Annotated in this window: 52 protein-coding genes (1 of these 52 only partly in view); 15 read left to right on the top strand and 37 right to left on the bottom strand. The window is 69.7% G+C overall.

Going from position 1 to position 56214, the window contains the following annotated elements:
• Positions 1-881, top strand: partial view of a D-alanyl-D-alanine carboxypeptidase gene (locus tag HNR00_RS21305; protein ID WP_183572814.1) — the 3' portion only. The gene continues 598 nt to the left of window position 1, outside the view; only the last 881 of its 1479 coding nucleotides appear in the window; the start codon falls outside the window, past its left edge; it ends in the stop codon at positions 879-881.
• 215 nt (positions 882-1096) lie between these two features.
• Here the strand turns inward: HNR00_RS21305 and HNR00_RS21300 are convergent, their stop codons facing one another.
• Together HNR00_RS21300 and HNR00_RS21295 are read right to left on the bottom strand one after the other, a co-directional pair.
• Positions 1097-1792 (bottom strand): J domain-containing protein, encoded by a 696-nt coding sequence (locus HNR00_RS21300; protein ID WP_183572812.1) that lies wholly within the window; start codon positions 1790-1792, stop codon positions 1097-1099.
• A gap of 253 nt (positions 1793-2045) precedes the next feature.
• A complete protein-coding gene (locus HNR00_RS21295; protein ID WP_183572810.1) occupies positions 2046-3212 on the bottom strand; it encodes a S1C family serine protease in 1167 nt (388 codons plus the stop codon).
• A 426-nt stretch (positions 3213-3638) separates the two neighbouring features.
• Here HNR00_RS21295 and HNR00_RS21290 point away from each other — a divergent pair, with 426 nt between their 5' ends.
• Positions 3639-3854 (top strand): hypothetical protein, encoded by a 216-nt coding sequence (locus HNR00_RS21290; protein ID WP_183572808.1) that lies wholly within the window; start codon positions 3639-3641, stop codon positions 3852-3854.
• Here the strand turns inward: HNR00_RS21290 and HNR00_RS21285 are convergent.
• Entirely contained in the window at positions 3847-4785 is a 939-nt protein-coding gene (locus HNR00_RS21285) for a DUF817 domain-containing protein (RefSeq protein ID WP_183572806.1), read from the bottom strand. The genes HNR00_RS21290 and HNR00_RS21285 overlap by 8 nt on opposite strands.
• 164 nt (positions 4786-4949) lie before the next feature.
• Here HNR00_RS21285 and HNR00_RS21280 point away from each other — a divergent pair, with 164 nt between their 5' ends.
• From HNR00_RS21280 to HNR00_RS21265, 4 genes are all read left to right on the top strand, one after another.
• Positions 4950-5387 (top strand): hypothetical protein, encoded by a 438-nt coding sequence (locus HNR00_RS21280; RefSeq protein WP_312886097.1) that lies wholly within the window; start codon positions 4950-4952, stop codon positions 5385-5387.
• Positions 5388-5543: 156 nt separating this feature from the next.
• Positions 5544-5936 (top strand): DUF3592 domain-containing protein, encoded by a 393-nt coding sequence (locus HNR00_RS21275; RefSeq protein ID WP_183572802.1) that lies wholly within the window; start codon positions 5544-5546, stop codon positions 5934-5936.
• A 242-nt stretch (positions 5937-6178) separates the two neighbouring features.
• Positions 6179-8344, top strand: a complete 2166-nt coding sequence (gene scpA / locus HNR00_RS21270; RefSeq protein WP_183572800.1) for a methylmalonyl-CoA mutase — start codon at positions 6179-6181, stop codon at positions 8342-8344.
• 282 nt (positions 8345-8626) lie between these two features.
• Positions 8627-10054: a mannose-1-phosphate guanylyltransferase/mannose-6-phosphate isomerase gene (locus HNR00_RS21265; protein WP_183572798.1), complete on the top strand. Its 1428-nt coding sequence runs from the start codon at positions 8627-8629 to the stop codon at positions 10052-10054.
• A gap of 27 nt (positions 10055-10081) precedes the next feature.
• On the opposite strand, the gene glpD is transcribed toward HNR00_RS21265, so the two are convergent.
• The 10 genes from glpD to HNR00_RS21215 all read right to left on the bottom strand — a co-directional run bounded on the left by glpD (position 10082) and on the right by HNR00_RS21215 (position 19497).
• Entirely contained in the window at positions 10082-11569 is a 1488-nt protein-coding gene (glpD, locus tag HNR00_RS21260; RefSeq protein WP_312886096.1) for a glycerol-3-phosphate dehydrogenase, read from the bottom strand.
• Between the two features lie 28 nt (positions 11570-11597).
• Positions 11598-11894, bottom strand: a complete 297-nt coding sequence (locus tag HNR00_RS21255; protein WP_183572796.1) for a hypothetical protein — start codon at positions 11892-11894, stop codon at positions 11598-11600.
• A gap of 8 nt (positions 11895-11902) precedes the next feature.
• Entirely contained in the window at positions 11903-12088 is a 186-nt protein-coding gene (locus HNR00_RS21250) for a hypothetical protein (RefSeq protein ID WP_183572794.1), read from the bottom strand.
• A 99-nt stretch (positions 12089-12187) separates the two neighbouring features.
• Positions 12188-12415 (bottom strand): hypothetical protein, encoded by a 228-nt coding sequence (locus HNR00_RS21245; RefSeq protein WP_183572792.1) that lies wholly within the window; start codon positions 12413-12415, stop codon positions 12188-12190.
• A gap of 105 nt (positions 12416-12520) precedes the next feature.
• Positions 12521-13708: a glycolate oxidase subunit GlcE gene (gene glcE, locus HNR00_RS21240; RefSeq protein WP_183572790.1), complete on the bottom strand. Its 1188-nt coding sequence runs from the start codon at positions 13706-13708 to the stop codon at positions 12521-12523.
• Positions 13709-13899: 191 nt separating this feature from the next.
• Positions 13900-14619 carry an ankyrin repeat domain-containing protein gene (locus tag HNR00_RS21235; RefSeq protein ID WP_183572788.1) on the bottom strand — a complete coding sequence of 240 codons (720 nt, stop codon included), beginning with the start codon at positions 14617-14619 and terminating at the stop codon, positions 13900-13902.
• A gap of 143 nt (positions 14620-14762) precedes the next feature.
• A complete protein-coding gene (locus HNR00_RS21230) occupies positions 14763-16199 on the bottom strand; it encodes a lipopolysaccharide biosynthesis protein (RefSeq protein WP_183572786.1) in 1437 nt (478 codons plus the stop codon).
• 62 nt (positions 16200-16261) lie between these two features.
• Positions 16262-17548, bottom strand: coding sequence for a glycosyltransferase family 4 protein (locus HNR00_RS21225; protein ID WP_183572784.1), 1287 nt, complete (start codon positions 17546-17548; stop codon positions 16262-16264).
• A gap of 8 nt (positions 17549-17556) precedes the next feature.
• Positions 17557-18354, bottom strand: coding sequence for a class I SAM-dependent methyltransferase (locus HNR00_RS21220; RefSeq protein ID WP_183572782.1), 798 nt, complete (start codon positions 18352-18354; stop codon positions 17557-17559).
• Positions 18355-18492: 138 nt separating this feature from the next.
• Positions 18493-19497, bottom strand: a complete 1005-nt coding sequence (locus HNR00_RS21215) for a magnesium transporter CorA family protein (protein WP_183572780.1) — start codon at positions 19495-19497, stop codon at positions 18493-18495.
• A gap of 214 nt (positions 19498-19711) precedes the next feature.
• On the opposite strand from HNR00_RS21215, the gene groES reads away from it, so the two are divergent.
• Positions 19712-20002: a co-chaperone GroES gene (groES, locus tag HNR00_RS21210; protein WP_183572778.1), complete on the top strand. Its 291-nt coding sequence runs from the start codon at positions 19712-19714 to the stop codon at positions 20000-20002.
• A 92-nt stretch (positions 20003-20094) separates the two neighbouring features.
• The gene (groL, locus tag HNR00_RS21205; protein WP_183572776.1) at positions 20095-21735 is read left to right on the top strand and encodes a chaperonin GroEL; all 1641 of its coding nucleotides are present in this window, start codon (positions 20095-20097) and stop codon (positions 21733-21735) included.
• 255 nt (positions 21736-21990) lie between these two features.
• Here groL and HNR00_RS21200 read toward each other — a convergent pair whose 3' ends face one another.
• The 3 genes from HNR00_RS21200 to HNR00_RS21190 all read right to left on the bottom strand — a co-directional run bounded on the left by HNR00_RS21200 (position 21991) and on the right by HNR00_RS21190 (position 24962).
• On the bottom strand, positions 21991-23031 hold the full coding sequence (locus tag HNR00_RS21200; RefSeq protein WP_246390894.1) for a CorA family divalent cation transporter: 1041 nt from the start codon (positions 23029-23031) through the stop codon (positions 21991-21993).
• 3 nt (positions 23032-23034) lie between these two features.
• The gene (locus HNR00_RS21195; RefSeq protein WP_183572775.1) at positions 23035-24666 is read right to left on the bottom strand and encodes an inorganic phosphate transporter; all 1632 of its coding nucleotides are present in this window, start codon (positions 24664-24666) and stop codon (positions 23035-23037) included.
• A gap of 89 nt (positions 24667-24755) precedes the next feature.
• Entirely contained in the window at positions 24756-24962 is a 207-nt protein-coding gene (locus tag HNR00_RS21190) for a DUF1674 domain-containing protein (protein WP_183572773.1), read from the bottom strand.
• 105 nt (positions 24963-25067) lie between these two features.
• Between HNR00_RS21190 and HNR00_RS21185 the strand changes: the two genes are divergently transcribed.
• On the top strand, positions 25068-26429 hold the full coding sequence (locus HNR00_RS21185) for an RsmB/NOP family class I SAM-dependent RNA methyltransferase (protein ID WP_183572771.1): 1362 nt from the start codon (positions 25068-25070) through the stop codon (positions 26427-26429).
• Positions 26430-26607: 178 nt separating this feature from the next.
• On the opposite strand, the gene HNR00_RS21180 is transcribed toward HNR00_RS21185, so the two are convergent.
• Positions 26608-26769: a hypothetical protein gene (locus tag HNR00_RS21180; protein ID WP_183572769.1), complete on the bottom strand. Its 162-nt coding sequence runs from the start codon at positions 26767-26769 to the stop codon at positions 26608-26610.
• Between the two features lie 354 nt (positions 26770-27123).
• On the opposite strand from HNR00_RS21180, the gene HNR00_RS21175 reads away from it, so the two are divergent.
• Positions 27124-28158 carry a hypothetical protein gene (locus HNR00_RS21175; protein ID WP_246390891.1) on the top strand — a complete coding sequence of 345 codons (1035 nt, stop codon included), beginning with the start codon at positions 27124-27126 and terminating at the stop codon, positions 28156-28158.
• A 53-nt stretch (positions 28159-28211) separates the two neighbouring features.
• Here HNR00_RS21175 and HNR00_RS21170 read toward each other — a convergent pair whose 3' ends face one another.
• Both HNR00_RS21170 and HNR00_RS21165 read right to left on the bottom strand, forming a co-directional pair.
• Positions 28212-29285: a cytochrome-c peroxidase gene (locus tag HNR00_RS21170; protein WP_183572765.1), complete on the bottom strand. Its 1074-nt coding sequence runs from the start codon at positions 29283-29285 to the stop codon at positions 28212-28214.
• Positions 29286-29452: 167 nt separating this feature from the next.
• The gene (locus tag HNR00_RS21165; RefSeq protein ID WP_183572867.1) at positions 29453-29761 is read right to left on the bottom strand and encodes a cupredoxin domain-containing protein; all 309 of its coding nucleotides are present in this window, start codon (positions 29759-29761) and stop codon (positions 29453-29455) included.
• A 249-nt stretch (positions 29762-30010) separates the two neighbouring features.
• On the opposite strand from HNR00_RS21165, the gene HNR00_RS21160 reads away from it, so the two are divergent.
• Positions 30011-32863, top strand: coding sequence for an EAL domain-containing protein (locus tag HNR00_RS21160; protein WP_183572763.1), 2853 nt, complete (start codon positions 30011-30013; stop codon positions 32861-32863).
• A gap of 492 nt (positions 32864-33355) precedes the next feature.
• Here HNR00_RS21160 and HNR00_RS21155 read toward each other — a convergent pair whose 3' ends face one another.
• The 11 genes from HNR00_RS21155 to HNR00_RS21105 form a co-directional block, all read right to left on the bottom strand.
• Positions 33356-33622: a flagellar biosynthetic protein FliQ gene (locus HNR00_RS21155; RefSeq protein ID WP_183572761.1), complete on the bottom strand. Its 267-nt coding sequence runs from the start codon at positions 33620-33622 to the stop codon at positions 33356-33358.
• Between the two features lie 66 nt (positions 33623-33688).
• Positions 33689-34099, bottom strand: coding sequence for a flagellar hook assembly protein FlgD (flgD, locus tag HNR00_RS21150; RefSeq protein WP_183572759.1), 411 nt, complete (start codon positions 34097-34099; stop codon positions 33689-33691).
• Positions 34096-34614, bottom strand: a complete 519-nt coding sequence (gene flbT / locus HNR00_RS21145) for a flagellar biosynthesis repressor FlbT (RefSeq protein ID WP_183572865.1) — start codon at positions 34612-34614, stop codon at positions 34096-34098. The genes flgD and flbT overlap by 4 nt, the downstream gene beginning before the upstream one ends.
• 58 nt (positions 34615-34672) lie before the next feature.
• Positions 34673-35023 (bottom strand): flagellar biosynthesis regulator FlaF, encoded by a 351-nt coding sequence (gene flaF, locus HNR00_RS21140; protein ID WP_183572757.1) that lies wholly within the window; start codon positions 35021-35023, stop codon positions 34673-34675.
• Positions 35024-35067: 44 nt separating this feature from the next.
• A complete protein-coding gene (locus HNR00_RS21135; RefSeq protein WP_183572755.1) occupies positions 35068-36102 on the bottom strand; it encodes a flagellar hook-associated family protein in 1035 nt (344 codons plus the stop codon).
• Positions 36103-36112: 10 nt separating this feature from the next.
• Entirely contained in the window at positions 36113-37582 is a 1470-nt protein-coding gene (gene flgK, locus HNR00_RS21130) for a flagellar hook-associated protein FlgK (RefSeq protein ID WP_183572753.1), read from the bottom strand.
• A 94-nt stretch (positions 37583-37676) separates the two neighbouring features.
• A complete protein-coding gene (locus tag HNR00_RS21125; RefSeq protein WP_183572751.1) occupies positions 37677-38900 on the bottom strand; it encodes a flagellar hook protein FlgE in 1224 nt (407 codons plus the stop codon).
• A 91-nt stretch (positions 38901-38991) separates the two neighbouring features.
• On the bottom strand, positions 38992-40317 hold the full coding sequence (fliI, locus tag HNR00_RS21120; protein ID WP_183572749.1) for a flagellar protein export ATPase FliI: 1326 nt from the start codon (positions 40315-40317) through the stop codon (positions 38992-38994).
• Between the two features lie 4 nt (positions 40318-40321).
• Entirely contained in the window at positions 40322-41047 is a 726-nt protein-coding gene (gene flgF / locus HNR00_RS21115) for a flagellar basal-body rod protein FlgF (protein ID WP_183572747.1), read from the bottom strand.
• 5 nt (positions 41048-41052) lie between these two features.
• Complete coding sequence (locus HNR00_RS21110) at positions 41053-42315, bottom strand: DUF1217 domain-containing protein (protein WP_183572745.1); 1263 nt, start codon at positions 42313-42315, stop codon at positions 41053-41055.
• Positions 42316-42415: 100 nt separating this feature from the next.
• Positions 42416-43003, bottom strand: a complete 588-nt coding sequence (locus HNR00_RS21105) for a hypothetical protein (RefSeq protein WP_183572743.1) — start codon at positions 43001-43003, stop codon at positions 42416-42418.
• A gap of 165 nt (positions 43004-43168) precedes the next feature.
• On the opposite strand from HNR00_RS21105, the gene HNR00_RS21100 reads away from it, so the two are divergent.
• Together HNR00_RS21100 and HNR00_RS21095 are read left to right on the top strand one after the other, a co-directional pair.
• Positions 43169-43450 (top strand): PilZ domain-containing protein, encoded by a 282-nt coding sequence (locus tag HNR00_RS21100; RefSeq protein ID WP_183572741.1) that lies wholly within the window; start codon positions 43169-43171, stop codon positions 43448-43450.
• Between the two features lie 439 nt (positions 43451-43889).
• The gene (locus tag HNR00_RS21095) at positions 43890-45281 is read left to right on the top strand and encodes a flagellin N-terminal helical domain-containing protein (protein ID WP_183572739.1); all 1392 of its coding nucleotides are present in this window, start codon (positions 43890-43892) and stop codon (positions 45279-45281) included.
• A 106-nt stretch (positions 45282-45387) separates the two neighbouring features.
• Here the strand turns inward: HNR00_RS21095 and HNR00_RS21090 are convergent, their stop codons facing one another.
• Positions 45388-46068: a response regulator transcription factor gene (locus tag HNR00_RS21090; protein WP_183572737.1), complete on the bottom strand. Its 681-nt coding sequence runs from the start codon at positions 46066-46068 to the stop codon at positions 45388-45390.
• Positions 46069-46441: 373 nt separating this feature from the next.
• Here HNR00_RS21090 and HNR00_RS21085 point away from each other — a divergent pair, with 373 nt between their 5' ends.
• A complete protein-coding gene (locus tag HNR00_RS21085; RefSeq protein ID WP_183572735.1) occupies positions 46442-47716 on the top strand; it encodes an aspartate aminotransferase type Ic in 1275 nt (424 codons plus the stop codon).
• Between the two features lie 242 nt (positions 47717-47958).
• Here the strand turns inward: HNR00_RS21085 and HNR00_RS21080 are convergent, their stop codons facing one another.
• The 6 genes from HNR00_RS21080 to HNR00_RS21055 are packed head-to-tail and all read right to left on the bottom strand — an operon-like array spanning position 47959 to position 54097.
• Positions 47959-49080, bottom strand: a complete 1122-nt coding sequence (locus HNR00_RS21080) for an ATP-dependent DNA helicase (protein ID WP_183572733.1) — start codon at positions 49078-49080, stop codon at positions 47959-47961.
• Positions 49081-49093: 13 nt separating this feature from the next.
• Positions 49094-50017: an oxygen-dependent coproporphyrinogen oxidase gene (gene hemF, locus HNR00_RS21075; protein ID WP_183572731.1), complete on the bottom strand. Its 924-nt coding sequence runs from the start codon at positions 50015-50017 to the stop codon at positions 49094-49096.
• A 32-nt stretch (positions 50018-50049) separates the two neighbouring features.
• Positions 50050-51756 (bottom strand): flotillin family protein, encoded by a 1707-nt coding sequence (locus tag HNR00_RS21070; RefSeq protein WP_183572729.1) that lies wholly within the window; start codon positions 51754-51756, stop codon positions 50050-50052.
• A 30-nt stretch (positions 51757-51786) separates the two neighbouring features.
• Entirely contained in the window at positions 51787-52437 is a 651-nt protein-coding gene (locus HNR00_RS21065) for an OB-fold-containig protein (RefSeq protein ID WP_281383341.1), read from the bottom strand.
• Entirely contained in the window at positions 52434-53606 is a 1173-nt protein-coding gene (locus HNR00_RS21060; RefSeq protein ID WP_312886095.1) for a PspA/IM30 family protein, read from the bottom strand. The genes HNR00_RS21065 and HNR00_RS21060 overlap by 4 nt, the downstream gene beginning before the upstream one ends.
• Before the next feature lie 41 nt (positions 53607-53647).
• Positions 53648-54097: a tRNA (cytidine(34)-2'-O)-methyltransferase gene (locus HNR00_RS21055; RefSeq protein WP_183572727.1), complete on the bottom strand. Its 450-nt coding sequence runs from the start codon at positions 54095-54097 to the stop codon at positions 53648-53650.
• Positions 54098-54210: 113 nt separating this feature from the next.
• On the opposite strand from HNR00_RS21055, the gene HNR00_RS21050 reads away from it, so the two are divergent.
• Positions 54211-56067, top strand: coding sequence for an ABC transporter ATP-binding protein (locus HNR00_RS21050; protein ID WP_183572725.1), 1857 nt, complete (start codon positions 54211-54213; stop codon positions 56065-56067).
• Positions 56068-56214 lie beyond the last annotated feature (147 nt).

The raw sequence follows: 56214 nt of genomic DNA, 5'->3' as shown, positions 1-56214 counted from the left end.
AGGACCGCTTCCCGCGCTACTACCGCTACTTCCAGACCCGCTCCTTCGCCTTCCGCGGCCGGGTCATCGGCAACCACAACCGGCTGCTCGGCGCGGTCGAGGGCGTGGACGGCATCAAGACCGGCTACACCCGCGATTCCGGCTTCAACCTGATGACGGCGGCCCGGCTCGGCGACCGGCAGATCGTCGCGATCGTGCTCGGCGGCAAGTCGGGCGCGAGCCGCGACCGGATCATGGCCGACCTCGTCCGCTCCAGCCTGCCCCGCGCCTATGCCGGCGCCCGCCAGACCGCCCCGGTCACGGAGGTCGCCGAGCGCGGCCGCCCGGCCGTCATCGCGGAAGCCGGCTCGCGCACCCGCACCGAGATCGCCTCGGCGGACGACGAGGTCGAGACCACGAGCTCGACCAGCATCGCCCCGCCGGCCTCCATCGGCACCACCACCCCCGGCATGCGCCGCCCTGCGCTCCAGGCACTCCCCGGCGCCGCCCAGGCCTATGCCGGACCGGCCGCCCAGGCGCCGTTCCCGACGGCGGGCGGCAAGACCACCGCGCGGCTTCCCGCCGTCGAGGGCGTCGCCTCCCGCACCGAGGCTCCGCCGAAGGACGCCCGCTCCGACGCCTTCCGCCCGGTCACGCCGACCCCGTGGGTGATCCAGCTCGGCGCCATGGACGACGAGGACAAGGCCAAGTCGATGCTCTCCGAGGCCCGCAGCCGCACCGGCGCGCTGGCCAAGGCCGCCCCCTACACCGTGCGGGTGACGCATGGCGGGACCACGCTCTACCGCGCCCGCTTCTCCGGCTTCACCGAGCAGGGCGCCGCCCAGGACGCCTGCGCCGCCCTGAAGAAGAACGGCTTTACCTGCTTCGCGACCCGGAGCTGATCTTCCCCTCTCGGACCCTCGTTGGGTTCTGAGTCTGGCGCTCTCCTCCCCCTTGCGGGGAGGAGGGAGGAGGTGGGGGTGGTTCAGGATCAGGCGCCGCGGTGCCATCTGCCCGACCCCCACCCCTGACCCCTCCCCGCAAGGGGGAGGGCAAGGCCCGTCCGTTCGACGGCGCCAAAAAAATCCTAAAAGAATCTGACAACGCGCGTGGAGTATCAGCGATGTCGGTCCAAAAGCCTGTCCCGCGCCGCGTTGACGCGCGCCGCCCGTTCGACGCTGCCGCCCTGATCGGGATGGGCGCTCTTCATCAGCGCCCGATGGGCCGCGCGGACCTGCTCCAGGGTCGCCCCGCGCTCAAGCCCCAGGACCTGATAGGCCTCCTGCTCCGACATCGTCCCTGGCTTCGCCGGGCGGCCCGGCCGCGGGTCCGCATCGCCATCAGCGTCTACACGCCAGCCGGGATGCCGGCGGTCGAGATACGCCTGTAAGAGTCCCGCGCCCTCCGGGTCGTTGCCGGCCAGCAGCAGCGACAGCTCGGCGAGGTCGGCGGACGGCACCTCCGACAGGCGGCGCCCCGCATACGGCCCCACGAAGACGTGGCCGTCGAGCGGCGTACCGTCGGGCGCGAGGTCGAGTTCGACGGAAGCCGTGCGCCGCCGCTCGGGCCCCGGCTTCCCGCGCAGGCCCGGGATCCGCTGGAGCACGCCGTCGCGCCCCTCGTGCAGCCACACGCCCGCGAGGCCGATCACCCCCGCGAGCACGAGGCTGCCGCGCAGCGACAGCAGGAAGGCCGCGGCAAACGCGGCGTAGCCGGCGAGCCGGCGCGGGGTGAGCCCGAACGGAAGGCGCCCGCCGCTTCGGCCGAGCCACCAGAACCCGACGAGCGCCAGAAGGCCGAGGGCGATGAGCATTCTGGGGTCTTCGACCGGTTTGGCCTGCGGGTAAAGCGGATGTGGAGCCGCTGGGCCGCAACGTTCGACGAAGTGCGTTCGCTCCGGACGCCTTCGCGATCCGTCCCCCACCCCCGTCATTCCGGGGCCGCGCAGCGGAACCCGGAAACCACCCGTGACGCGGGATGCTCGGCCTAAGCTGGACCGTCGTGCCCAGTCATGGATTCCGGCTTCGCTTCGCGCCCCGGAATGACGGCGGTGGGGATAGCTCGCCTCACAAGCGCGACTGCGCCACGTCGGCGGTCGTCACCCGCACGGTCCGCACCCGCCCGTCGCGCTCCACCAAGAGATTGACCGGCTTGTCGAGCCCGGCCTCCTCGACGACCGCGGTGAGGTCGGCCAGCCGATGCACCGGACGGCCGTTGGCGCCGACGATCACGTCGCCGATGTCGCCGGTGCGGCGATCGATGCCGGTAAGGCCGGCCTGTGCCGCGGGCGAGCCCGGCAGCACCTGCACCACCACCACGCCGTCGATGCCCAGCCGCGCCGAGGCCGCCTCCTGGCCGGCGATGATGCCGATGCCGGGGTTGCGCACCCGGCCGTTCTTGATGAGGTCGGGCACCGTGCGGTTGACCACATCGACCGGCACCGCGAAGCCGATGCCCGCGCTCGCGCCCGAGGGCGAGTAGATCGCGGTGTTGACGCCGATCAGCCGCCCGGCGGAATCGAGCAGCGGCCCGCCGGAATTGCCGGGGTTGATCGCCGCATCGGTCTGGATGACGCCGGACAGCTCGCGGCCCTCCTGCGTCGGCAGTCGGCGCTGGAGGGCGCTGATGACGCCGGTCGTGAGCGTGTGGTCGAGGCCGAACGGGTTGCCGATGGCGAAGGCCGATTGCCCGACCTTCAGGTCGCTGGAGGTGCCGAGTGCCAAGGGCGGGGGCATCTTGGCCACGCGGCCGAGCTGGAGCACGGCGAGGTCGTAGCTCTTGGCGGTGCCGACGACGCGCGCACTCACCACCTCGCCGGACGAGAGCCGCACCGAGATCGAGCCGCCCCCCTTGGTCGCGCCCTCGACCACGTGGTTGTTGGTCACGACGTGTCCTGCGGCATCCCAGACGAAGCCGGTGCCGGTCTGCGAGCCGCTGCCGCCCTGCTGCTGGCCGCCCTCCTCGCCCTGTCCGAACTGGCCGTACTCGTCGTCCGGCTCCATCAGGGCGCGCCCGCGGGCGGCGGCCTGGGCGAAGACGTGGACGACGGAAGGGGAGGCGCGGGCGAACAGCTCGACGGTGCTCTTCTCCGCCGCCGAGAGGTCGCCCCGCGCCGTCACCGCGCGGGGGCTGTCGGCGGAGTAGAGGAAGGCCAGGATGTAGGGCTGCGCCACGAAGGCGACGAGCAGGCCCAGCGTCACCCCGAGGGCGATGCGCACGAAACGATCAGGCACCGGACGGTTCTCTAAGGACGGGTCGGGCCGGCCTCGGCACCGAATCTGGGCTTAGCTGTGTCGGGTGTGGCCGGCTTTCAACGAATCCCCGTTTTCCCAATGCGGCCGGGAGGGTGCGGCAGCGCACGGTCACGCTCGGGCTTCCGGAGTAACCACTTGGTCACTGTTTCCCACGCAGTGTCGAAACACTGATGAAAAAGCATCGGTGGGCGGGCGCGGACCAATCCTTGGCCAAACCAAGGCAAGGTCGGCGCGAGGAACTGCGACGAAACGGTGGCCGCTCGGACGACGAGCACCCGAATTGATCGCAAAGCTGCCCCAGAGATGCTTGGATCACCCTGGAAGCTCTTCGCAGGTCGGCGCGATGACTCCGCTCGTCGCGCTCGCACTCTGCGGACGGACATAGTTCGGAAGGAAGAACAAGAGATGGAAACCGAAGCTCTCGAACGACCTGCAGACCTCACCATCTGGCGCACCCTGCCGGCCTCCTCGCCGCTGGCCCAGCCCGAGCGCTACGACACCCTGCGCGAGGCGCTGCAGGCCGCCCAGGGCGCGCTGCGCGACCCGGCCCAGCAGCCCTGGATCATCACCGAGGAGGGCGAAATCCTCTCCCCGAACTGGATCCGCACCTACCTCAACTGATCGGTTCCCCGACCGCGCGGGGATCGGACCCGGGCGCCGGTGCCGCCTCCGGCATCGGCTCCGGCCGGTTCACCAGCGTGACGAGGACATAGGACACGATCATCAACAGGAACCACGAGCCGAGCTTGGCCGCCGAGACCGGCGACCAGCCGGCCGCCTGACTTGGATAAATCCAGACGCGGGCGCCCGTGCCGATGTTCTCGGCGAGCCAGATGAACAGCGAGACCAGCCCGAAGCCGACGAGCAGCGGCATCGAGCGGTGCACGTGCCAGACCTTGAAGTGCACCACCGTGCGCCCGAACAGCAGGGCGGTGGCGGCAAACAGCACGAGGCGCAGGTCGGGCATGAAGTGGTGGCTGAAGAAGTTGAGATAGATCGCGCCCGCCAGCGGCAGCGTCGTCACCAGCGGCGGATGCCGGGTGAAGCGGAAGTCGAACAGCCGCCAGACGCGGGCGATGTACGAGCCGACGCTGGCATACATGAAGCCGGTGAAGAGCGGCACGCCCGCGATCCGCAAGACGCTCGCCTCCGGATAGATCCACGAGCCGGCCGCGGTCTTGAACAACTCCATCGCCGTCCCGACGAGGTGATAGAGCGCGATGACCTTCGCCTCCTCCCAGGTCTCCATGCCGAGCGCCAGCAGCGCGACCTGGATCGCGAGGGCCGCGAGCGTGAGGAAGTCGTAGCGGGTCAGCGCGGCGTCGGGCGGATAGAACAGGTACGTGCCGATCAGCAGCGCGCAGATCAGCCCTGCGAACAGGCAGGCCCAGCCCTGCTTCACCCCGAACCGCAGGAACTCGTAGGCGAAGGCGGTGAGCCGACCGCCGGCTTGCGCCCGCTCGCCGAGCCGGCGCTCCGCGGCGACAAAGCCCGCGAGGAACGGCCAGTTGCGCGCCGCGCTTGAGCGCCGCCTCGGTTCTGACTTCTCCATCGCTTCCTCCGGTGCGTGCCGTCACGCTTCAAACTTCACCGGAATGGACGAAAGCGGCGGTTTGGCGTTGCCTGTCCCCCGAGCCGCGCCAAGAATCGCGGACTCGTGATCTCAGGGGAGGGGGCGTGCGGGCCATCGCGGAGCGGGACAGGGTGGTACGGCGCGTGGAGCGCGAACTCGCCCGGCTCGATGGGCTGATCGCGCGGGCTCGCCTCAGGCGGCGCGTCTTCCGCACGCTGCGCGGCGGGCTTGGCGCCGGGACGACGTTGGTGGTTCTGCTCAAGGCGAAGGTCGCGGCCTCGCTCGGGTTGAAGCTGGTGATCGCCGCCCTCGTCGGGCTTGGGGTGGCGTGGCCCGTGGCCGTTCTGGTCTTCTTGTTCGTGGCCGGTGCCGTCGTGACGATCCTCGGCGCGCTCATGGGGGAGGGCGGCGTGAGCGGGAGCGACTTCGACTGCTCTTGGGATTGCGGGTGCAAGCGCGCGCGGATGAAGCGGCTCAAGCACTTGATTGCGCTACGCCGGGCGTGGCTCGCGGCGCCCACGGGACCGGCGCCGAGCATCCGCCGCGATCCGGGCTGGCATCGTTCCGTGCCAGCGAAGTGACAGCCAATCCTCCTATCGTTATGCCTATGTTGCTCGGAGCTCGAAACGGCGTACGCGATATCTATTTGTAGAATGACTGCGGTCTATTTATCTATTAATTACAATTAAAAACTCGCAAATTCATTCCGCATGAAGGGAAAAGTAGGTAATTTTGCGATGGATTACAAGCTTTTATGCTCTTTGTTGATTGGGCTCGCCATGGTTTCCTTCATGGCGTTAGCTTGCTTGAGGGCGATTTGGAGGTTTTGTGCCTGGGATGACGCACTAGCAAAAATAGAAGATTTGGACGGCATGGATCATGTTGATGAATGGGCGCGGCCTGTTGTTGTTTATGAATATAAGGGCGGTATTTACAAATTACGTCATCGATATACGCAATTTCGGGGTGGATACGAAGTGGGCGAGAGCGTTAACATATGCGTAAACCCGAAGAACCCAGCCAATTACGTGCTCACGGATTGGGCGGGCCCTGTGTTCGGGTTATTTTTCTCAGCGGTACTAGGGTATGTCTCGATAAAAGATTTGATTAAATTGCCTTTATGGCCATGACTTTGATCGATTTTTCTTATTCATGTTGAGCTTTGTTTTTGAGGTCTCGGCGCAGTCGTCACATCCTTCTGACCGCGTCGGCAAAGCATCGACGCGCATCGGGCGTTGGCACAGGCTTCGGCATTGCGCCGCGTCGGCGGACGAAAGGGCGAGAGCCACCCAATGGACAGTAGCCGCGTTTGGTGGCTTGCCTATAATGCCAAAAGAAATTTGCCGTCCTCCGACCCCGCCGAGACCGCCGCATGCCGTCACGCATCCCTGATTTCGCCTCGCTCAGCCTTTCGGCCGACGGCTTCAAGGCGCCCCCGCCGCCGGTGGGCGAGCCGTGGATGACGCCCGAGGGCATCCCGGTGAAGGGCTTTTATGGGCCCGAGGACCGTGAGGGGCTGGAGGGGATCGGCTCGTTCCCCGGCCTGCCGCCCTACCTGCGCGGGCCCTATCCGGCAATGTACGTCACCCAGCCCTGGACGATCCGGCAATATGCCGGCTTCTCCACGGCCGAGGATTCGAATGCGTTCTACCGGCGCAACCTCGCGGCGGGGCAGAAGGGCCTCTCGGTCGCCTTCGATCTCGCGACCCACCGCGGCTACGATTCGGACCATCCCCGCGTCTCGGGCGATGTCGGCATGGCCGGCGTCGCGATCGATTCGATCTACGACATGCGGACCCTGTTCTCCGGCATCCCGCTCGACGAGATGACCGTGTCGATGACGATGAACGGCGCGGTGCTGCCGGTTCTCGCCCTCTACATCGTCGCGGCCGAGGAGCAGGGCGTGCCGCCCGAAAAACTCGCCGGCACGATCCAGAACGACATTCTCAAGGAATTCATGGTCCGCAACACCTACATCTATCCCCCCAAGGGATCGATGCGGATCGTCTCCGACATCTTCGGCTATACGTCCAAGAATATGCCGAAGTTCAATTCGATCTCGATCTCCGGCTATCACATGCAGGAGGCGGGCGCCACGCAGGATCTGGAGCTCGCCTACACGCTCGCCGACGGCGTCGAGTACATCAAGGCGGGTCTGGCCGCCGGCCTGACCATCGACCAGTTCGCGCCGCGCCTGTCGTTCTTCTGGGCGATCGGGATGAACTTCTTCATGGAGATCGCCAAGATGCGGGCCGCGCGCCTGATCTGGGCCAAGCTCGTCAAGGAATTCGACCCGAAGAACGACAAATCGCTGCCGCTTCGCACCCACTCGCAGACGTCCGGATGGTCGCTTACCGCGCAGGACGTGTTCAACAACGTCACCCGCACCTGCATCGAGGCGATGGCGGCGACCCAAGGCGGGACGCAGTCGCTGCACACCAACGCGCTCGACGAGGCCCTGGCGCTGCCGACCGATTTCTCGGCCCGCATCGCGCGAAACACCCAGCTCTTCCTTCAGCAGGAGAGCGGCACGACCCGCATCATTGATCCGTGGGGCGGCTCCTACTATGTCGAGCGTCTGACCGCCGATATCGCCAAGCGCGCCTGGGAGCATATCCGCGAGGTGGACGAACTCGGCGGCATGGCGAAAGCCATCGAGGCCGGGATCCCGAAGCTCAGGATCGAGGAGGCGGCGGCCCGCGCCCAGGCGCGGATCGATTCCGGCCGCCAGACCATCGTCGGCATCAACAAGTACAAGCCCGACGACGAGATGAAGATCGAGCTGCTGCGGGTCGACAACCACAACGTCCGCACGATGCAGATCGACAAGCTCAAGCGCCTGCGCTCCGAGCGCGTTCAGGCCGATGTCGACGCGGCGCTCGCCGCGCTGACCAAGGCCGTGGATACCAGCGACAACCTGCTCGAACTCGCGGTCAACGCGGCGCGGGCCAAGGCCACGGTCGGCGAGATCTCGGAGGCGCTGGAGAAGGCCTGGGGCCGTCACCGCGCCGAGATCCGCTCGATCTCGGGCGTCTACAAGCGGGAGGTGGGCGGCATGTCGCCGGTGGTGGAGAAGGTGCGCGGCCTCGTCGAGGCCTTCGAGGAGAACGACGGGCGCCGTCCGCGCATTCTGGTGGCCAAGATGGGCCAGGACGGGCACGACCGCGGCCAGAAGGTGATCGCCTCGGCGTTTGCCGACCTCGGCTTCGACGTCGATATCGGGCCGCTCTTCGCCACGCCGGGCGAGGCCGCGCGGCAGGCGGTGGAGAACGACGTGCACATCGTCGGCGTCTCCTCGCTGGCGGCGGGCCACCTCACGCTCGTCCCCGAGTTGAAGGCGGCGCTGAAGGAGGAGGGTCGCGACGACGTGATGATCGTGATCGGCGGCGTGATCCCGCCGGGCGATTACGACGCGCTCTACGCGGCCGGCGCCTCGGCGATCTTCCCGCCCGGCACGGTCATCGCCGAGGCCGCGGTGAAGCTGCTCGGCGAACTCAACGAGCGTCTGGGCTACGGCGAGCGGCAGGCGGCGGAGTGACCCTCGGGCGGTGCCCCGGACGGCCTCGAGTCTGATCGTGCGTAAGGCCGTCATCGGCATGATGCCGGGCCGGACCCCCTTGGTGCGGCGCGGCACGTTGGGCTAAGACGTCCCTCACGGAACCCCTGCCGCCCGCAGACCCTGGGTCTGCGCGGGCGCGGACCGCCTTCGGCGACAACGGCTTGAGGCGTTACGCCTCCGGCCTGCTGCGCCGCGGCGGACGGGTGACCCGACATGCGCCGGCAGGCTCATGGAGCGGCAGGTTGTGAGAGGGATGGCGTGATGTCCGACGGGGGCCGGATTCTTCCAGTGATCCTGTGCGGGGGCTCGGGCACGCGGCTCTGGCCGGCCTCGCGGGAAAGCATGCCCAAGCAGTTCACCCCACTGGTCGATCCGAATTCCTCGACCTTCCAGGCCACGGCGCGGCGCGTGGCCGACGGGGCGGTGTTCGCCAAGCCCACCGTCATCGCCTCGTCCGAGGCGCGCTTCATCGTCGCCGAGCAACTCGCCCAGGCCGGCGTTTCCGCCGACATCGTGCTGGAGCCGGACCGGCGCGATTCCGCCGCCGCGGTGGCGGTCGCCGCGCTCCATGCCGCCCGGCAGGGGCCGGAGACGGTGGTCCTCATCCTGGCCGCCGACCACGTGATCGAGGACGCCGCCGCCTTCGCCGAGGCCGCCCGCCTCGCCGCCGCGGGCGCCCGGCTCGGCCAGATCATGACGCTCGGCATCACGCCCGTCCGCCCGGCCACCGATTACGGCTATATCCGCATGGGCGCCGCCGTGCCGGGCGCGCCGGGGGTCCACCGGGTCGAGCGCTTCGTCGAGAAGCCGGACGCGGCCGGTGCCGAGCGCCTGATCGACGAGGGCGCCCTGTGGAACTCGGGCTATTTCCTGTTCCGGGCCGACGTGATGATCGGCGAACTCGAAGCCTACGCCCCGCAGATCCTGGACGCCGCCCGCGGCGCCTTGGAGGCCGCCACGACCGATCTCGACTTCGTGCGCCTCGACGCCACCGCGTTCGCGCGTGCGCCGAAAACCTCGATCGACTACGCCGTGATGGAGCGGACCGACCGGGCCGGCGTGCTCAAGGTCGACTTCGCGTGGTCCGATGTCGGCACCTGGGATGCGGTGTGGCAGGTGCTCCACCGCGACGCGCAGGGCAACGCCGTGCGCGGCCGGGTCGAGCTGGTCGAGACCACCGGCAGCCTCGTTCACAGCGAGGGCGAGGGGCTCACCACCGTCGTCGGTCTCGACGACGTGATCGTGGTCGCGACGCCGGACGCCGTGCTGGTCTCGTCCAAGGCGCGCTCGGGCAAGGTGAAGGACCTCGTCGGGGTGCTGCGCGAGAAGGCGCATCCGGAGGCCGACGCGCATCGCCGGATGTATCGCCCCTGGGGCTGGTACCAGCGCATCGACATCGGCGAGCGCTTCCAAGTGAAGCGGATCATGGTGACGCCGGGCGGCCGCCTCTCGCTCCAGAAGCACTTCCACCGGGCCGAGCACTGGGTCGTGGTCAAGGGCACGGCGGAGGTGACGCTGAACGAGCAGATCATCCTCGTGCACGAGAACGAGGCGGTGTACCTGCCGATCGGCTCGATGCATCGCCTCTCGAACCCCGGAAAAATCCCGCTGGAGCTGATCGAGGTGCAGGTCGGCTCGTATACCGGCGAGGACGACATCATTCGAGTGGAGGACGTCTACGGGCGCTGACGCTCGGGCGTGGACGCCCGCGCTCCTTCACCCCGCGCCGATCGTCCGCCCGGCCAGATGCCGGGCGAGCCGCGCCACGCCCTCCCGGCCGGTCCGCAGGCCGAGCTTGGTACGGCGCCACAGGATGTCGTCGGGGGAGCGCGCCCATTCCGTGCGTGCGAGGTAATCGACCTCGCGGGCGGTGAGACCGCCGTCGAAGCTCTCGCCGAGATCGGCCATCGTGCGGGCATCCCCGAGCAGGTTCGCCGCGCGGGTGCCGTAGGCGCGGGCGAGGCGGCGGGCCAGCGGCTCGGGGAGGTAGGCGTTCGCCGCGCGGAAATCGGCGAAGAAGGCGTCGAAGTCGCTGCCCGCCATGTCGCCGCCGGGCAGCGGCGCGCTGCCGGTCCAGGCCGGCTTCAGGCCGGGCAGGGCCAGCTTCTCCAGGGCGTGCTCGGCGAGCCGCCGGTAGGTGGTGATCTTGCCGCCGAACACCGAGAGAACCGGCGGGCCGTCGGTGTCGAGTTCCAGCACGTAGTCGCGGGTGATGGTCGAGGCCGAGGCCGCCGCGTCGTCGTAGAGCGGGCGCACGCCCGAATAGCTCCAGACCACGTCGTCCGGCCCGATCGCGCGTGCGAACGAGCGGTTGATGCAATCGCAGAGATAGCGCGTCTCTTCGGGAGAGATTGTCACCCGACCGGGCCCGGCCTCGTGCGGCACGTCGGTGGTGCCGATCAGGGTGAAGTCGCGCTCGTAGGGAATCGCGAAGACGATGCGCCGGTCGGGCTGCTGCAGGATGTAGGCGTGGTCGCCCTCGTAGAGCTTGCGCGTGACGATGTGGCTGCCCTTGATCAGCCGCACCTTCGGCTGCGCCTCGACCGAGAGCGTGCGCAGGAGCGTCTGCCCGACCCAGGGACCGGCGGCGTTGACGACGATCCTGGCCCGCACGCGCTCGCGCCGCCCGGTCTCGGAATCGTGCAGGGTCGCGGTCCAGGCGCCGTCCTCGCGCAGGGCGGATTCGACATTGGTGCGGGTGCGGATCGCGGCGCCGCGCTCGGCCGCGTCGAGGGCGTTGAGGACGACGAGACGGCTGTCCTCGACCCAGCAATCCGAATAGGCGAAGCCCCGCGTCAGCCGCGATTGCAGCGGCGCGCCGACGCCCTCGGCGGTCAGGTCGAGGGATTGCGAGCCCGGCAGCGCCCGCAGCCGCGAGAGGTGGTCGTAGAGGAACAGCCCGATCCGCAGGAGCCAGGCCGGGCGCAGGCCGGAATCGTGCGGCAGCACGAAGCGGAGCGGCCAGATGATGTGGGGGGCGAGCCGCATCAGCCGCTCGCGCTCGGCCAGCGCCTCGCGCACCAGCCGGAACTCGTATTGCTCGAGGTAGCGCAGACCGCCGTGGATCAGCTTGGTCGAGGCCGAGGAGGTGTGCTCGGCGAGGTCCCCGCGCTCGCACAGGAGCACCGACAGGCCGCGTCCGGCGGCGTCGCGGGCGATGCCCGCCCCGTTGATGCCGCCGCCGATGACGAGGAGGTCGTACACGTCGTCTACGATCTTGCAGCCCAGGACCTCACAGCCGGCCCGCGAGACTGAACGCGAGGCCGACCAGGACGGCGCCCCCGAGGAAGCGCCGCCACGGATTGACGCCGCGCACGATCTCGTCGACCGCCCAGACGGCGAGCGCCAGCAGCGCGACGATCCGCAGCCCAGCGAAGAGCCAGACCGGCAGCCCGGGCGCCACGACCTGCAACAGCCATTCCGCCACGGATGCCGCGACGAACAGCCAGAGCGGCGCGTTCGGCCATTGGCCGATCACGATGGCGCCGGTGCGGCGGTCCCGGAACGCCCAGTCGATGAAGCCGCGCAAGCGACGGCTCAGATCGGCTCGGAGCCCTTCGCGGCACGGATCGGGTCGCAGATCTGCGGGCTGATCTTGTCGAGATGCGGGCAGGCGTTGGTTTCGTACCAGCCGCGAAGCTCCGGCTGCTTCGGGGCGACAAACATCGCGGTCAGCACGAAGCCGCCCGCGACGAGGACGAGGAGGATGAGAAGGCTGCGCAACGGACGGCTCCGGTCGGAGCGGCCAAGGTGGTAGCCGCTTTCATCGCGGCAGACGCGCCAGGGGCCGAGAGGTTCCCGCAGGCCACCTCGTCGCTCTCGCTACGGCGTCCGCACCGGCTCCTTCGGCCCGTCCATCACCGTCTGCGGCCGCCGGTCGCTGAGGGGGCCCTGCGTGCCGGGCAGAAGTCCCTGGTTCTGCAGCCAGATCAACGTGAACATGCCCGCCAGCAGGCTCGCGAGCGACATCAGGAAGGTTAGGTTGCGCCGACGCACCACGATCAGGCCCAGCACGACGATCAGGGCGAGCGCAATGAAAGTGGTCAGCATGACGCCTCGCTCGAGCGCGTTGGGGCGAAATCGGTCCGTTTCGTCGAAACGACGAACACGGAGGGTTTTCGGCCCGATGCCGTCCGGTCGGATACGGCACCGGCGTCAGACCCCCGCATACATCCGGCCCGGATTGAACAGGCCGGCGGGATCGTGCGCCGCCTTGATGCCGGTGGTGAGGCGCATCAGCGGATCGGGCAGGGGCTCGAACACCGGCACCGCGGCCCGCACGGTCTCGGGCGCGCGTACCAGGGTGGCGTGGCCGCCCGCCGCCCGCACGGCCTCGCGGACGATGGCCGTGCCGGCATCCTCCGCTGCGTCGGTGGCGAGCCAGATCAGGCCGCCGCCCCAATCGTAGAACCAGCGCGCGGAACGCTGGCGGGCGACCGCCGCCGTCACCTCCGGCCCGCGCCCCGGCACGGTGGAGATGCGCCAGACCGCCGCCTCGCGCGGCTCGGCGAGGAAGGTCGCGTCGCGCACGGCGCGCCACAGGGCAGCGCTGTCCTCCCCCTCGATCAGCGTCGCCTCGCCCCGGCGGCGGAGCAGGCGGCGCAGCTCGCCCAGGCGGTACTCCACCGACTTGGAAAACCCCTCGATCCGCATGAGCGTGCGGGCCTCCGGCCCGCCGATCCCCGCCGGCAGATGGGCGGCACCGGTCAGCTCGAACGGCGAGCCGAGCGCCGCGGACAGGGCCTCGATTGCGGCGGCGTCGTCGAGGCCGGTCAGCACCAGGGTCGCGGCCCGCTCCTGAACGGGCAGCACCTTGAAGGTGACCTCCGTCAGCAGGCCGAGCGTGCCCCAGGAGCCCGCCATCAGCTTCACGAGGTCGAGGCCGGTGACGTTCTTCATCACGCGGCCCCCCGACTTGATCGCCTCGCCCCGACCGTTGACGAAGCGCACGCCGATCAGGCTGTCGCGGGCCGCCCCCGCATTGATCCGCCGAGGCCCGGAATTGTTGACCGCCGCCACCGCGCCGAAGGTCGGCGTGCCCGTGGAGCCGAGCAGCGGGCGATGGTCGATCGGCTCGAACGGCAGCATCTGGCCGCGCTCGGCGAGCAGGGCTTGGACCTCGGCGAGCGGCGTGCCGGCGCGGGCCGCCACCACCATCTCGGCCGGCTCGTAGAGGGTGATGCCGGTGAGCCCCGTGCTCGCCAGGGTCGCCTCGTCCTGCGGCGGACGGCCGAAGGCGGCCTTGGTGTTCCCGCCCACGAGCCGAAGCCGCTCGGACCGGCCGGCAGCCTGCGCGACGATGGCCGTCGCCTCCTGCTCGCTCGCCGGCGCGTATGTCGTCATGATCCCGGTTTCCGTCCCGCCGGGCCTTTTTCAGCGGCCCTCTCGAGGGACAAAACCCGGATCGGGGGGCGGTGGCAAGGGAGCTGCTCGACGTGATCGCCTTCGCGCCCTTGCTGCTCCTACCGCAGGCGACCGCCGCAGCGCCGGGAAGTCAATCACGAGCTGACGGTCAAATTCGATTCTTCGATATTCTACTTGCCTTTTGCTTTATTAAGTTTGGAATTAAAATCGACGGCCCCAAGCTGAATCGCCGATTTTTGTACGTCAGACGTATCTGTCATGACTTTCTTCGTATTAGGGCTCTGCGTTGTGCACAGGTTCATCCAACTCTCGCGCGCTGCTTCCATGTCGTGATCGGCGCCGGCATCTTCGAGAAGTTGGCGAATGCGAGGATACGGATTTCGATCGAGGTAGTAAGGCTGTGTGACGACGATATCAACGAAGACAAATGGATTTCTGATTTGTGGATAGCAGGACGGCATGCTTTGGCGTATCGCCAGCATGGATTGTTGCCAGGCGGTGCCAGCTGGGCCTTTGATGTCAAGATTATTCCTCACATCAGGAGATGTCAGGAGTTCTTCGACAATGGGTGCAAGCCCCATCTGCGCGGCGCTCATCAAAGGCGTTTGCCCGTTCGAGTTGCGCTCATTCAGCGATGACGGCGAGCTTCGGGCAATCTCCCGCAAGGCAGAAACGGCCATTTGCTCGGCTTTACCCCATTCTTCGGGATTGCCACCGTTGACTTCGCCTAAAATATAAATCTTTTGCTGTATGTCTTTTATGACTCTATCCGCCGAATTTGTTTGGGGCTGCGCACTGCAGATCGCTGTCGACGTGATATTAATTAGAATTATGAAGGAGAAATAGAGTGCATGGCGGCTCGTATTGGGCCAATGATTGTGGTTTGTCATATGCCCCACATTAGATTTCCGGTGCAAGCAGCTCGATGGGCGGGATCGAGTGGCCAATTATCTATCTTTAGTTCGTTAGAAAAAGCAAGACTCGCGAAAAGGCAATGCTTTCGCTTTGTTCCAAGTGATGCCTCGTTGAAATGCTACTCCGCCGCAGCCGGCAATGCGGGCCGCCGTCGCTCCATGACGGCGCTGCGCAGGCCAGCGATGTCGAAGAGCCAGACGAAGCCGCCGTAGACGAGAACGCCCGTGCCGATGCAGGCCGGCAGCGCGAGCCAAGGGGCGAGCGTGCGCAGGGGCCAGACGGCCGCGGCCATGAGCAGGGTCGCGGCGCTCGCCGCCGCGAGGTCGCGCCAGGGGAGGGCGATGCGGTCCGGGCCGGTGAGGGCGAGGCCCGCGAGGAGGCCGAAGGCGGCGAGGAAGCCCAAGGTCTGGGCGACGGCGATGCCATAGCCGCCGTAGGGGCCGGCGAGCGCCAGCAGGGCCAGCGCGTTGACCAGCGCGCCGAACAGGGCGGCGACGATCACCGGCATGGTGCGGCGACGGATCTGGAAAACCGGGTTGAGGGCGTAGTTCATCGCCGCGAAGGCGACGAGGCCCGGCAGCATCGGCAGCAGGTAGGCGGTGAAGTGGCCGCGGAAGGCATCGGGCACCACGATGGCTTCGAGCGCGGGAAGCACCGCCCAGACGCCGGCCATGCTCGGCAGGATCAGGGCGGCGACCACCGCGAGGTTGCGGGCGACCTGGCGCTCGCCGGCTTGGCGTCCGCCGATCTCCTCGGCCCGCACCGCGATCTGGAACAGCAGCACGTCGAGGGCCGCGCCGAGGGTGCCAAAGATGCGGGTGCCGATGTCGGAGGCAAGCGAGAAGTATCCGGATTCCGAAAACCCGCCGACGGCCGCGATGGCGCTGCGGTTGGCGAACGGCAGGAGCTGGTAGACGACGTTGGCGGCGATCAGCGGCAGGCCGTAGGTGACGAAGACGCGCAGCATCGTGCGCCCGCGCTCGACATCCGGGCGGTGGCGCGGATCGGTGAGGCTGCGATGGATCAGGATCGCGGCGAGGAACTGGCTCACGCCCGCCGCCGCGATCACCGCGGTGGCGTCGCCCGTGACCCAGGCGGTGCCGACCATGAGGACCAGCGCGAGCCCGCTCTTGACCAGCACCAGCTTGAGATAGAGCCCGCCGATGAAGCGGGCGCGGGCCAGCGTCGTCTGGTAGTCGAAGAAGCCGATGCCGATGGCGGTCGCGACCGCCGCCGCGGCGAGCGTCGCGGGCGGGCCGGCGATGGGGCGTCCGGCGAGGCACAGCAGGGTCGCGGCGACGAGGCAGAGCGCGGTCGCGGCGTAGGCCCGGTCGAGGATCGCGCGAATCCACGGCTCCTCGCCGCGCACCCGCTCGGAATAGAACCGCGTCGCCGACAGCCGCAGCCACTCGAAGAACAGGGTCGTGAGCACCACCGAGCCGGCGATGCCGAGCGCGAAACGGCCGAAATCCGCCGGGCCCAGGATCTGCGCCAGCAGCAGGCCGAGGGCGAGGTTCAGGACCGCGTTGACGACGTAGGCTGCGATGACCGCCATGGTTCTTCGGGGTTTCGTGAACGCGCGAATTCGGGGGCGTGTGCAGGGTCGGTGAGACCGATTTACGTCAGCGGGGCGCTTTGCAAGGACGTGGCCGGTTGCCGGCTTGCGGTCTCGTGACGTGCGGGGCGCAGGGCCACCTCGCGGTAGATGCGCTCCAGCCGGTCGAGATGGCGGTCGAGCGTGAGGGGATCGGCCCAGAAGCCGTCATAGGCGGCCCGGCTCATGGCGCGGGCGGTGTCCTCGTCGGCGAGCCGCGTCATCGCTGCCGCGAGCGAGGCGGGATCGCCGGAGCGGAACCACAGGCCGCTGACGCCGTCCGCCACCGCCTCGCGGCCGGCGCAGATGTCGCTGACGATCACCGGGGTACCGAGCGCCAGCGATTCCAGCACGGTGAGCGGCTGGCCCTCGTACCAGACGGAGGGGAACACCAGAGCGCGGGCGGCACGCAGTTGTTTCTTCACGCCGGCCGGATCGTGCCAGCCGAGGAACGCGGCCTCCGGGTACGCGGCTTCCAGCTCCGCCCGCTGCGGGCCGTCGCCGACGAAGATCGCCCGCTGGCCCGACAGCCGCGCGGCTTCCGCGAACAGCCCGGCGCCCTTCTCGGCCGAGAGGCGGCCGACGAAGACGAAGCCGCCAAGGGGCGCATCATGTGCGGCGTCGTCCTTGTGCCCCAGCGGCTCGGCGTCGATCGGGTTGCCGACGTCGTACCACTTGGTGTCGGCGGGCATGTGCGGCGCCAGCACCTCGCGCTGAAGCCGGCTGATGGTGATGACGGCGGACAGATTGTCGATCATGCCGGTGTTGCGCATCAGCACATGGCGGCCGACCCGCATCAGCTTGCGGGCATAGCCGCGGGAATCGCAGTTGTGCGAGATGCAGGCCATCGAGACCGGGGCCCGGTGGCAAGCCGCCGAGACGGGGTAGTCGTAGAAGCCGCCGTTGGGGCAGGCGAGGTAGTACTCGTGCATCGTGAACACGACCGGTGCCCGGCTGCCGGCCAGCACCGGCCCGATCGAGGGCGAGAGCGCCTTGGCCCAGGCGTGGACGTGGACGACCGTCTCATCCGGGTCGTGGCGCGCCAGAAGCTCGCCGAGTGCGGCCGCCGCCTTCTGGTTCCACAGCCACTGCACGCCGAAGCGGGCGAGCGAGTTCGTCGTCGTCACGTCGACCTGATCGAGCAGGATCGTCTCGATGCCGGCCGCCCCCATCCGCGGGTCGGCCGGGCCGACGGCGGCGAAGAAGGTGACCGCATGGCCCCGCGCCGCGAGGCCCAGCGCGCTCTCGATGGCGACCTTGGCCTGCCCGCCATTGATGTGGGCGTGATCCGCCACGACGATGATCGGCATGGGACGGCCTACTTGCGGGCGATGACGTAGGCGAAGCTGGTGAAGGTGCGCCAGTCGCGCGCCCGCGCTACCTTGGTGAAGGCGGCATCGACCTGCTTCAGGCCCGGAATCTTCCAGAAGTAGCTGTAGCCGTAGAACGGCAGCACCACGACCTCGCGAAAGCCGATCTCCTTCAGGACGGGCGCGATCACCGCCTCGCTGCCGCGGCAGAGATTGTAGTGGGCCGGGAATTTCGGGTTGTCGCCGTCGTCGGCCCGGTCCGGAAACAGGGTGTGGAGCACGGCGCGCGACAGGCGCTCGGGCATGATCTGGTTGGCCGCGAAGGGCGGCGCGAACAGCGTCGGGAAGAAGCTCAGGGCCACGCCGCCGGGGGTGAGCAGGTCATGCACGTTGCGCCACATCTGCGTGACGTCGGGCACGTGCTCCATCACCATCCGGCAATAGGCGAAGTCGAACTGTTCGCGACCGGTCGTGTGAACGGTATCCTTCGCGGCGATGTCGCAGCAGAGCTTGGAGAAGGCGGGCGGCGCCAGATCGAGTTCGCGCTGCGACAGGTCGTTGATCGTCACCGCGATGTCGTGCGCGGTCAGCTCCGCCGGGCCGAACACCGGATCGCGCCCGCCGCCGATCTCGAGATGGTGGCGCAGGCCGTATTCCCGGCTCAGCGCCAGGATCATCGCCTTGTAGTTCTCCCAAGACCAGTTCCAGTCGGGCGAGTAGCCGAGATCGTCGGCGATGCTTTCAAGCCCGCGCGGGGCGAAGGCCTGGACCGGCTGCGCGATCTCGAATTTGTGGCGGACGTTCATCGGGCAGACCCCAATCGTGCGGCTGGCACCGACGATGGGGGCGTGCGATTTCGAAACGATTAAGTGGGGTTTACGGGGCCGCGGGTCTCGCTTCGGATGCTGTCCAAGACCTTAAGCGGGCCGGTCGGACGCGGCCGATCACAGCCACCCCTTCGACTTGAAATACAGCAGCGGCACGATCGCCGAGATCGCGATCAGGGCGAGGCCGTAGGGGTAGCCGTAGGCCCATTCGAGTTCCGGCATGTGCTTGAAGTTCATGCCGTACATCGAGGCCACCAGCGTCGGCGGCACGCCCACCACCGAGACGACGGTGAGGATGCGGAAGGCGTTGTTCTGCTCGACGTTGATCAGGCCGAGCGTCGCGTCGAGCAGGAATTGCAGCGTCTCGGAGAGCCGGGTCTCGAACTCGTCGAGGGAGGCGATGTCGCGCGCCGCCGTCTCGAAGCGGGGGGCGTCGCCCTCGTCGAGGTGGTGGCCGCATTCCCCCTTGGCGAAAGCGACGATGCGCTCCAGCCCCAGCAGGCTGGCGCGGACCTTGGACAGCGACTTGCCGTGGCGCCCGATCGAGCGCAGCAGGCGCCGGAGCGCGAGGTCGCGGCGCCTCGGGGCGGTGGCGTCGCCCTTGCGGGCGCCGGGGCGGGCACCGGCGTCGAAGTCGAAGATGCGGGTCGAGAGGTTGTCGAGGTCGGCCGACATCTCCTCCAAGAGGTCGGCGAGGTTGTCGATCAACTCCTCGACGACCAGCAGGAACATCCGGGCGCCGGTGCTGCCGTCGCCGCCCTCCTCGTCCACGCGTTTGCGTACGGCGGAAAAGGCCCGCATGTCGTGGTAGCGCACGGTGACCAAGTGGGTCTTGTTCAGGAGGAAGCCGAGCGGCTTCAGGCTGAAGTCGGAGCGGTCGAAGGTCACCATCGGCGTCGAGAGCGAGATGCCGTCGCGGTTGCGCCGCAGCCGGCTCGACAGCTCGACCTCGCTCAGCGCGGCGCGGGACGGCACGCGGATGCCGGTCTTCTCCTCGACGCAGGCCGCCTCCTCGGCGGTTGGATCGTTCAGGTCGATCCAGACGGCGTGATCGGGGAGTGCGGCGGCACCGGAGAGGCCGTTCGCATCGACCGCCCCTTGCGGCCCGTGGAGGCTCATCATCGAAAGGGATGTCCCCGGATTTCGTGGGATTAAGAGAATTTCTCCGCGCCGACGAGCGGGCGCGGGAGATGCGGCGTCTTGACTCGAAACGGCCCTGCGCCTATCTCGCGGCCGTCGTTAGCACTCACGCAACGAGAGTGCTAACAGCCAGGGTAGGCGCGGTCGCTCGGGCCGCATCAAGACCAACCGCTATTCCGAAGCAAGAGGGTAGCTCATGAACTTCCGTCCGCTCCACGACCGCGTCGTCGTCCGCCGTATCGAGGGTGAAGAGAAGACGAAGGGCGGCATCATCATCCCGGATACCGCCAAGGAGAAGCCGCAGGAGGGCGAGATCGTCGCCGTCGGATCGGGCGCCCGCGACGAGCAGGGTCGCGTCAACCCCCTCGACGTCAAGGTCGGCGACCGGGTCCTGTTCGGCAAGTGGTCGGGCACCGAGGTCAAGATCGACGGCCAGGATCTCCTCATCATGAAGGAATCCGACATCATGGGCGTCGTCGCCGCCTGAGGCCGACGCCTTTTCAGCGCCCTTGGAGACCGCCGTTTCAGCAGCAGACGGCCGGTTTCGGGGCTCCCTTCCAGAATTCGAGGTAAACTCACATGGCAGCGAAAGACGTTCGTTTCTCCGCCGACGCTCGCGACAAGATGCTGCGCGGCGTCGACATCCTCGCCGACGCGGTAAAGGTGACGCTGGGCCCGAAGGGCCGCAACGTCGTGATCGAGAAGAGCTTCGGCGCTCCCCGCATCACCAAGGACGGCGTCACCGTCGCCAAGGAGATCGAGCTCTCCGACCGCTTCGAGAACATGGGCGCCCAGATGGTGCGCGAAGTGGCCTCGAAGACCAACGACATCGCCGGTGACGGCACCACCACGGCGACCGTGCTGGCCCAGGCCATCGTCCGCGAGGGCGCCAAGTACGTCGCCGCCGGCATCAACCCGATGGACCTGAAGCGCGGCATCGACCTCGCCACGGCGGCCGCCGTGAAGGATATCACGAACCGTGCCAAGAAGGTTGCCTCGTCCGACGAGGTCGCCCAGGTCGGCACGATCTCCGCCAACGGCGACAAGGAGATCGGCGAGATGATCGCCCACGCCATGCAGAAGGTGGGCAACGAGGGCGTCATCACCGTCGAGGAGGCCAAGACCGCCGAGACCGAGCTCGACGTCGTCGAGGGCATGCAGTTCGACCGCGGCTATCTCTCGCCGTACTTCGTGACCAACGCCGAGAAGATGGTCGCCGAGCTCGAGGACCCCTACATCCTCATCCACGAGAAGAAGCTGTCGTCGCTGCAGGCGATGCTGCCGGTGCTCGAGGCCGTGGTGCAGACCGGTAAGCCGCTCGTCATCATCGCCGAGGACATCGAGGGCGAGGCGCTGGCCACCCTCGTGGTGAACAAGCTGCGCGGCGGCCTCAAGGTCGCGGCCGTGAAGGCTCCGGGCTTCGGTGATCGCCGCAAGGCGATGCTCGAGGACATCGCGATCCTGACCAAGGGCCAGATGATCGCCGAGGATCTCGGCATCAAGCTCGAGAACGTGACGCTCCCCATGCTCGGCCGCGCCAAGCGCGTGCGCATCGAGAAGGAGAACACCACGATCATCGACGGTCTCGGCGAGAAGGCCGACATCGAGGCCCGCGTCGGCCAGATCAAGGCGCAGATCGAGGAGACCACCTCGGACTACGACCGTGAGAAGCTGCAGGAGCGTCTGGCCAAGCTCGCGGGCGGCGTCGCGGTGATCCGCGTCGGCGGCGCGACCGAGGTCGAGGTCAAGGAAAAGAAGGACCGCGTGGACGACGCGCTCAACGCCACCCGCGCCGCGGTGGAAGAGGGCATTGTCCCCGGCGGCGGCGTCGCGCTGCTGCTGGCCAAGAAGGCGGTCGCCGAGCTGAAGTCCGACATTCCGGACGTGCAGGCCGGCATCAAGATCGTCCTCAAGGCGCTCGAGGCGCCGATCCGCCAGATCGCCCAGAACGCGGGCGTCGAGGGCTCGATCGTCGTCGGCAAGATCACCGACAACGGCGGCGAGACCTTCGGCTTCAACGCCCAGACCGAAGAGTACGTCGACATGATCCAGGCCGGCATCGTCGACCCGGCCAAGGTCGTCCGCACCGCCCTTCAGGACGCCGCCTCGGTGGCCGGCCTGCTGGTGACCACGGAAGCCATGGTCGCCGACGCGCCGAAGAAGGACAGCGGCGCCCCGGCGATGCCGGGCGGCGGCGGCATGGGCGGCATGGACTTCTAAGTCCACGCCATCCGCAGACGTCGGGAAGGGGGTCGCCGAGAGGCGGCCCCTTTTCTTTTTGTCTGGAGAGTCGTTTGAGCGGCAGCCCCCGAACAGAAGTGGGCGCTCTCCTCCCCCTTGTGGGGAGGAGGTAGGAGGTGGGGGTGGTTCAGGATCGAGCGGAGCGGTGCCTTCTGCACCACCCCCACCCCGAACCCCTCCCCACAAGGGGGAGGGGACAGGCGCCAAGTACGGCGCCCGCTGAGTGACGGGCTCCTAACGCTCCCGCGATGGCCCAATCCCCATCCGCCGGATCAGCAGGAACACCGCCGCCGCCGAGGCCACGGCCAGAAGCATCGCCAGGGTCGAGCCGTCCTCGAACTCCGAGAACGGCAACCCCTTGGTGTTCATCCCAAAAAGCCCGGTCACCAGCGTCGGCGGCAGGAACAGGGCGGTGAGGATCGACAGGGTGTGGAGCTGGCGGTTCGAGGCGCGGGCGAGCTGGGCCGCCAGCTCGTCCTGAAGCAAGCGGCTGCGCTCGGCCAGGACCAGCATGTCGCGGTCGAGGTCATCGAGGCGCTGCGCCATGCGGGCGGCCGTGGACAGGACCGGTTCGGGCAGTCCCTCGTCCTCCTCCTGTTCGAGGCGGTGGAACACCGAACGCAGGCCGAGCAGATGGCGGCGCAGGCGCACCGCCTCGCGGCGGATCGGCCCGAGCCGGCGGCTCTCGTCGCGGACCCCATCGTCGAGGACGTGATCCTCGATTTCGTCGAGTTCGTCGCCGCGATGCGCGACCGTCCGCGCCGTCTCGGCCACGACCCCGCCGACGAGGTGTTCGAGGAGCGCGGCCGGCCCCGGAAAGCGCCGCCCGGCGGTCGCCGCGTCGTGGGCGGCGTCGGGGCCCTGAATCGGATGGCGGCGGCCGGTGACGAGCAGGGTCTCGGCCATCACGAAGTGCACGCGGCCCGCGGCGTCGGGGCCGGGGCGCTGCCGATCCTCCATCCCCGCGCGGACAAGATCGGCGACGACCCCGCCGACATGGGCGTCCTCGATCGCCACGCGCTGGTGCGGGTCGGCCGCGAACGCCGCCGCCGCGAGGTCGGGCGGGCCGAACCGACCCTCGGCGATCAGGGTGCTGAGCCGCGCATCGACGAGGTTGAGATGGAGCCAGAGGAAGCCGTCGACCGGCCGCTCCGGCACCGGCTCGCCCGGTGCCAGGACGCGCGCGCGGCCGGTCCGGTCGAACTGCATCGCCCAGAGCAGCCCCGGCAGGGACGGCTCGCACAGGAGCGGTGCGGCGAGGATCGCCTGATCCATTCTCTAAAACAGCTTCGAGAACAGGACGTAGAGGCTGCCGGAGAGCAGCATGGCGACCGGCAGCGTCAGCAGCCACGCCAGCGCCAGCGCCCGCAAGGTGCCGAGTTGCAGACCGGAGCGGTTGGCCGCCATGGTGCCGGCCACGCCCGAGGACAGGACGTGCGTGGTCGAGACCGGCAGGCCGTACATGTCGGCCGCCGCGATGGTCGAGGCGGCGACGAGTTCGGCGGACGCGCCCTGCGCGTAGGTGAGGTGCGTCTTGCCGATCCGCTCGCCGACGGTGACGACGATCCGCTTCCAGCCCACCATCGTGCCGAGGCCGAGCGCCACAGCAACCGCGACCTTCACCCAGGTCGGGATGAAGCGCGTCGCCTCGTCGAGGCTGCCCTTGTAGGCCTTGAGCGTGCCGATTTCCGCCGGAGACAGCTCGCTCTCCTTGTCCTTCATCAGGAAGCGGATCGCCTCGGAGGCGAGATACATGTCGTTGCGGGTGTTGCCGACGGCTTCCGCCGGCACCTTCACGAGGCTGCCGTAGCGCTCGACCGACTCGCCGATCTGGCGGATCAACACCGAGAGCGACGGATAGGTGCCGCCGTCGACCTTCTGGGCCGCAACGTAGGCCGTCACGGCGGGGCGCGGATCACCGATGATGTCGTAGCCCGCGGCCTTGGCGGCGACCACCTTGGACGCGGCCTCCGAGGTCTGGCGGAACTGGGCGACGGCGGAGTCCGGCAGGGCCCGGTTGAGGGCGTAGGCGGTGGGCACCGTGCCGATCAGGATCAGCATGATCAGGCCCATACCCTTCTGCCCGTCGTTGGAGCCGTGGGCGAAGGAGACGCCTGTGCAGGTCGCGATCAGCAGGCCGCGGATCCAGAGCGGCGGCGGCGCCTTGGCGTCGGGCTCGGCGTAGAGGGCCGGGTTGCGCACGATCCGCTTCAGCGTCAGCAGCAGCGCGCCCGCGGCGACGAAGCCGACGAGCGGCGAGAGCAGCAGCGACCAGCCGATCTCGGTCGCCTTCGACCAATCGACGCCGGACGTGCCGGAGCGGCCGTGCATCAGCGCGTTGGCGACGCCGACCCCGATGATCGAGCCGATGAGCGTGTGCGAAGACGAGGCCGGCAGGCCGAGCGCCCAGGTGCCGAGGTTCCACAGGATCGCGGCGATCAACAGGGCGAACACCATGGCGAAGCCCGCTCCGGAGCCCACCTGGAGGATCAATTCGACCGGCAGCAGGCTGACGATGCCGAAGGCCACCGCCCCGGAGGAGAGCAGCACGCCGAGGAAATTGAAGAAGCCGGACCAGACCACCGCGACGCCCGGCGGCATCGCGTGGGTATAGATCACGGTTGCCACCGCGTTGGCGGTGTCGTGGAAGCCGTTCACGAACTCGAAGCTGAGGGCGATGGTGAGCGCCACGAACAGCAGGATGTAGGGCAGATAAGTGGTGATGCGGGTGCCGGTGGCCGCGACATCCTCGTGGATGCTGAAGGCGACGTAGGCAAGCGCAGCGAGCAAGGCCGCCACGATGGCGATCAGCAGGGGGAGGGGATGGCCCCTGTCGAGATCGGGCCGTCCGCGCCGTTCCGCCGAGGGCGCGGCGGCGCCGCTCAAGCCCTGTACCGACGATCCCGCCATGCCGCATCTCCCCGTGCGGATGAAACGCGGTCCCCGCACGTGGGGAGCCTCAGCAGCGCTCTACGACAGTCTGATGACGGCGGCAGGCGTCAGAAGTCCGAGGCGAGGCCCTTCACCTCCCAATCGTCGTAGCGCACCGGCTCCAGGCCGCCGCGGCCCTTCCGCTCCGGCTGCTTGGCGATCTCGGCGGCGCGGGCGTCGATGGCGGCGCGCCGCTCGGCGGCTTCAGTCAGCGCCCGCTGCGCCGCCGGGCTGAGTGCGCGGGCCTCGCTTCCGTTCGTCGCCTCGTCGCTCATGCCGTTCTCCTCGCATCCTTCCTTGCATCCCGAGCTCTCAGATGGGAGTGCGTCGGGTCCGGGGCGAGCCCCCAATGTTTTCCGCATCCGAGAACGGCCGAGAGCGTGGCACCGAGACCGATCCATCGCAACCCACCGCCCCCCATCGATCGGAGCGTGCCCGGCCTCGCGGCGCGGCATGTCGCGCAGAACGCGGTCGCGACCCTGCTCGGGCCCGCCCGCGGGCTGGCGCTGGAGGATGCGCTGGGGCAATCCGGGCGCGGGCTGAATCTCGAGCCGGGCGATGCGGCGCTCGCCCGCGCCATCGCGACGGCGAGCTTCCGGCGGCTCGGCTTCCTCAAGGCGGCGCTCGCCGAGCGCCTGCGCGACGGGCTGCCGCAAAAGCCGGACCTCCTGGCCCTGCTGGTCACCGGCTCGGCCCAGATCCTCGACCTCGCGGTGGCCGACCACGCCGCCGTCGATCTCTCGGTGCGCCTCGCCAAGGCCGACCCGCAGCTCACGCATCTCGCCCCGCTGGTGAACGCGGTTCTGCGCCGGGTCGCCCGCGAGCGCGACGACATCCGCGCCGCCGAGGACGATCCGCTCAAGCGGAACACGCCGGACTGGCTGGCGCAGCGCTGGATCGCCGCCTACGGCGAGGCAGCGGCCAAGGGCATCGCAGCGGCCCATCTCGAAGGCGCGGCCCTCGACGTGACCGTGCGGGAGGATGCGGACGCCTGGGCGGAAAAGCTCGGCGGGCGCAGGCTCGATCTCGGCTCGCTGCGCCTCGAGGGCCGCGAGGCGGTGGCCGGGTTGCCGGGCTACGACGAGGGCGCGTGGTGGGTGCAGGACGCCGCTGCGGCCCTGCCCGTGCGGTTGCTGGCCCCGCGACCGGGCGAGCGCGTCGCCGACCTCTGCGCCGCGCCGGGCGGAAAGACCGCTCAGGTTGCCGCCGCGGGGGCACGCGTCACCGCCGTCGACCGTTCGGCGGCCCGGCTGGAGCGCCTGCAACGCAACCTGGAGCGGCTGAAGCTCTCGGCCGAGTTGGTTACGGCGGATGCTCTCGAACTCCCGGAAGACAAACCCTTCGACGCGGTGCTCCTCGATGCGCCGTGCTCGGCCACCGGCACGATTCGCCGCCACCCGGACATCGCCTGGACCAAGAGCGAGGCCGACATCGTGCGGCTGGCCGGCCTCCAGCGCCGGCTCCTCGACAAGGCGGCCCGGCTGACGGCGCCGGGCGGGCGGCTGGTCTACTGCACCTGCTCGCTGGAGCCGGAGGAGGGATCGGCCCGGATCGCCGATTTCCTCGCCCGCAACGGCGACTTCGAGCGCGTGGCGATCACGGCTGATCAGGTCGGCGGTCACGCCGAGATGATCGACCACAACGGCGATCTGCGCACCCTGCCGAGCCATCTCGGCGGCGGGTCGGGCCGGGGAGGTGGCGTGGACGGATTCTTCGGGAGTTTGCTGCGGCGGCGGGGCTGATGGTCACGACCGTCATTCCGGGGCGCCGAAGGCGAACCCGAAATCCACGACTGGCCTCGACGTATTGCGCAGCGTCGCAACACGGGCGGGTTGCACGCCTCCGGCCCGCCCGTCCGGGTCCAGGTTCCGCTCCGCGGCCCCGGGATGACGGCGATGATGTTCGGCGGTGGGCCGAAGCTTACACGGAAACTTTCAATCCGGCCCCGATCACCGCGAGCCCCGCCACCAGGGCGAGACCGCCCGCGGTCTCCATCCGGGCGGTCCAGGCCGGGTAGCGTCCCGCCTGGACCGCGAGGACGGCCCCTGCGGACAGGCAGGCGAGGCTGACGAGCACGGCCATACGGTCTCCCGGCACAATCTGCGAATCGCCGTCCGCGGGGCGCGACCGGGGCTGGTCCCAGGCTTGCCCACACGGACTTCACGAATCGTCAACGCGCGGGATGCGCCCTCGGGCCTCCCCGGCTTCCCCGTTGTCCACAGGCCGGGCGAGGCGGGGCGATGGGAAAAGCGGGCTTTCGCAGAGCGGAACCGTGCAGCCTGCACGTGCAAGGGCGTTAACCTTCAGGAAAGGTCCGTCAACAAAACCTTAGCGGTACGCGCCGCATTTCGTTAAGTTTTTCTCGAACAACGGCCCCTTCTCCAACTCGGCGGCACCATGTCCAACGTGTCCAGCATTTGGGTGCGCTCTCCCGTCATGCTTGCAGCCGCGGCCGGCTTCCTGCTTCTCGGCACGCAGGCCGCGAGCGCCCACGTCAAATGGTTCTGCGCCTTCGACGTGGCGGGCCAGCCCCGCGGCCTCGCGGAGGTGCTCTGCGCCGACTTCGAGCTGATGACCGGCTTGGCGATCCTCTGCCTGATGGTGGGGTGTCTGGCCGAGGGCACGAGCTTCGGCACGGCGCTGCTCAACGCCCTCGACCGGGTGACGGTGCGGCTGCGGGAGGACACCGGCCTGATCGTGCGGGCGGTGGTCGGCTTCTTCCTCGTCTCGGTGTGGAACCTCGGCGGCATCATCCTGACGCCCGAACTCAAGACCGACGCGCAGTGGATCTCGTGGCTGCAGCTCGCCATGGCCGGCTGCCTGATCTGGAAGCGCACGCTGCCGCTCACCGCGCTCGGGATCGTTTTCCTGTTCGGCTTCGCCGTCTGGCATTACGGCGCCTTCCACCTCGCCGACTACCCGGTCTTCCTCGGCGTGGCCGCCTACCTCGCGCTCACCGGCCTCGACCGCACCTTCTTCGGCCATCGCCCGATCGACGTGGTGCGCGCCACCGCCGCCGTCACGCTGATGTGGGCCTCGGTCGAGAAGTGGGCCTACCCGCACTGGACCGATCCGCTGCTCGCCGCCAAGCCCGCCATGACCATGGGCGCCTCGCCCGAGACCTTCATGCGGGCCGCGGGCGTCATCGAGTTCACCCTGGCCTTCGCCCTGATCTGGACGCCGCTGGTGCGCCGCGCCTCGGCCATCATCCTGGCCGCGGTGTTCGTCTCGGCGATCGTCGAGTTCGGTAAGGTGGACGCGATCGGCCATTCGGGCATCATCGCGGTGCTGATCGCCATCGCGGCCGACGACGCGAGAGTGGCGGCCACCCGCCGCGACGCGGTGCTCGCCCCGGTCTATTATGTCGGCGCGCTGACGGCCTTCCTCGGCGTCTACTACGTGGCCCACAACCTGCTCTACGGCGACCTCTACGGCGCCGCCTCGGCACTCGCCACGGTGCCGGTGATCTGAGCCCTACGGCGAGCGGCAACGAGGGACGCTGCGGCCCGGCGCGCCGGCCTGCCTTACGGGCGGGGCGGCTCCGCCGGGATCGGCTTATGGGCCGGGCCGTCGGCACCGGCATCGCTCAGGCTCTCCATGAAGGCGATGAGGTCGGCCTTCTCCTGCGCCGTCAGGCCCAGGGGGCGGATATCGCGGGAGCGGCTCGGGCGGTCGATGCCGCCACGGTCGTAGATCTCGACCACCTCGGCCAGCGTCCTGGCCGCGCCGTCGTGCATGTAGGGCGGACGCCGGGCGACGTTGCGCAACGTCGGCGTCTTGAAGGCGTAGCGGAGCGCCGTCGAGGTCGGGAAGAACCGGCCCCGGCCGATGTCGTCGCCCGACGCCGTGCCGATGTCGTGGAACGAGCCGTCGGTGAAGCTGTGGCCGGAATGGCAGGAATCGCACCCGGCCTTTCCGGTGAACAGGTCGAAGCCGCGCTTGGCCGCCGGGCTCACCGCGCCCGTCTCGCCCGCGACCCAGGCGTCGAACGGAGCCGGGCCGGCGACGATCAGGCGCTGGAAGGTGGCGAGCGCCTGCTCGATCCGCGGGCGGGTGACCGGCCGCGCCTCGTCGGCGGCCTCGGGGAAGGCCCGGCGGAACGCCTCGACGTAGCGCGGCACCGCGCTGAGGCGCTCGTTGAGCAGCGCCTCGGGCATGTCCATGTTGGCCGGCGCCGTGATCGGCACGTAGGCGACCGATTCGAGATCGCGGAAGCGTCCGTCCCAGCCGAGGCTGCGCTCGATCCAGGCGATGTCGACGAGTGTGGGCGTGCGCACCGCCATCGGTGCATCGTCGTTGCGCATCGCCCGCGGCTGGTCGTCGGTCCAGTCCAGCGACGGCACGTGGCAGGTGGCGCAGGCCCGGCCTTCGTCGCGCGACAGGATCGGATCGAAGAACAGCGCGCGGCCGAGTTCGGCCTTGGCTTGGCTGTAGGGATTGGCCTCGGGAAAGGGGATCGCGTCCGGCCGGCGGAACTCGGCCAGCCGCGCGGCGCGGTCGGGCTCGCTCGCCGAACCGACAGCCCAGGCGCCACCGATGACGATCGTTCCCAAGATGAACGTCAGGGCCGCCGCCGCACCTGCAAGTCGTGTCACCATCCGTACCTCTGGGCCGGACGCTAACACCTGATGCTTTTTGAATGATGAATCGCTGCCGCCGCCGTCCGAGGCGGCGGCAGCGGCGCCGGTTGCCCGTGCCGTTCCCTTCCGGAGGTGGGATGTGCGCCGTCGACCCGGCCCTCGGGTCGGCGATCAGGGCGGCCCGATCACTTCACCGTCACCGCGAGCTTCATCTTCGGGTGGATGCCGCACAGCACGGTGAAGCTGCCCTTCTTCGGAAACGCCACGACGGTTCGGCTGCCCGGTGCCTGCTCGCCGGTATCGAAGGCGAAGTCGGGATGATCGAGATAGGCGTGGTGGATGAGTTCGCCGTCGTCGTTGACGATTTCGACGCTCTCGCCGGCCTTCAGCGCGACCGCTCCGGGGGCGAAGGCACGGCCCTTCTGGGCGATGCGTTGCGGTGTCAGGTCGCTCGCGGCCATGGCCACGGCTCCCGCCAGCAGGAGCGCGGCCATGAGGCCGCCCAGGGCAAGATGCCGTCTCACAGCGCGGCTCGCGTCAGGCATGCATGTCCCCGTCTGGAAGGGGGCGCCCCCGCGCTCACCCGCCCTGCAACCTAGCATTCTGTTTGTTGCCTCTGCCTTAACATCGACGGCGGCGTCGGGACGATCCGGCAGGAGATCGCGAGGACGCGTCCCAAGGGCGATGGAGAGTACCTTAACGAATATGCGCGAAGCTCCGTCGGCGGAGAACCCGACCACGCGATGACAGCACTCCGGCCCCCGATCGGCAACTTGAGATGGAACGGCACCATCCGGGCGCTTCTTCGCGCCGGTGCGACCATCCGCGGGCGCATCCTCCTCGCCTTCCTGATGCTGAGCGCGATCACGGGACTGCTCGGGAGCTACGCCGTGCTCGGCATCGCGACCACCGGCCGGCTCGTCGACAGGACCTACGATCACTCGCTGATGGCGATCAACTACGCGCGCGCCGCCTCCGGCGATCTCGCGGCGATCCAGGCGGCGGTGGCGCGCGCGCGGCTGGCGACCGACGAGGCGGAGCGGCAGGCCCAGGAGGCCCGCATCGCCTCGCTCGTGCAATCCTTCGAGGAGGATCTCGGGATCGCCGCCGAGCGCGCCCAGTCGGCCCGCGCCGCCGCCGAGGCCGGAGCAGCCAAGGAGGCCATGACCCATTGGCTCGCCGCCCGCCGCGAATTCGGCACGGGTCCGCAGACGGCCGATGTCTGGCGGGCGCTCGATGCGCACGCGGCGGCGGCCGAGCAGCATATCGACCTGCTCATCAACTTCACCGCGGGCGACGGCTTCTCCCACCGTCAGGCGGCGCGCGCCCTCGTCGCCCGCGACATCCGGCTCAGCGTCGCCGCGACGCTGTTCGCCATCCTGCTCTCGGGCGTCGTGGCGCTGCTGCTGTCGCGCCAGATCGTGCGGCCGGTGGCCGAGGCCTCGGCGGTCGCGACCCGCATCGCCGCGGGCGACCTCGCCGTGCCGGTGCCGGAGGGGGGCGCCGACGAGTTCGGCGCCCTGCTGCGCGCCATGGAGGTGATGCGCGGCAACATCCGGGCGATGATGCAGGAGGAGGTGGCGCAACGCCACTCGGCCCAGGGGCTCCTCGCCGACGCGGTCCAGGGCTCGAACGAGGGCATCGCCGTGGCCGATGCCCAGAACCGCATCGTCATGGCCAATGCCCGCTTCGCGGCCCTGCTCGGCCTCGATCCCGCGGCGGCAGCCGGATCCGAAATCGCTGCCGCCCGCGGCTCGGTCACCGCCGACACGCTGCTCTCCATGCAGGCCAACGGCACGGCCGCGGTGGAGCGGCAGGGGGCGGACGGGCGCTGGCTGCGCATCAGCCGCAGTCCGACCCGCGACGGCGGCTTCGTCGCGGTCTGCTCCGACATCTCCCGCCTCAAGGCACAGGAGGACCAGCTCAAGCGCAGCAACCTCCAGTTCGACGCGGCGCTGGGCAACATGCTCCAGGGCCTGTGCCTTTTCGATGCGGACGGCGGGCTCCTCGTGCACAATCGCCGCTTCTGCGACATGTTCGGCATCGAGCCGGGCATCCTGCGACCCGGCATGAACCTGCGGACCATGGCCACCGTGGTCGCGTCGGGCTCCGCCTTCGACGACACCCGCGCCCTCGACCTCCTGCTGGAGCAGGAGGATCTGCTTCGCGGCGGCAACGGCGGAGCCCTGTGCCGCTCGATCCGGGCGGACCTCATCGTCTCGGTGCGCCAGCAGCCCACTGCCGAGGGCGGCTGGATCGCGACCTACGAGGACGTGACCCAGCGCTTCGAGGCGGAGGCGCGGATCATCACCATGGCCCGGCGCGACGCGCTGACGGGGCTGGCCAACCGCATGGTGTTCGGCGAGCGGCTGGAGGAGGCCTCCGCGCGGCTCGCCGACGGGGCCGGCTTCGCGGTGCTGTGTCTCGATCTCGACCGCTTCAAGGAGGTCAACGACACCTACGGCCATCCGGTCGGCGACGCGCTGCTGAAGGGCGTGGCGGAGCGGCTGCAGGCCTGCCTGCGCGAGAGCGACCTCCTGGCCCGGCTCGGCGGCGACGAATTCGCCATCGTGCAGTCCGGCTCGCGCCTGCGCGAGGACGCGATCGCGTTGGCCACGCGCCTGATCGGCGTGTTCGAGCAGCCGTTCTTCCTCGACGATCACGTCGTCGCGGTGGGCGTCAGCATCGGCATCTCGCTTGCGCCCGAGCACGGCTCGAACCCGGAGACGCTGCTCAAATGCGCCGACCTCGCGCTCTACCGCGCCAAGGGCGGCGGCCGCGGCGGCTGGTCCTTCTTCGACGAGGAGATGGACCTCGAGCTGCGCAAGCGCCGCGCCCTGGAGCACGACCTGCGGCAGGCGGTCGCCGAGGGTGCCTTCGAGCTGTTCTTCCAGCCGATCGTCAGCCTCACCCACCAACGCGTCGCCTGCTGCGAGGCGCTGCTGCGCTGGAAGCATCCCGAGCGCGGCTACGTCTCCCCGGCGGAGTTCATACCGCTGGCCGAGGAGACCGGCACCATCGGCGAGATCGGCGCATGGGTGCTGCGGCGCGCCTGCCGCGAGGCGATGAACTGGCCGGGGGACATCGGCGTCGCGGTCAACGTCTCGGCGGCGCAGTTCCGCAACGCCGCGGTCGTGCGCGCCGTCATGGAGGCGCTGACCGAGAGCGGGTTGCCGGCCTATCGCCTCGAACTGGAGATCACCGAATCGGTGCTGCTCACCGACAACGTGGCGACGCTGGCCACCCTCCACACCCTCAAGCGCCTCGGCGTGCGGGTCGCGATGGACGATTTCGGCACGGGCTATTCCTCGCTCAGCTACCTGCAGAGCTTCCCCTTCGACAAGATCAAGATCGACCAGTCGTTCGTGCGCAACCTCGACGTCACCGGCAGTTCGCGGCTGATCGTCCGCTCGGTGGTCGGCCTCGGCCGAAGCCTCGGCATGACGGTCACGGCCGAAGGTATCGAGACCGAGGCGCAGATGGAGCAGCTTCGCCTCGAAGGCTGCGACGAGGCCCAGGGCTACCTGTTCAGCCGCCCGGTGCCCGCTGCCGGGATCGACGCGCTGTTCGACCGACTGAAGCTCAAGGCCGCCTGATCCCGCTGCCTTCGGTGGCGGGCAAGCCGGAACTGCTGGTTCCGCAGGATCGTGACGGACGATTCTCGACCGACCCGTTCGAGCGCCACCCTTGCTCGGTGCGGGCCTTCTAGAGAATCGTTCTGGACCTCGGATCCAGGACGATTCTCTAAGCTTTTGTGCCGCATCGGCTTTTCCCGAAAGACGGCATCCACCTTTCGGGCCGATGCTCTATCGGGCAGTGCCTTCCTTCGAAGCCGCAGCGCGGCACCTCAGACGAGCGGGATTGACAGGAGGGACGGCCCGGGAACCGTCGGGCCAGCTCGGCCATTGAAAGCAGTGAACAGGCCGCGGACGCATTGCGGCAATTCGGTGATCGCTCTCACGGCGGTGCCGAAAACGTGATACGGACCAAAGTCGAAGCTTTTGTCCTTCCCAAGGTCATGGCTTTGAAGGGGCCGGGCGGCTCGAGTCTCGACAGCTTTTCCGCCCGGTCCCGCCCCTGTTCTCCCCTCAGAACCCGGTCGCGATCTTGCCGTAGGTCAGCTCGGCGAAGGCGTGGATCTGGCCGCCGACGAAGGTGCCGGTCACGAGCAGCACCAGCAGGATCGCGACGATCTTCGGCACGAAGGTGAGCGTCACCTCCTGGATCTGGGTGAGCGCCTGCACCAGGGCCACGACGATGCCGATCACCATCGCGGCGCCCACGGAGGGGCCGGCACCGATCAGCACGGTCCAGATCGCCGAGCGGACCAGTTCGAGAGCGTCGACCTCGTTCATCAAGCATCGGCCCGAAAGGTGGCCCCGGCTTTCGGAAGAAGCCGATGCGGCACGGAATGGGGAGAACTAGCTGATCGAGATGCCGGAGGCGAGGAGCATCTCGCGGCCGTCCTTGAGCTTGGCCACCGCGCCGTCGCTCGTCACCCGCACCGATTCGACCACGCCCGAGACCGCGCCGTCGGCCGAGGTGATGGTGCGGCCGATGATGGCGTCGGCCTGATCGAGGAAGCTGGCCGACAGCAGCGAATCGAGCTTCTGGTTGGTCTTGGTCGCCTGCTCGACCTGCGAGAAGGTCGCGAGCTGGCCGACATACTCGGTCGAGTCCATCGGCTTGGTCGGGTCCTGGTTCTGCAACTGGGCCATCAGCAGCGTCAGGAAGGTGTCGGCGTTCATCTTCGAGGCGACGGAGGTCGCCGCCTTGGCCGCCGCCGCGGTGGTGACGCCGGTGCCGGCGGTGGTGCTGCTGACGACGCTCATGGGATCACCTTCGCCGCCATCGGGTCGGCCTTCGGGGCGGGGGAATGCGGGCGGCACGAACGGTCCGCCGGATGGCGGGGGCCGAGCCGGTCGGCGGGTCTCTGCCGGGCGACCGGCGGGGCCGGCATCGCGGCGGGGCCGTCGATCAGGGCGGCTTCCGCCGAGAAGAGCGCGCGGATGATCCGGAGCGCCTCGAACGGGCGCCCCGCATCGACAAGGCCGCTCGCGGACTTCAGGCCGGTCAGGATCGCGGGCTCGGCGGTGGCCGCGAGGATGCCGTCCTGCAACGAGGCGTAGACCGTGCGGGCGAGATCGGCCTGGGCCGGCTCGATCAGCATGGTCTGGGCCGCGAAGTAGAGCTGGCGCAGCGGCGTCGTCGCCTCGTCGGGCTGGAGGACGTGGCCTTCCAGCAGGAAGGTCGCGTCGTTCATCAGTTCCAGCGAGACCTTGCGGTCGGCCCGCACCACGGCGCCGTTGATGAAGACGCGCTCGCCCGCCCTCAGGTTGAGGTGCATGGTGCGGGCCGCCGGCCTGTCCGACGATCGGTCGACCTTCTCGCGGGCCATGGCCGCCTCACCGCAGCCCGTCGCGGATCGAGGCGTTCACCTCGATCAGCGCGGAGAGGCTACGCTCGGGCGCGCTCAGCACCGCGCCGGCCTCGCGCATGGTCCACATGCCGATCGAGACGAGGTCGGAGCGCAGGCCCTCGGGCAGGCCGTTCTCGGGATCGAGCAGGTCGGAGACCAGCACGTTCCACAGATCCTGGACGTAGCCGACGGCCTGCGAGCGCTCGGCGATGGCGCCGGGCCCGCGCGCTTCGGCCGAGCGCAGGAGGCCGATCGCCCGGTCGAAGGCCGCGCGCTCGCGCTCGCGGCCGAGATCGGGCGCGTCCTCCAGGATCTCGGAATAGGACATGCGGTACATCGGGGCCGATACTCCGTGACTTCGGTCGAGATGCGAGGAGGCTTTTACGAAACGAAGTTGATCAGGCTGAGACTGCGCAGCTGCGCGGTCAGGCCGTAGGACATCTGGATCTGCGTCGTCAGCGCATCGACGCGCGACTTGGCCTCCGCCGGATCGACGCTCTCCAGCGCGTTGATGCGGGCCGAGAGCAGCGCCGTCTGCTTCTGCATCCGCGCGTTGGCGTCGGTGATGCGGCTCTGCGCGCGGCCGAGATCGGCCTGCATCGTCACGAGGCCGCGGCTGGCGCTGCCGAGCAGATCGCTCATCCGCGCGGTTGCGACGGCCTGGGCGTCGGCCGGGAAGCCGGACAGGCCGATCCCGGAGCCGATCACGTAGGCCATGGCGAGGTCGCGCAAGGGGGCGGCGTTGGCCGAGGCCGAGGTGGTCGCGGTCTCGGTCAGCGAGATCTGGCTGGTGATCGTGCGGTTCGAGGCGCCGGACCACTGGCTCCAGCCGGTCTCGCTGAAGAGGCTCGCATGCAGTCCGTCGAGGAAGGCCGTCATCTGGCCCGCCGTGGCGTTCGCCGTGCCGCCGGGAAAGGCCGCCGCGAGCGCCGTCTGCACGGCGGTCCTGGCGGCCGAGGCCGGGCTGCCCTCGTAGGCCGTGAGCGGGGCGGCGCCGGTGTCGGTCCCGCCGAACACGGCCTGACCTCCGATTCCGGTGTTGAGCGAGGCGGTCAGCGCCGAGAGCCGCGTGGCGGCCGAGGCGGCGATCGCCGCCGCGCGCTGGTCGGCGGGCAGCCCCGTCAGCTCCTTCAGCATGGCGTCGGCATCCGCCTGGATCGCCGTGAGCGCGCTCTGGCTCGCGTCGAGCCGCAGCGAGGCGGCCGCGTTGCTCTGGGTCAGCGCCGCCAGCACCGCGCTCTGCCGGCGCAGGCCGAAGGACTGGGCGACGCCCCCGCCGAGGGTCGCGCCGACATCGGCGTGGCGGCCGGTGGCGATCTCGCGGGTGGCGTCGGCGAGTTCGGTCTGGAGCCGCGAGGCGCCGGTGCGCGGCGCGTTCCAGAGGTTGAGGCTGGAGATGAAGCCGGTGGTCATCATGGATGCAAACTCACCGCACCGCGTCGAGGAGGGTCTTGAGGAGGTCGTTGACGACCGAGATCAATTTGGCCGAGGCGGTGTAGGAGCGCTCCAGCTGGAGCGTCAGGGCGGTCTCGTCGTCGCCGTTCACGCCGGCCACGTTCGACAAGGCCTCGTTCGCCCGCGACAGCAGGGTCTTCTGGTAGGAGGCCGTCTCCGAGGCGTCCTTGCGCAGGTCCTCGATCCAGCCGGCCGAGCCTTCGGCGAAATCGGCGAGGCTCAGCGAGGTGCCGAGCCCGAGGCTCGCATCGAAGCTGCGCGTCGCGGTCAGGCCCGAGACGAGGGCGCGGAGCCGCCCCGCATAGGCGGCATCGGTGCCGGCCGCGAGGTCGCGGTAATCGGTGCCGTTCATGCCGCCGGTGCGCAGCAGCGCGACGTTGCCGCCCCGGTCGGGATCGACCGCGGCGTTGATGGCGATCCGCCCCGCGAGGCCGAGACGGCCGGCCGCCGATCCGTCGGGGAGAAGGGCGCTGGCGCCGTTGGTGAACAGGCCGGCGCGCGGGCCGCCGTTGGGGGCGATGGCGTCGGTCTCGGCGAAGGCCGCGATCAGGCCGTTCGCCATGGCGTCGAGCTGCGCCTCGTAGGCCGGGGCCGCCTCGTCGCGGAACGCCGCGAGGCCGGCGAGACGGCCGGAGGCCAGCGGCATCGGCGAGTTGGCGCCGGTCACCGGCACGCCGTCGATCACCACCGCCGCGCCGGTCGTGCCGGCGGCGAAGGTCGTGGTGGCCGAGAAGGTCACCTTGCGGGCGCCGCGGTCGAACAAGGGCACGCCGCCGTCGGTGTAGAGGGCGACATCGCCGCCCTCGCGGGCGATGGCGGTGACGCCGACCTCCTGCGACAGGGCGGTGAGGATGCGGTCGCGGTCGTCGAGGGCGTCGGTGGCGTCGGCGCCGAGCGCGAGGCCGCGGGTCACCGCGGCGTTGGCGCGCTCGAACTGGCCGAGCAGGTCGTTGATCCGCGCGACCGAATCGGCGATGCCGGCGTCGGTTCGGGCGCGGGCCGCGTGCACGGCGCCGGCCGCGTCGTTGAGGCTGCCGGCCAGCGCCTTGGCCGAATCGATCGCGGCGCGGGCGAGTTCGGTCGAATCCGGCTGGTTGGCCGCGGCCTGGAGCGCCGCCTCGAAGCCGGCGAAGCGCGCGGCGGGCGAGGTCGGGTCGGTGGTGTCGCCGACCGTGCGGGCGAGGTCGGTCAACCCGCCGAGCAGGGCCTCGCCGCGGGCGCTCGCCGCGTTCGCCGACAGGGTGCGGGCGTAGAGCGCCGCGTCGGTGGCCCGCGTGATGCTCACCACCACGCCGCCGTTGCCGGTGCCGACGAGGGCGGCGATCTTGCGCGAGTAGCCCGGATCGCCGGCGCCCGCGACGTTGCGCGCCGAGACCGCGATCTGGTTCGACGTGGCGGCGAGCGAGGCGCGCGCGGTGTTGAGCGCGAGGGTGAGACCCATCGTTCGTGTCCTGGGGGGTCGTATCGCGGAAGTGCGGATGGGGCGGGCGCGCCGTCGGCGAGACGGCGCGCCCGGAGACGTGAACGGGGCTGCGTCAGCGCTTCAGGTTCATCAGGGTCTCGAGCATCTCGTTGCCGGTCATGAACACCTTGGAATTGGCGGTGTAGACTGTCTGCGACTCGATCATCGTGGTCAGCTCGGTGCTGACGTCGACGTTCGACTGTTCGAGGGCGCGGGCCTTCAGGGCGCCGCGGCCGTTCTCCCCGGCGAATCCGACCTGGATGTCGCCGGAATCGACCGAGGTGGTGAAGACGTTGCCGGCTCGCGGGCTGAGGTTGTCCGGGCTCGCGACGTCGGCGAGCGGCACCTTGAAGGCGGCCTTGCGGGTGCCGTCGGCGTAGAGGGCGTAGACGGTGCCGTCGCCGCCGAAGGCGGTGCCGGTCACGGCGGTCGGGGCCGAGCCGTCGGAGGTGCCCGAGAGCGCGTAGTCGCCCGAGAGCTGGGTGACCGCCGAGAGGTCGATCGTCATCGTGCGGCCGTTCGGGACCGCCACGTTGGTCGTGCCGCCGCTCGCCACCTTACCGTTGGCGTCGAAGGTGAGCGTGGTCGTGCGCAGCGGCGAGGCCGGGAAGGTCGCGGGCGCCGCCTGATCGTAGAAGCTCACCGACCACGCATTGGCGCCGGTCTTGGTCATGGTGACGTCGAGGATCTTGGCCTGGCCGACATTGTCGAAGACCTTGAGCGAACTCTTCTTCGAGAAGGTCGCGACGGCGGGCGGGGCAGAGGCCGCGACCGGCGTCTCGTAGGAGAGGTTGCCGTTGATGGTGCCGGCGGTGGTGGGCCGCGCCTCCTGGCCCATCCGCGAGACGTTGATCGGCTCGAGGTCGGCGATGCCGTTGAGCACAGGGTTCGGCTCGCCGTTGGCGAGGCTGTAGCCCATCAGGGTAAAGCCGCCCGCGTTGACGAGGTTGCCGGTCGGGCCGTCGACCACGAAGTTGCCGGCCCGCGTCAGGAACGGCGCCCCGGCCGAATCCTTCACGACGAAGAAGCCGTTGCCGCTGATGGCCAGATCGCTGTCCGAGGTCGTCGAGGCAATGGGACCGCCCTCGCCGACCGAGCGGCGGATCGTCGTCTCGACGGCGCCGGAATTGTACTGGCCGTAATCGGCCGATTCGAGCAGCAGCGACGAGAATTCCGTCGAGGTGCGCTTGTAGCCGGTGGTGCCGGCGTTCTGGATGTTCTCCGCCACGGTCGAAATGCGGTTCGACTGGGCGGTCATCCCGGAGACGCCGGTGCGGAGCACGCCGATGAGACTCATGCTGACACCTCGTTGATTGTCGGATCTGTGCGCAGTGGACACGCGGTCGCTTGCGCGGGGCTGAGGGAGGGGTGGGGAGGGGCGGTCACGCTCATCCCCGCAGGGATTGGGCGAGTTCGAGGAAGGCGTCGCGGCTCGGCGCCTGACCGGGCTCCTGGCGCATCGCCTCGTAGATGCGCGGCACCAGGGTGACGGCCTGATCGAGGTCGGGGTCGCTGCCGGCGCGGTAGCCGCCCATGAGGCGAAGGTCCCGCGTCTCCTCGAAGCGGGCCATCATGCTCTTGAGCTTGCGCACCAATTCGCGCTGGTCGCCGGTCCAGACCTCGCCGGCCAGCCGCGAGATCGAGCCGAGAAGCTCGATCGCCGGATAGCGGCCCTGCTCGGCGATGGCGCGGTCGAGGACGACGTGGCCGTCGAGCGTGCCGCGGATCGAATCGGCGACGGGGTCGTTGTGGTCGTCGCCGTCGACCAGCACCGAGAAGATGCCGGTGATGGTGCCGGCCCCCTCCGCGCCGGGGCCGGCGCGCTCCAGCAGGCGCGGCAGATCCGAGAAGACGCTCGGCGGGTAGCCGCGGGCCACCGCCGGTTCGCCGGCCGCCAGCGCCACGTCGCGGGCGGCGTGGGCATAACGCGTCACCGAATCGACGATGAGCAGCACCGACTCGCCGCGGTCGCGAAGGGATTCGGCCACCGCCAGCGCCACCTTGGGGGCCTGTCGGCGCATCATCGGGCTCTCGTCGCCGGTCGAGACGACGATGACGGCGCGATCCCGCGCGGCGGCGATCGGCCCCTCCAAGAACTCGCGCACCTCGCGCCCGCGCTCGCCCACCAGCGCCACCACGACACTGTCGAAGCCCTGAGCGCCGGCCAGCATCGCGAGCAGCGTCGACTTGCCGACGCCGGAGCCGGCGAAGATGCCGATGCGCTGGCCGGCGCAGAGCGGCGTGAACAGGTCGATCGCCCGCACCCCCGTGGGCAGGGGCTGGCGCACCCTGGAGCGGGTCATGGCGGGGGGCGGGTCGGCGTCGAGCGGCACGTCCGCCGGACCCTCGGGCAGGGGCCCGAGCCCGTCGGCGGGCCGCCCCAGCGCGTCGATGACGCGGCCCTTCCAGGCCGGCGAGGGGCGCAGGCGCGCCGGGCCGATGCGATGGGCGCGGGCGCCGATCCCGACCTCGATGCGGCTCTCGAACGGCTTCACCGTGGTGCCGCCCGCGTCGATCCGCACGACCTCGCCGATCTGGGTCCGGCCCTCGGCGGAAAAACCCATGCGGTCGCCGAGCCGCACGAAGGCGGAGACGCCGCCGATTCGGGCGGCGGTCGCGGTGATCTCGCGCACCGGCCCGCCGACCCGCACCAGGGCGAGGTCGCGGCGGCCGGCCTCCAGGGCCCGCTCCAGGCGCTCGATGGCGTTCGTCATCCGATCACCCCTGCGGTCCGAGCGTCTTGATCGCGCCGGTCAGCGTGTTCTCGGATTCCGAGGTCTGGGTCGCCGCGCTCTCGAAGGCGCGTTGGATCGCGATGAGCCGGGTCATCTCCATGATCGGGTTGACGTTGGCGCCCTCGACATAGCCCTGGGCGATGCCGAGCCGGGTGAAGTCCTGCACGGCCCGTCCCGGCAGGCTCGACGACACCGCGTTGTCGGCGGCCCGCGACAGTTTCGCCTTCGGGTCGAGGGTGAACAGGCCGATCGCGCCGACCTGCTGGCGGTTCTGGTAGATGCTGCCGTCGCGCCCGATCGTCGGCGGCCCGGCCTGCGGGTCGAGGGTCACCGGGCCGCCGCCGGGATCGACCACGGCCTTGCCGGTGATGGTGCGCAACTGGCCGTTGGCATCCATCGTCAGGCGGCCGTCGCGGGTGAAGAGCGTGCCCTTGGGGCCCGAGACGCCGAGCCACGCGTCGCCCTGCACCGCCACGTCGAGGGGCGAGTCGGTCTTGGTGGTCTGGCCGGCGGTGCGCGAGATCGCGGTGGTGCCGGGGCCGACGAAGGCGACCTCGCCGCGGGTCGAGCGGCCGAGCAGCTCGGAGAACTTCATCTCCTCGGCGCGGTAGCCCGCGGTCGCCATGTTGGCGACGTTGTTGGCCGTGGTGGTGAGCCGCTTCTCCAGCGCGATCTGGCTGGAGAGCGAGACGTAGAGGCTCGACTGCATCGCGCCTACCTCCCGGACCGGCTGGCTTGGAGGCTGGTCAGCATCTCCGCGTCGATCCCGCCGGAGGCGAACAGCGCCAGCACGGGCGCCGACTGGGTGTTGTTCTGCGCGTCCCAGATCGCCGCGAAGCGCCGCACGAAGGACTCGACCTTCGCCGGATCCCTAAAGCTCGCGATGTCGATCTTCGAGCCGATCAGCGCCACGCGCCGGGCCAGCGCCGCGCTGGTGGCCGCGCCGCTGGTGGCGGGCAGGCCGATCACGGTGTTGGCCACCTGGCTCAGCGCCGCATCGCCCAGGATGTCGTAGGCGCTCGCGAGCGTCGGCGCCTTGCGGGCGAAGTAGAGGGCGAGGCGCACGCCCGTGTCCTGGGCGCCCGCGTCGCTCTCCAGCGACTGGCGCAGATAGGCGTCGGTGACGGTCTGGGCCATCGCGTCGGGGCCGAGCGCCGTGCCGAAGCCGACATCGACCGCGACCCGGTCCAAGCCCGAGAGCGGCACGTTGCGGATCGCGAGCGTGCGGCCGGTGCCGCCCGCGTAGACGTTCACGTCGGCATTCGCGCCGCTGCCGCCCGGCGCGCCGTCCTCGCCGAGGCTGTAGAAGGCGGTGGTCTCGAAGAACAGGGCGTTGTCGACGCCGATCCCGACCTGGACCTTGCCCTCGAGGCTCGCCTCGCCGCTCGCGGCCACCTGCGCGTTGATCGCGGCGGCGATCTCGGCGCGGGTCGCCTTCGCCGGATCCCTGGCCGTGCCCGCGAGGGTCGCGGCGTTCAGGGTGATCGTGACCGACTGGACCGTCGCGGCGTCGAGGCGCGACTCGATGACGAAGCGTGCCTCCCGCCGCCCGCTGAAATCCGTGGTCTCGGGCAGGGACGCGTCGGCGCTCACCGTCGCGGGGGCGGCGGCCCTGCCGAAGCCCGCCGGGTCGGTCCCCGTGGCCGAGGCGGCCTTGGGGAAGCTGAACGCCCGGGCGAAGGCGACGTAGCGGTCGTCCGCCAGCCGGTTGGCGAAGCTCGTCGCGCTCGCGACCCCGTCGGTCAGGACCTTGCGCATGAAGGCCTTGGCGTAGGTCATGTCCTCCAGGCCGTAGGCCTTCATGGCGTAGGCGTAGAGGCGCTGGTCGGCCATCAGGTCGTCGACCGACTTCACCTTGCCGATATGGGCTTCGTAATAGGCGGTCTCGCGCGCGACCGTCGGCTCCGCCGCCTTCCGCTTGAGGGAAGTGGTCATATCCCTGGCGATCAGCCGATAGCTCGTGAGGGTGTCGGTCACGGGCGGACCCTTCGGACGGCGCGCGCTCTTCGCGCGCCCTGCATCGGGGGCTCTAGAGGGCGACGCTTGTCCCAGGCTTGCCCGCCCGGGCGGGCGGCGATCACAGCGCCTGCGGCCCGATGATCGTCTCGGTGGTGATCACCATCCAGCCGGCGCCGGTGCGGCGGATCGAGAGGACGCGGCCGGCGCCGGGCAGGACGCTGCCGAGCACGGCCTGCCGGGTGCCGCCCGGCCCTTCGAGCGTCGCGACCCCGTCGGCGACCCCGCGCAGCGCGTAGGCGCCCGCTTTCGGCGGGGTCGGCCGCTCCACCGGGCCGGGCGCGGCGGCGGCGGCCTGGGGCGGCGCCGGCCGGTCGGGCAGGGAGCCCGTGGTCACGGGATCGAGGTCGGCGCTGGCGAGGCGCCCCTGCGCCACCGTCTTCTTCCAGGCGAAGGGGCCGGCGAAGTCGGGCAGCACCGCGCGCACGTCGTAATCGTGGCTGCCGGTGGCGATGCCGTAGCCGGCGAAGCCGCTGACCGTCAGGGCGAGGAGGACGAGGCCCGCGAGCGCTCCGCGCTCCATCGCCGCCTCGCGCGCCCGCCGGGCCGCGATCAGGCCCGCGTAGGAGCGCACCGGAGGCGGGGCGACCGGCCGTGTCGCGGGCCGCGCCATCGATCGGGGGGCGGGGCGCCGGGTCTCTGTCGTCATGTCGGCCTCGCCGGACGCGTCGCCGGTCCTCCCCTACGGGCGCGGGATCGGACCGGTTCACGAACCGTGAACGGACATGGTTACCGAAATCTTAACGCGACCCCGCTCGGTGACAGGCGGGCGCGCGCCTGTATAACCGCGGGCCATGGGAGCCTTGTGACGACGATGGCCGATCCGCAGGACGAGGCGAAACGGGTGGCACCGGTCGAGCGGGCGGGCAAGCGTCACCGCGTCGTCCAGCAGGGCCGGATCGTGCTCGGCCCCGAGCGGCAGGTCGGCTGCGTGATCCGCGACCTGTCGCGCAGCGGCGCCAAGCTCCGGGTCGCCCCCGAGATCGGCCTGCCCGAGACCTTCTCCCTGGTCATCGCCGCGCACGACCTGCGCACGGTGACTGTGCGGCTGCGCTGGCGCCGGGGCGACTTCGCGGGCGTGACCTTCGAGGGCTGAACCCCCTCGTCGCCCGGCGCCGCGCCTCGCCAAGCAATAGGTTAACGGCTTCACCTACAGGGCCAGACTTTCCGGGTCGAGACAGGTCGTAGCTCCAGTCTCTCCACATGATCCGTCCGATTGTGGAGCATTCCCATCGGGACACGCCCGGCCCCGTCTGCTTAATCGCTTCGTAACGCGGTCGCGGCATTCTCGGGACATCGAGCGCGGCCGCGACAAGACGGTGGCCGCAGCCGATAACAGGCCGGCGGGTGGGTCTCTTCAGGCTCATGGACATGATGTCCGTCCCGCCGATCCGGTGCGAGTCCGGAGGTGTGATGCGCGGCGCGGACGGGCCTTCCGAGGTCCGCCACGGCTCCCTGGCGGGCCGTCGACGCCGCACCGGTACGAGCCCGGTTCCACGAACCCTCCCTGTCCTTCTTTTGCCGGAAGCCACTCCGTGACCAGCCTGCTGACCAACAACTCCGCCATGACGGCGTTGACGACGCTGAAGTCGATCAACAACAACCTCGACGCGACCTCCAACCGCGTCTCGACCGGCCAGCGCGTCTCGGCCGCCTCCGACAACGCCGCCTACTGGTCGATCGCCACCACGGTGCGCACCGACAACGCCTCGCTCTCGGCCGTCAAGGACTCGCTGGGCCTGGGCTCCTCGGCGGTCGACACCGCCTATAACGGCCTCAACTCCGTCCTGTCCGACATGCAGAACATGCGCGCCAAGCTGCAGACCGCGCTGCAGCCGGGCGTCGACCGCGCCAAGGTCCAGACCGAGCTCAAGGCCATTCAGGACAAGATGAAGGCGACGGCCGATTCCTCGACCTCGTCCGGCCAGAACTGGCTCTCGGTCGATTCCTCGGCCACCAACACCGCCTACCAGGCGACCCAGAACGTGGTGGCGGGCTTCTCGCGCGCCGCGTCGGGCAACGTCAGCTTCTCGATGATCGGCGTCGACGTGAACGCGATCAAGCTCTACGACGTCAACGCCGCCAGCATCACCACCCCGGCGACCGCGGGTCAGGTGTTCGGCTCGACCTCGCTCACCGGCACCACCGTGTTCACCGGCGGCACCGCCAACTTCAGCACCACCAACGAAGTCAGCTTCTCGCTGACGCTGGGTGACGGCTCGACCGCCGATGTCCTGATCAACAAGGGCACGATGGCGTCGGCCGCCGCCGACTTGACCAAGGTGACGACGCAGGAGTTCCTCGACGCGGTCAACAACCAGATCGCCGCCGACACCGCCGCCACGCCGCTCGCCGGCAAGGTGTCCGCCGGGCTCGACAGCTCCGGCCGCCTGACCTTCAAGACCACGGCGACGGGCGCCGGCACGGCGGCTCAGGTGACGATCCAGAACCTCGCGGCGAGCGGCGGTAACACCCTGGTCGATGTCGGCTTCGGCACCGGCGTCGCGGCGACCGACGCGCGGAGCGGCAAGGGCTCGGCGGCGGGCACGACCGCCGGCAAGGGCATCCTCGACACCGTCGACGGCGGCACCACCTTCTCGCTCGCCACGATCAACATCTCGACCCTCGTCGGCACCGCGGGCGACACCGCGCTGCAGAACATCATCACGCAGGTCGAGAAGGCGATCGCCAAGGTCACCGATGCCGGCACCAAGCTCGGCGCCAACAAGACCCAGATCGACGGCCAGAAGACCTTCGTGGACTCGCTGATGAAGGCCAACGACCGCACCATCGGCATCCTGGTCGACGCCGACATCGAGGAGGAGTCCACCAAGCTGAAGGCGCTGCAGACGCAGCAGCAGCTCGCGGTCCAGGCGCTCTCGATCGCCAACTCCGGCAGCCAGAACGTCCTCTCGCTGTTCCGCTGAGCCACGATCCCCCGGCCGCCGCGGCGGCCGGGGTCCGCCCGAACGCGAACGAGGCCGCGCCCGGCAGGGGCGCGGCCTCGTTCGTTCGTGCGAAACGTCGGACGGTTCAGCCGACGAAGGTGTAGCCGGCCATGCGCTTGGCCTCGATCGGATCGTAGCCGAGCCGCATGCGCAGCTTCTTGCGCAGCTTGCTGATGTGGCCCTCGACCACGCTCTCCTCGCAATCGGTGTCGAGGTCGCCGTAGACGGCCGTGAAGATCTGGCCCTTGGTGATCTGCCGGCCGCGGTTCCTGGCGAGGTATTCGAGGATGTGGCGCTCGCGCCGCGGCAGGATCAGGCTCTCTCCGTCGATCTCGGGATCGCGCCCGTCGGCGAACACCTTGAGGCGCCCCTCCCGGTCGGGAGCCGGCGCGGTCTCGACGCCGCGGTTCATCCGGCGGCGGATCGCGCTCGCCCGGGCGATGATCTCGCGCACATGCACGGGCTTGCGCACCACGTCGTCGATGCCGGCGGTGAACAGGGCGAGCGTCTGCTCCAGGGAGCGGGTCTCGTTGAGCGCGATGATCGGCGCCTGGGTCAGCGCCCGGATCGCCACCGTGCAGGAGGCGCGGTCACTGCAATCACCGATCAGGAAGCCCTCGATCGCCTCGACGTCCCGCCGGGCCGCCGATCCGAGCCAGATCCGCATCGAATCGGCCGTGACGAAGCGGGCGGAGGCGCCTTCGGCCCCGAATCCGGCGACGTACTGGTCGGCCACCGACTGACGCTCATCGACGACGATGTACACCTTGCGATCTCCGAAAGAAGGCGCGATCCGGCAATCGGCGCGAAGCATCTCCGCACCGAGTCGGGTCGTTACTGGTTCTCAGACGGTTCGATGCCGTTTGACTTGGCGCGGACTTAGCCTTTTTACTTACTTCGAGGCCTGCCGCACTTCGTACCGCGCATCATTTGTATGGCCTTAGCTTTTTGGCTGGAATGGTTAACGACCGGTTAAGCTCGTGGTCGAGCGTTAGGAGTTCAGCATCATCACGGGATCGTGAGTGGTATTCCGGCAACATTCTTGGGCGCATCGGCCCCTGCTGCGCCGCAGCATTCCGCTTGACCGACACGGCGCAAAGGGGTCGAAGGAAGCGATATTCGCCAGCGGGAGGAAGCCCATGCCGTCCCTGTCCACCCTGTCGCCGGAGCAGCGCTCCGATCTGCGCGTCACCCTGCGCGACGAGTACGAGGCCCTGAAGGCGCGCGGGCTCAAGCTCGACATGACCCGCGGCAAGCCGGCCTCGGACCAGCTCGACCTCGCCGCCGAGATGCTGGCGCTGCCGGGCAACCGCGACACGACCGCCGAGGACGGCACCGACGCGCGCAACTACGGCAACCTCCAGGGCCTGCCCGAGACCCGCGCACTGTTCGCCCCCGTGCTCGGCGCATCGCCCGACCAGATCGTAATCGCCAACAATTCGAGCCTCGCGCTGATGCACGACGTGCTCGTCTACGCGCTCCTCAAGGGGGTGCCCGGCGGCGAGAAGCCGTGGGGCAAGCAGGAGCCGATCACGATCCTCTGCCCCGTGCCGGGATACGACCGCCACTTCGTCCTGTGCGAGGGGTTCGGGATCCGCATGATCCCGATACCCATGACGGGGGAGGGGCCCGACATGGACGCGGTCGAGACGGCGGTCGCCGACCCGTCTGTGAAGGGCATCTGGTGCGTGCCGCAATACTCGAACCCAAGCGGCGAGACCTATTCGGGCGAGACCGTCCGGCGCTTGGCCTCCCTGACGACGGCGGCGCCCGATTTCCGCATCCTGTGGGACAACGCCTACGCGGTGCATCACCTGACCGACGAGCGGCCCGCGCTGCCCAACATCCTCGAGGCCTGCGCGGAAGCCGGCCACGCCGACCGGCCGATCGTGTTCGCCTCGACCTCGAAGGTGACGCTCGCCGGCGCCGGGCTCGCCATGCTCGCCTCCTCGCTGGCGAACGTGAAGTGGTACCTCGCCCAGGCTGGGCGCCGCAGCATAGGGCCGGACAAGCTCAACCAGCTGCGCCACGTCCGCTTCCTGCGCGATGCGGCCGGAATCGACGCCCACATGGCGCGCCACCGCGCCCTGATCGCGCCGAAATTCGCGGCCGTCGAAGAGGCCTTCGCCGCCCGCCTCGACGGCTGGGACGTGGCCCGCTGGAGCCGTCCGCTGGGCGGCTACTTCGTCACCCTCGACGTCACCGACGGCACCGCGGGTCAGGTCGTGCGGCTGGCGGGCGAGGCCGGCATCGCCCTGACACCGGCCGGCGCGACGCACCCCTACGGCCGGGACCCGCACGACCGGACGCTGCGCATCGCGCCGACCTTCCCGAGCCTGGATGCCGTGCGCAAGGCCGCGGAGGCAGTGGCGTTGTGCACGCTGCTGGCGGCGGTGGAAAAAGCCGACGGCTGACGCTGCGTTAACGCTCCCCCTCCGCGGGGGAGGGGGCCGGCGGAGCGGGCGGGAGAGGGGAGCGACAGTGCCGGAGATTCCACATCGAGGGCGGCCAAGCGGCACCGTTGCTCCCCTCACCCGACCCTCGCTGACGCGAGGCCCACCCTCTCCCGCAGAGGGGAGAGGGATGCGGCGGAGACTTCGCTGCTATTCTCCGCATGTCGTGCGGAGAATAGGCATCTCAATCACCGCACGCGCCGCTACACCACCACCGTGATCGCCTGCGCCGCCCGCGTCAGCCCGGTATACAGCCACCGCGCCCGGTGCTCGCGGAACGCGTAGGATTCATCGAACAGCACCACCTTGTCCCATTGCGACCCCTGCGCCTTGTGGACGGTGAGCGCGTAGCCGTAGGTGAACTCGTCGGTCTCGCGCTTGAGGTAGAGCGGGATCTCCTCCTCCGAGCCCTCGATCACCTGCCGCAGCACCTTGATGTCGACCGCGCGGCGGCGCACGGCCGGGTCGTCCTCCGGGACCACATCGAGGCGGATCGTGTCGGGGCGCGGGGCGGCGCGCAGGGCCTGCACCGTCCAAGTCGACCCGTTGAGCAGGCCCTTGGTGCGGTCGTTCCTCAGGCAGACCAGCTTCTCGCCCACCGACGGCATCGGATCGGTGTGGCCGGCGAGTTCCCGCAGGCGGTTGTTGTAGAGGCGGCGCGTCTTGTTGAGGCCGACCAGCACCTGATCGCAGTCGAGCACCTGGGCCGGGTCGATGTCGCGGCGGCGGATCACCCGGCTCTCGCCGTAGTCGCCCACCTCCAGCCGCCCGCCCTCGCGGATCGTCATCGCCATGCGAACGATCGGATCGTCGGCGGCCTGGCGATGGACCTCCGTCAGCATCACGTCGGGCTCGGCTTCCGTGAAGAAGCCGCCGCCCCGTACGGGGGGCAGCTGAGCGGGATCGCCCAGCACCAGCACCGGCTTGTCGAAGGAGAGGAGGTCGTTGCCGAGATCGGAATCGACCATCGAGCATTCGTCGATGACGATGAGGTCGGCCTTGGCCGCCGGGCCGGAGCGGTTGAGGGTGAAGGTCGGGCCGCCCTCGTCGCCCTCCTTGGTGCGATAGATCAGCGAGTGGATCGTCGCGGCGTCATGGCAGCCCTTCTGCCGCATGACGGAGGCCGCCTTGCCGGTGAAGGCCCCGAAGGCGACCGAACCGTCGACATCGTCGGCGATGCGGCGCGCCAGCGTGGTCTTGCCGGTGCCGGCATAGCCGAACAGGCGAAAGACCTGGGCGCCGCCGTCGCGGCGCCATTCGGCGATGGCCTTGAGCGCGGCGTCCTGCTGCGGGGCGAAGCGCGTGGGAAGCGAGGTCTCGGCCATCAAGGAAAGGCTTTTACGGCCAGCGCACGGTCGGGGGCAGCGAGGACAGGATCGAGGCGACGTTGCCGCCGGTCTTGAGGCCGAAGATGGTGCCGCGGTCGTAGAGCAGGTTGAACTCGACGTAGCGGCCGCGCCGCACCTGCTGCTCCAGCCGGTCGGCCTCGGTCCAGGCTTGGCTGAGGTTGCGCCAGACGATCTCCGGGTAGGCCTTCAGGAAGGCCTCACCCACGTCGCGGGTGAAGGCGAGATCGGCCGTCGGATCACCCGTCCAGTGATAATCGTAAAAGATGCCGCCGATGCCACGGGGCTCGTTGCGGTGCTTGAGGTGGAAATACTCCTCGCACCACGCCTTGTACTTCTCGTAGTTTGCCGCCGGCGCGTGCGCCTCGCAGGCCTCGCGCAGGCAGGCGTGGAAGTGCCGGCTGTCCGGGTCTTCCTGATTGCGCCGCCGGTCGAGCACCGGGGTGAGGTCGGCCCCGCCGCCGAACCACGCCTTCGTCGTGACGACGAAGCGGGTGTTCATGTGCACCGTCGGCACGTTCGGGTTCCAGGGATGGGCGATCAGCGAGATGCCGGTGGCGAAGAAGCGCGGGTCCTCCGCCGCGCCCGGCATCTGCGCCCGGAACTCGGGGGCGAACTCGCCGTGCACGGTGGAGATGTGGACGCCGGCCTTCTCGAACACCCGGCCCTTGAGCATCGCCATCACGCCGCCGCCGCCCGGCGCGCCGGTATGGTCGGTGCGCTGCCACGGCGTCTTCTCGAATTTTCCCGCCTCTGAAGGGGCGTCCGGGTGGAACGGGCCGGCGGCCTGATCCTCCAGGGTCTCCAGGGCGGTGACGATCTTGTCGCGCAGGGTCGCGAACCAGCTCTGCGCCTCGGCCTTCAGGGCGGCGAGGTCGTCGGGGGAGGGCAGGGTGGAGGCGGGCGCGTCGCTCATCCGCAAGGCTTTCCCATCGGTGCGCCCTTCCGTCAATTCGCAGACGCCGGCCGGGCGGTCGAAGCCGGGGCGGGCGGGGCCGTGCCGTCCTTGAGGCCGCCGACGAGGGTGTCGAGGCTGCCTTGCCCCCCGCCGAAACCCGCCTCCGCCAGGAGCGCACCGAGGATCGGGCTGTTGTATTGGTAGCGCAGCAGATGGCCCGACAGGGTGTCGCCGAGGCTCGCCGAGACCGCGCCGGTCGAGGCCGCGCCCATCATGCCGCCCGCGTCGAAGATCTTGATCGAATCGATCTTCTCCACCGCCTTCATGCTCTCGCGCAGCGCGTCCGGGATGACGGCGAGGCGGCGCAGGCCGGTCTCGTAGGCGCGGGCCTCCGCCGACAGCGCGTTGCGGGCTTGGTTCATCACCGTCTCGCGCTCGGCCTCGGCCCGACCGAGCTTGGCGATGGCTTCGGCCTTCGACGCGGCGGCGGTCGCCTCGGCCTCGGCCAGAGTGGTGATGGCGTTGGCCCGGTCTTCCGCCGCGCGCCGCTCGGCCTCGGCCGTGACCGTGATGCCGGTCGCCTCCCGCTCGGCCTCGCGCTTGGCCGCGATGACGGTGACCTCGCGCTCGCGCTCGGCGATCTCCTTCGCCTTGGCGGTCGCGACCCGCTCCTCGGCGGCGACCGCCAGCGCTTCCGCCGCCTTGGCGGCAGCGCGCGCTTCCGATTCCCGCTGCGAGCGCTCGGCGATCTTGATCGCGTTTTCCTGCATCATGAGCTGGCGCTCGCGCTCGGATTCGGCGGTGCGCTGGGCGATGGCGAGGTCGGCCTCGATGCGGGCGCTCTCCGAGGTCTTGCGCGCCTCGGCCTCGCGCAGGCGCACCGCCTGCTCGCGCTCGATCCGGGCGGTCTCCTCGCTCTGCTGGGCGCGCTGCTCGGCCTGGGCCGTCTCGGCGCGGGTCTCGGCGGTCTTGTTGGCGATGTCGCGCTCCTGCGCCAACTCGGCCTCGCGGGTGGCGCGGCGGATCTCGAGCTGCTTGAGCGCCGTCTCGCGGTCCTTCTCGGCGACCGCCACCTCGGCGTCGCGCACGGTGGCGTTGCGCTCCTTGCGGCGCTGCTCGGTGATCTCCTTCAGCCGGGCGAGGCCTTCCGCGTCGAACGAGTTGTCCGGGTTGAAATGGTCGATCGAGGTCTGGTCGAGGCGGGTCAGCGAGGCGGATTCGAGTTCGAGGCCGTTGTGGCGCAGATCGCCCGAGACCGCCTCCTGCACGCCCTTCACGAAGGCGGCGCGCTGCTCCTGAAGGTCGGGGAGGGTCATGCCGGCGGCCACCGCGCGCAGGGCATCGACGAACTTCGCCTCGATCAGCTCGCGCAGCGACATGGCGTCGTTGGTGCGGTCGCCCAGCGTCTGGGCGGCGAGCGCGATCGAATCCTCCTTGGGCTCGACCCGCACGTAGAACTCCACCGTGATGTCGGCCCGCAGCCGATCCTTGGTGATCAGCGACTCGTTGCCCGAGCGCTTCACCTCCAGTCGCAGGGTGTTGAGGTTCACCATGGCGATGGAGTGGAACACCGGCAGCAGCACCGCGCCGCCATCGACCACGACCTTACGGCCGCCGAGCCCGGTGCGGACGAAGGCGGTGTCGCGGGTGGTGCGCCGGTAGAGCCGGCTGAACACGAAGCCGATGCCGAGCAGCGCGACGACGACGATGCCGGCGACGACGAGCAGGTTGATGAGGCCGGGGCTGATTGGGTCCATCGGGGCGCACAATCCTTCGGCTGGTGGGAACTACAGGTCGGCGGGCGCCGGGACCGCGACATAGACCGCGTCCACCCGATCCACGAGCAGAACCCGCGTGCCGGTCGCCATCGGGCTTGCGTCGGCGGCGGCCCGCGCGCGCAGGAAGTGGACGTTGCCGTGGCGGTCGTGCGCCCGGACCTGCCCCGGCAGGCCCTGGTCGAGGGGGCCGAGCGTCACCTCCGCGGTCGCGCCGACGAGCTCTTCGGCGGTGACGGCGTAGCTCTCGTCCCGCGGGATCAGCCGGGCGACGGTACGGGTCGTGAGCCGAAGCGCCGGCAGCGTCGCGGCGAACGCCAGCGGAACCGCCGCGAGCGCGGGCAGCGGCGCGAGGAGCGCGGTGGCGAGCCCCTGCAGGATCAAGCCGGCCAGTGCGAAGAGGGCGAGTGCGAGGATCAGCAGGATCAGGAACGGCACCCGGCCGAGGTTGATCCACGACAGCAGAGCGGCCGGCGACAGGCCCTCCGACGCGTCCGCGGCGCCGACGCCCTCGCCGACCGCATCGTGGCCGATCGCGCCGTCGAGCAGGCCCGAGGCGGATTGGCCGAGCAGCAGCGAGAACGCCTCGACGAGGACGAGGCCGGCCATCACGAGGGCGGCGAGCGTGAAGGGGAACAGGCCGGGGCCGACCAGCGCGCTCAAGAGGGCCGGCCCTGCTTCAGCGCGGCGAGCCGCTGCTCGATGGCGTGGTCGCGGTGCAGCCGGTCGAGATCCTCGATCGACGGATCGGCGGCGGCCGAGGCCGTGCCGGTGACGCGGTCCACGGCCCGCAGCGAGCGGTCGAGTCGGCCGGCGCGGGCCGCGTCCTCGCTTCCGTAGCCGTCGAGCGGGTCGGCGGTTTTGGGGCTCGGGCGGCGCAGGAGCGCGATCCGGTGCTCGGCGTCGCGCCGCGCGGCGTTGGCCGCCTGCATCGCCTTGGTGGTCGCGGCGTGGCGCTCGGCGACATCAGCGAGGCTGGTGTCGATCGCCTCGATCTGGCTCTCCAGATCGAGCTGCCGGGCGATGCCGGAGCGGGCGAGGTCCTCGCGCCCGCTCGCCAGCGCGACCGAGAGTTTGTCGGGCAGAGCGGTCAGCTCGCCCTGAAGCTGGCCGCGGCGCGCGGTGAGGCGGTGCTCCTCGGCCTTGATCCGGCCGAGATCGAGCCGGACGTCGTCGATGACGGCGTCGATCTCGCGCAGGGCCTGCTCGGCGACCGCGAGGGGGTTGCGGTCCTCCACGGCCTCCAAAGCGGCGTTGGAAAGCCCGCCGATGATCCGGCCGACGCGGGTGAGGATGGTCTCGGTCATGGTGCGGGCTTCCTCCTTCGGGGCGGTGGCCGGGGCGGTGACGGAGACGCCCACCTGGATGGTGAGCACGTCCCCCGCGAGGGTGAGGCGTGCCAGCGAGGTCTCGCGCCAGGGGCCGTCGTAGCCCTCGACGCGGTAGGCCATGGTGCGACGGCCCTTGAGCGTGGTCAGGGCGATCTCGGCGGCGCCCTTCACGGAAAACAGCTTGTCGTCGAGCGGTATGGAGGTGACGGTCGCAGGATCGAGACCGGCGGAGCGCTGCGCGAAGTCGCGGATGCCGAGGGTCACGAGGCGGGCCGGCAATCCGGTCTCGTCGCGCACGCGCCGGTAGCCGTGCTCGCTCAGGGCGACGACGTTGGCCCGCAGGCCGTGCTCTCTCCGAATCTCGGCCAGCATCGCCAGCATCCGACGGTAGGCTTCGAGCAGGGCGCGCACCGAGTCGAGATCGTCCGCGCCGGGTAGGAGCCGATAGGTCAATCGCGACGGGAGCGGCTCGGATCGGGTCACGGTGGAGGTGTAAGACACCAGTCCGGTGTTTTCAAGCCGCTGCACGCATCGGCTGTGAATCAGCCGGTCTGTCGCAAAGCCTCGCCCAGGATCATCGCTGCCGAAACCGCGACGTTGAGCGAGCGCATCCCCGGCCGCATCGGCACGAAGATGCGGGCATTCGCCGCCGCGTGCACGCTGTCCGGCACGCCGGCCGATTCGCGGCCCATCATCACGCAGTCGCCGTCGCGGAAGGCGAACGCGGTGTAGGGCAGCGCGCCCGCGGTGGTGGCGAGGACGAGACGGACATCGGCCTCCCGCCGCCACGCCTCGAACGCCGCCCAGGAGCGGTGCCGGGTGATCGGCACGTGGTCGAGATAGTCGAGGCCGGAGCGGCGCAGGTGCCGGTCGGACACGTCGAAGCCCGCGGGCTCGACGATCTCGACGGCGAGCCCCAGGCAGGCGGCCATGCGGAGCATCGTGCCGGTGTTCTGCGGGATGTCGGGCTGGTAGAGGGCGAGGCGCAGCATCGGAGAAGGGTCGGCGCAGGGCTGGGGCGGGCATGCCGCATGGGGGCCGGCCTTGGCCCGCGGCCCCGAGGCCTTACCTCAGGCCGGCATTCCTCGCGCGGTTCACGGACAAAATGTTTCTCGATTGGCTCGAGCGCCGCATCGACCCGTTCGCGCCCTTCGACGAACGGAGCATGCCGCCCAAGACCGTGCTCGGGTTCGCCGCCTTCTACCTGCGGCCGATCCGCGGTGCGCTGCTGTTCCTGTTCGTCGCCGCGGTGATCGCGGGCTCGATCGAGGCCTCGCTCTACCTGCTGATGCGCTGGTTCATCGACCTGATGAGCACCGCCGACCGGGCCAATGTCGTCGCCGACCACGCCGTGCCGCTGGCGCTCGCCGCCGGGCTGCTGCTGGTGGTGCGCCCGTTTACGATCTGGCTGCACGAGATTGCCTCGAACCAGCTCGTGGTGCCGCAATCGACCAACCAGATCCGCTGGCGCACCCACCTCTACACGCTCGGCCACTCGCTCTCGTACTTCCAGGCCGACTTCGCCGGCCGGCTGGCGAACCGCGTGGTTCAGGTCGGGCCGGCGGTGCGCGAGCTGGCGGTCGTGTTCATCGACACGCTGCTCTACGTCGCGATCTACGCGGTGACCGCCATCGGCCTGTTCTCGTCGATCTCGCCGTGGCTCGCCTTGCCGGTGGTCGCCTGGGTCGCGGCCTATGCGGGGCTCACCGCGTGGTTCGTGCCGAGAGCACGCGCCCGCTCGCACAAGACGGCCGAAACCCGCTCGGCCCTGATCGGCCGGGTGGTGGACAGCTACACCAATATCCAGACCGTCAAGCTCTTCGCCCGCGACCGCGAGGAGCGGGCGGCGGTGCGCGATTCGGTCGATGTCCACACCAAGGCCTACCTGCACCAGTTCCGGCTCACCACGCTGACGACCAGCCTGCTGGGCGGCTTGAACAGCGCCCTGATCCTCTCGACCGCGGGCGTCTGCCTGATGCTGTGGCAGCGCGGCGCCATGACGTCCGGCGAGGCCTCGGCCGGCTTGGCGCTCATCCTGCGCCTGATGGCGATGTCCGGCTGGGTGATGCAGACGGTGCGCGGCGTCTTCGAGAATGTCGGCGTGATCCAGGAGAGCATGCAGACCATCGCCCGTCCGCACGGCCTCGTCGATGCGCCGAATGCCGGCACGCTCACCGTGACCGGCGGCGAGGTGCGCTTCGAGAACGTCGACTTCCACTACGGCCGGGGCGACGCCAGCATCGTCGAGGATCTCTCCTTCCGCCTCCGCCCGGGCGAGAAGGTCGGGCTCGTCGGCGTCAGCGGGGCGGGCAAGAGCACCATCGTCTCGCTGCTGCTGCGGCTGCACGACGTCGAGGGTGGGCGCATCCTCGTCGATGGCCAGGACATCGCCCGCGTCACGCAGGATTCGCTTCGGCAAAACATCGCGATGGTTAGCCAGGACACCTCGCTGCTGCATCGCTCGATCCGCGACAACATCGCCTACGGCCGCCCCGACGCGACCGATGCCGAGGTCGAGGCGGCGGCCCGCCAAGCGCACGCGCACGACTTCATCCTCGATCTGGTCGATCACAAGGGACGGCGCGGCTACGATGCCCATGTCGGCGAGCGCGGCGTGAAGCTGTCGGGCGGCCAGCGCCAGCGCATCGCCATCGCCCGCGTCATCCTCAAGGACGCGCCGATCCTGATCCTCGACGAGGCCACGAGCGCCCTCGACAGCCAGGTCGAGGCGGCGATCCAGGAGGCGCTCGACGCGCTGATGGGCGACAAGACGGTGCTGGCCATCGCCCACCGCCTCTCGACCATCGCGGCTTTGGACCGCCTGATCGTGATCGACCGCGGCCGCATCGTCGAGGAGGGGACGCATGCGGAGATGATCCGCCAAGGGGGGCTCTACTCCGATCTGTGGCGGCGGCAGTCGGGGGGCTTTTTGGGGGATCGGGCCGAGGCGCCGGTGGCGTGAGAGGTCCCTGGCTGCGGAAAGGCGGGTGATCGTCACAATGATCCGTGACGCTCGTCATCAACTCAGTTCGTGGCGACCTGTCGTTTTTCGGCGAAGGCGTCGCGCAGGCGCGCGTTTGCGATGACGATGAGGCGCCGCATGAGGGCG

This window comes from Methylorubrum rhodinum (genome assembly GCF_014199935.1).
In the GTDB taxonomy this organism is placed as follows: Bacteria; Pseudomonadota; Alphaproteobacteria; order Rhizobiales; family Beijerinckiaceae; genus Methylobacterium; species Methylobacterium rhodinum.
This window is presented reverse-complemented; position numbering and strand designations above follow the sequence as displayed.

Bases quoted from the DNA above. Each gene is read 5' to 3' on its own strand.
- HNR00_RS21300 (WP_183572812.1), bottom strand. From the start codon at position 1,792: ATGCTCATCGCCCTCGGCCTTCTGGCGCTCGTCGGGTTCTGGTGGCTC.
- HNR00_RS21290 (WP_183572808.1), top strand. From the start codon at position 3,639: ATGGAAACCGAAGCTCTCGAACGACCTGCAGACCTCACCATCTGGCGC.
- HNR00_RS21285 (WP_183572806.1), bottom strand. From the start codon at position 4,785: ATGGAGAAGTCAGAACCGAGGCGGCGCTCAAGCGCGGCGCGCAACTGG.
- HNR00_RS21275 (WP_183572802.1), top strand. From the start codon at position 5,544: ATGGATTACAAGCTTTTATGCTCTTTGTTGATTGGGCTCGCCATGGTT.
- scpA (WP_183572800.1), top strand. From the start codon at position 6,179: ATGCCGTCACGCATCCCTGATTTCGCCTCGCTCAGCCTTTCGGCCGAC.
- HNR00_RS21265 (WP_183572798.1), top strand. From the start codon at position 8,627: ATGTCCGACGGGGGCCGGATTCTTCCAGTGATCCTGTGCGGGGGCTCG.
- HNR00_RS21245 (WP_183572792.1), bottom strand. From the start codon at position 12,415: ATGCTGACCACTTTCATTGCGCTCGCCCTGATCGTCGTGCTGGGCCTG.
- glcE (WP_183572790.1), bottom strand. From the start codon at position 13,708: ATGACGACATACGCGCCGGCGAGCGAGCAGGAGGCGACGGCCATCGTC.
- HNR00_RS21235 (WP_183572788.1), bottom strand. From the start codon at position 14,619: ATGACAAACCACAATCATTGGCCCAATACGAGCCGCCATGCACTCTAT.
- HNR00_RS21230 (WP_183572786.1), bottom strand. From the start codon at position 16,199: ATGGCGGTCATCGCAGCCTACGTCGTCAACGCGGTCCTGAACCTCGCC.
- HNR00_RS21225 (WP_183572784.1), bottom strand. From the start codon at position 17,548: ATGCCGATCATCGTCGTGGCGGATCACGCCCACATCAATGGCGGGCAG.
- HNR00_RS21220 (WP_183572782.1), bottom strand. From the start codon at position 18,354: ATGAACGTCCGCCACAAATTCGAGATCGCGCAGCCGGTCCAGGCCTTC.
- HNR00_RS21215 (WP_183572780.1), bottom strand. From the start codon at position 19,497: ATGATGAGCCTCCACGGGCCGCAAGGGGCGGTCGATGCGAACGGCCTC.
- groES (WP_183572778.1), top strand. From the start codon at position 19,712: ATGAACTTCCGTCCGCTCCACGACCGCGTCGTCGTCCGCCGTATCGAG.
- groL (WP_183572776.1), top strand. From the start codon at position 20,095: ATGGCAGCGAAAGACGTTCGTTTCTCCGCCGACGCTCGCGACAAGATG.
- HNR00_RS21200 (WP_246390894.1), bottom strand. From the start codon at position 23,031: ATGGATCAGGCGATCCTCGCCGCACCGCTCCTGTGCGAGCCGTCCCTG.
- HNR00_RS21195 (WP_183572775.1), bottom strand. From the start codon at position 24,666: ATGGCGGGATCGTCGGTACAGGGCTTGAGCGGCGCCGCCGCGCCCTCG.
- HNR00_RS21190 (WP_183572773.1), bottom strand. From the start codon at position 24,962: ATGAGCGACGAGGCGACGAACGGAAGCGAGGCCCGCGCACTCAGCCCG.
- HNR00_RS21180 (WP_183572769.1), bottom strand. From the start codon at position 26,769: ATGGCCGTGCTCGTCAGCCTCGCCTGCCTGTCCGCAGGGGCCGTCCTC.
- HNR00_RS21175 (WP_246390891.1), top strand. From the start codon at position 27,124: ATGCTTGCAGCCGCGGCCGGCTTCCTGCTTCTCGGCACGCAGGCCGCG.
- HNR00_RS21170 (WP_183572765.1), bottom strand. From the start codon at position 29,285: ATGGTGACACGACTTGCAGGTGCGGCGGCGGCCCTGACGTTCATCTTG.
- HNR00_RS21165 (WP_183572867.1), bottom strand. From the start codon at position 29,761: ATGGCCGCGCTCCTGCTGGCGGGAGCCGTGGCCATGGCCGCGAGCGAC.
- HNR00_RS21160 (WP_183572763.1), top strand. From the start codon at position 30,011: ATGACAGCACTCCGGCCCCCGATCGGCAACTTGAGATGGAACGGCACC.
- HNR00_RS21155 (WP_183572761.1), bottom strand. From the start codon at position 33,622: ATGAACGAGGTCGACGCTCTCGAACTGGTCCGCTCGGCGATCTGGACC.
- flgD (WP_183572759.1), bottom strand. From the start codon at position 34,099: ATGAGCGTCGTCAGCAGCACCACCGCCGGCACCGGCGTCACCACCGCG.
- flbT (WP_183572865.1), bottom strand. From the start codon at position 34,614: ATGCACCTCAACCTGAGGGCGGGCGAGCGCGTCTTCATCAACGGCGCC.
- flaF (WP_183572757.1), bottom strand. From the start codon at position 35,023: ATGTACCGCATGTCCTATTCCGAGATCCTGGAGGACGCGCCCGATCTC.
- HNR00_RS21135 (WP_183572755.1), bottom strand. From the start codon at position 36,102: ATGATGACCACCGGCTTCATCTCCAGCCTCAACCTCTGGAACGCGCCG.
- flgK (WP_183572753.1), bottom strand. From the start codon at position 37,582: ATGGGTCTCACCCTCGCGCTCAACACCGCGCGCGCCTCGCTCGCCGCC.
- HNR00_RS21125 (WP_183572751.1), bottom strand. From the start codon at position 38,900: ATGAGTCTCATCGGCGTGCTCCGCACCGGCGTCTCCGGGATGACCGCC.
- fliI (WP_183572749.1), bottom strand. From the start codon at position 40,317: ATGACGAACGCCATCGAGCGCCTGGAGCGGGCCCTGGAGGCCGGCCGC.
- flgF (WP_183572747.1), bottom strand. From the start codon at position 41,047: ATGCAGTCGAGCCTCTACGTCTCGCTCTCCAGCCAGATCGCGCTGGAG.
- HNR00_RS21105 (WP_183572743.1), bottom strand. From the start codon at position 43,003: ATGACGACAGAGACCCGGCGCCCCGCCCCCCGATCGATGGCGCGGCCC.
- HNR00_RS21100 (WP_183572741.1), top strand. From the start codon at position 43,169: ATGGCCGATCCGCAGGACGAGGCGAAACGGGTGGCACCGGTCGAGCGG.
- HNR00_RS21085 (WP_183572735.1), top strand. From the start codon at position 46,442: ATGCCGTCCCTGTCCACCCTGTCGCCGGAGCAGCGCTCCGATCTGCGC.
- HNR00_RS21080 (WP_183572733.1), bottom strand. From the start codon at position 49,080: ATGGCCGAGACCTCGCTTCCCACGCGCTTCGCCCCGCAGCAGGACGCC.
- hemF (WP_183572731.1), bottom strand. From the start codon at position 50,017: ATGAGCGACGCGCCCGCCTCCACCCTGCCCTCCCCCGACGACCTCGCC.
- HNR00_RS21070 (WP_183572729.1), bottom strand. From the start codon at position 51,756: ATGGACCCAATCAGCCCCGGCCTCATCAACCTGCTCGTCGTCGCCGGC.
- HNR00_RS21055 (WP_183572727.1), bottom strand. From the start codon at position 54,097: ATGCTGCGCCTCGCCCTCTACCAGCCCGACATCCCGCAGAACACCGGC.
- HNR00_RS21050 (WP_183572725.1), top strand. From the start codon at position 54,211: ATGTTTCTCGATTGGCTCGAGCGCCGCATCGACCCGTTCGCGCCCTTC.